General features: G+C 36.6%; 42 protein-coding genes (2 of these 42 cut by a window edge). 25 read left to right on the forward strand and 17 right to left on the reverse strand.

All coding sequences use genetic code 11. From position 1 onward, the window contains the following. From leuD to ACFS6I_RS20295, 6 genes are all read left to right on the forward strand, one after another. Window positions 1-83 carry the 3' end of a 3-isopropylmalate dehydratase small subunit gene (gene leuD / locus ACFS6I_RS20270; protein ID WP_380923332.1) on the forward strand. 502 nt of this gene lie to the left of the window's left edge, so the window shows 83 of its 585 coding nt (coding positions 503-585); its start codon lies beyond the left edge, outside the window; its stop codon occupies window positions 81-83. Beyond that, window positions 83-1546, forward strand: coding sequence for an ATP-binding cassette domain-containing protein (locus ACFS6I_RS20275; RefSeq protein WP_380923334.1), 1464 nt, complete (start codon window positions 83-85; stop codon window positions 1544-1546). The genes leuD and ACFS6I_RS20275 overlap by 1 nt, the downstream gene beginning before the upstream one ends. Window positions 1547-1683: 137 nt before the next feature. After that, entirely contained in the window at window positions 1684-2757 is a 1074-nt protein-coding gene (gene leuB / locus ACFS6I_RS20280; RefSeq protein ID WP_380923336.1) for a 3-isopropylmalate dehydrogenase, read from the forward strand. A gap of 35 nt (window positions 2758-2792) precedes the next feature. Further along, entirely contained in the window at window positions 2793-3956 is a 1164-nt protein-coding gene (locus ACFS6I_RS20285) for a 2-isopropylmalate synthase (protein WP_380923338.1), read from the forward strand. 146 nt (window positions 3957-4102) lie between these two features. Next, window positions 4103-5356, forward strand: coding sequence for a threonine ammonia-lyase IlvA (ilvA, locus tag ACFS6I_RS20290; protein ID WP_380923340.1), 1254 nt, complete (start codon window positions 4103-4105; stop codon window positions 5354-5356). Window positions 5357-5607: 251 nt separating this feature from the next. Beyond that, window positions 5608-6126 (forward strand): DUF2911 domain-containing protein, encoded by a 519-nt coding sequence (locus ACFS6I_RS20295; protein ID WP_380923342.1) that lies wholly within the window; start codon window positions 5608-5610, stop codon window positions 6124-6126. A gap of 107 nt (window positions 6127-6233) precedes the next feature. On the opposite strand, the gene ACFS6I_RS20300 is transcribed toward ACFS6I_RS20295, so the two are convergent. Beyond that, window positions 6234-8639, reverse strand: coding sequence for a S9 family peptidase (locus tag ACFS6I_RS20300; RefSeq protein WP_380923344.1), 2406 nt, complete (start codon window positions 8637-8639; stop codon window positions 6234-6236). Window positions 8640-9004: 365 nt separating this feature from the next. On the opposite strand from ACFS6I_RS20300, the gene ACFS6I_RS20305 reads away from it, so the two are divergent. The 6 genes from ACFS6I_RS20305 to ACFS6I_RS20330 all read left to right on the forward strand — a co-directional run bounded on the left by ACFS6I_RS20305 (window position 9005) and on the right by ACFS6I_RS20330 (window position 15570). Beyond that, window positions 9005-9238, forward strand: coding sequence for a thioredoxin family protein (locus tag ACFS6I_RS20305; RefSeq protein ID WP_021191847.1), 234 nt, complete (start codon window positions 9005-9007; stop codon window positions 9236-9238). A gap of 30 nt (window positions 9239-9268) precedes the next feature. Beyond that, the gene (gene nrdI, locus ACFS6I_RS20310; protein ID WP_132769222.1) at window positions 9269-9676 is read left to right on the forward strand and encodes a class Ib ribonucleoside-diphosphate reductase assembly flavoprotein NrdI; all 408 of its coding nucleotides are present in this window, start codon (window positions 9269-9271) and stop codon (window positions 9674-9676) included. Beyond that, window positions 9636-11741 carry a class 1b ribonucleoside-diphosphate reductase subunit alpha gene (nrdE, locus tag ACFS6I_RS20315; protein WP_380923347.1) on the forward strand — a complete coding sequence of 702 codons (2106 nt, stop codon included), beginning with the start codon at window positions 9636-9638 and terminating at the stop codon, window positions 11739-11741. Before nrdI ends, nrdE begins: the two co-directional genes overlap by 41 nt. Before the next feature lie 98 nt (window positions 11742-11839). Next, complete coding sequence (gene nrdF, locus ACFS6I_RS20320) at window positions 11840-12826, forward strand: class 1b ribonucleoside-diphosphate reductase subunit beta (protein ID WP_021191849.1); 987 nt, start codon at window positions 11840-11842, stop codon at window positions 12824-12826. A 114-nt stretch (window positions 12827-12940) separates the two neighbouring features. Next, window positions 12941-13657 carry a carboxypeptidase-like regulatory domain-containing protein gene (locus ACFS6I_RS20325; RefSeq protein ID WP_380923349.1) on the forward strand — a complete coding sequence of 239 codons (717 nt, stop codon included), beginning with the start codon at window positions 12941-12943 and terminating at the stop codon, window positions 13655-13657. 104 nt (window positions 13658-13761) lie between these two features. Continuing rightward, window positions 13762-15570, forward strand: coding sequence for a M60 family metallopeptidase (locus tag ACFS6I_RS20330; RefSeq protein ID WP_380923351.1), 1809 nt, complete (start codon window positions 13762-13764; stop codon window positions 15568-15570). A 41-nt stretch (window positions 15571-15611) separates the two neighbouring features. Here the strand turns inward: ACFS6I_RS20330 and ACFS6I_RS20335 are convergent, their stop codons facing one another. From ACFS6I_RS20335 to ACFS6I_RS20365, 7 genes are all read right to left on the reverse strand, one after another. Further along, complete coding sequence (locus ACFS6I_RS20335) at window positions 15612-16790, reverse strand: glycoside hydrolase family 76 protein (RefSeq protein ID WP_380923353.1); 1179 nt, start codon at window positions 16788-16790, stop codon at window positions 15612-15614. A 48-nt stretch (window positions 16791-16838) separates the two neighbouring features. Further along, a complete protein-coding gene (locus ACFS6I_RS20340) occupies window positions 16839-18401 on the reverse strand; it encodes a RagB/SusD family nutrient uptake outer membrane protein (protein WP_183917403.1) in 1563 nt (520 codons plus the stop codon). Between the two features lie 18 nt (window positions 18402-18419). Continuing rightward, window positions 18420-21569, reverse strand: a complete 3150-nt coding sequence (locus ACFS6I_RS20345; RefSeq protein WP_380923356.1) for a SusC/RagA family TonB-linked outer membrane protein — start codon at window positions 21567-21569, stop codon at window positions 18420-18422. A gap of 485 nt (window positions 21570-22054) precedes the next feature. Then, window positions 22055-23770, reverse strand: coding sequence for a GMC oxidoreductase (locus ACFS6I_RS20350; protein ID WP_380923358.1), 1716 nt, complete (start codon window positions 23768-23770; stop codon window positions 22055-22057). After that, window positions 23771-24271, reverse strand: coding sequence for a gluconate 2-dehydrogenase subunit 3 family protein (locus ACFS6I_RS20355; protein WP_380923360.1), 501 nt, complete (start codon window positions 24269-24271; stop codon window positions 23771-23773). Between the two features lie 91 nt (window positions 24272-24362). Continuing rightward, window positions 24363-25013, reverse strand: coding sequence for an HAD family hydrolase (locus tag ACFS6I_RS20360; protein ID WP_380923362.1), 651 nt, complete (start codon window positions 25011-25013; stop codon window positions 24363-24365). 32 nt (window positions 25014-25045) lie between these two features. Continuing rightward, window positions 25046-25684: a DUF6266 family protein gene (locus ACFS6I_RS20365; RefSeq protein ID WP_380923364.1), complete on the reverse strand. Its 639-nt coding sequence runs from the start codon at window positions 25682-25684 to the stop codon at window positions 25046-25048. 308 nt (window positions 25685-25992) lie between these two features. Here ACFS6I_RS20365 and ACFS6I_RS20370 point away from each other — a divergent pair, with 308 nt between their 5' ends. The 4 genes from ACFS6I_RS20370 to ACFS6I_RS20385 all read left to right on the forward strand — a co-directional run bounded on the left by ACFS6I_RS20370 (window position 25993) and on the right by ACFS6I_RS20385 (window position 30429). Beyond that, on the forward strand, window positions 25993-26604 hold the full coding sequence (locus ACFS6I_RS20370) for a fumarylacetoacetate hydrolase family protein (protein ID WP_380923366.1): 612 nt from the start codon (window positions 25993-25995) through the stop codon (window positions 26602-26604). Between the two features lie 5 nt (window positions 26605-26609). After that, entirely contained in the window at window positions 26610-28331 is a 1722-nt protein-coding gene (locus ACFS6I_RS20375; protein WP_380923368.1) for a M23 family metallopeptidase, read from the forward strand. A gap of 36 nt (window positions 28332-28367) precedes the next feature. Continuing rightward, the gene (gene bcp, locus ACFS6I_RS20380) at window positions 28368-28829 is read left to right on the forward strand and encodes a thioredoxin-dependent thiol peroxidase (protein ID WP_021191329.1); all 462 of its coding nucleotides are present in this window, start codon (window positions 28368-28370) and stop codon (window positions 28827-28829) included. A 130-nt stretch (window positions 28830-28959) separates the two neighbouring features. Then, window positions 28960-30429, forward strand: a complete 1470-nt coding sequence (locus ACFS6I_RS20385) for a glycine--tRNA ligase (RefSeq protein ID WP_132841046.1) — start codon at window positions 28960-28962, stop codon at window positions 30427-30429. 97 nt (window positions 30430-30526) lie between these two features. Here the strand turns inward: ACFS6I_RS20385 and ACFS6I_RS20390 are convergent, their stop codons facing one another. From ACFS6I_RS20390 to ACFS6I_RS20415, 6 genes are all read right to left on the reverse strand, one after another. After that, on the reverse strand, window positions 30527-31975 hold the full coding sequence (locus ACFS6I_RS20390; protein WP_380923371.1) for a hypothetical protein: 1449 nt from the start codon (window positions 31973-31975) through the stop codon (window positions 30527-30529). Window positions 31976-32034: 59 nt separating this feature from the next. Next, window positions 32035-33768 carry a M64 family metallopeptidase gene (locus ACFS6I_RS20395; protein ID WP_380923373.1) on the reverse strand — a complete coding sequence of 578 codons (1734 nt, stop codon included), beginning with the start codon at window positions 33766-33768 and terminating at the stop codon, window positions 32035-32037. Window positions 33769-33790: 22 nt separating this feature from the next. Further along, window positions 33791-34672, reverse strand: a complete 882-nt coding sequence (locus tag ACFS6I_RS20400; RefSeq protein ID WP_132769247.1) for an AraC family transcriptional regulator — start codon at window positions 34670-34672, stop codon at window positions 33791-33793. A gap of 82 nt (window positions 34673-34754) precedes the next feature. Further along, the gene (locus ACFS6I_RS20405; protein ID WP_380923375.1) at window positions 34755-35993 is read right to left on the reverse strand and encodes a hypothetical protein; all 1239 of its coding nucleotides are present in this window, start codon (window positions 35991-35993) and stop codon (window positions 34755-34757) included. A 62-nt stretch (window positions 35994-36055) separates the two neighbouring features. After that, window positions 36056-38404, reverse strand: coding sequence for a glycoside hydrolase family 95 protein (locus ACFS6I_RS20410; RefSeq protein WP_380923377.1), 2349 nt, complete (start codon window positions 38402-38404; stop codon window positions 36056-36058). Between the two features lie 3 nt (window positions 38405-38407). After that, window positions 38408-40303, reverse strand: coding sequence for an alpha-L-fucosidase (locus ACFS6I_RS20415; protein ID WP_380923379.1), 1896 nt, complete (start codon window positions 40301-40303; stop codon window positions 38408-38410). Window positions 40304-40529: 226 nt separating this feature from the next. Between ACFS6I_RS20415 and ACFS6I_RS20420 the strand changes: the two genes are divergently transcribed. Further along, window positions 40530-42029 (forward strand): catalase, encoded by a 1500-nt coding sequence (locus tag ACFS6I_RS20420; protein WP_132769255.1) that lies wholly within the window; start codon window positions 40530-40532, stop codon window positions 42027-42029. Window positions 42030-42378: 349 nt separating this feature from the next. Next, the gene (locus ACFS6I_RS20425) at window positions 42379-43551 is read left to right on the forward strand and encodes a trans-sulfuration enzyme family protein (protein WP_380923382.1); all 1173 of its coding nucleotides are present in this window, start codon (window positions 42379-42381) and stop codon (window positions 43549-43551) included. A gap of 54 nt (window positions 43552-43605) precedes the next feature. On the opposite strand, the gene tpx is transcribed toward ACFS6I_RS20425, so the two are convergent. Next, on the reverse strand, window positions 43606-44106 hold the full coding sequence (gene tpx, locus ACFS6I_RS20430; protein ID WP_380923384.1) for a thiol peroxidase: 501 nt from the start codon (window positions 44104-44106) through the stop codon (window positions 43606-43608). A gap of 184 nt (window positions 44107-44290) precedes the next feature. On the opposite strand from tpx, the gene ACFS6I_RS20435 reads away from it, so the two are divergent. From ACFS6I_RS20435 to ACFS6I_RS20445, 3 genes are all read left to right on the forward strand, one after another. Beyond that, window positions 44291-45508 (forward strand): OmpP1/FadL family transporter, encoded by a 1218-nt coding sequence (locus ACFS6I_RS20435; protein ID WP_380923386.1) that lies wholly within the window; start codon window positions 44291-44293, stop codon window positions 45506-45508. Window positions 45509-45534: 26 nt separating this feature from the next. After that, window positions 45535-46827 (forward strand): G-D-S-L family lipolytic protein, encoded by a 1293-nt coding sequence (locus tag ACFS6I_RS20440; protein WP_380923388.1) that lies wholly within the window; start codon window positions 45535-45537, stop codon window positions 46825-46827. Window positions 46828-47053: 226 nt separating this feature from the next. Further along, window positions 47054-47470, forward strand: coding sequence for an OsmC family protein (locus tag ACFS6I_RS20445; protein ID WP_031287012.1), 417 nt, complete (start codon window positions 47054-47056; stop codon window positions 47468-47470). A 145-nt stretch (window positions 47471-47615) separates the two neighbouring features. Here ACFS6I_RS20445 and ACFS6I_RS20450 read toward each other — a convergent pair whose 3' ends face one another. Next, a complete protein-coding gene (locus ACFS6I_RS20450) occupies window positions 47616-49991 on the reverse strand; it encodes an outer membrane beta-barrel family protein (protein WP_380923390.1) in 2376 nt (791 codons plus the stop codon). A gap of 210 nt (window positions 49992-50201) precedes the next feature. Here ACFS6I_RS20450 and ACFS6I_RS20455 point away from each other — a divergent pair, with 210 nt between their 5' ends. Then, on the forward strand, window positions 50202-51440 hold the full coding sequence (locus ACFS6I_RS20455; RefSeq protein WP_380923392.1) for a sensor histidine kinase: 1239 nt from the start codon (window positions 50202-50204) through the stop codon (window positions 51438-51440). Next, a complete protein-coding gene (locus ACFS6I_RS20460; protein ID WP_380923394.1) occupies window positions 51433-52104 on the forward strand; it encodes a response regulator transcription factor in 672 nt (223 codons plus the stop codon). The genes ACFS6I_RS20455 and ACFS6I_RS20460 overlap by 8 nt, the downstream gene beginning before the upstream one ends. Before the next feature lie 29 nt (window positions 52105-52133). Here ACFS6I_RS20460 and ACFS6I_RS20465 read toward each other — a convergent pair whose 3' ends face one another. Further along, window positions 52134-53189, reverse strand: a complete 1056-nt coding sequence (locus ACFS6I_RS20465) for a DUF2157 domain-containing protein (RefSeq protein WP_346597138.1) — start codon at window positions 53187-53189, stop codon at window positions 52134-52136. A 165-nt stretch (window positions 53190-53354) separates the two neighbouring features. Here ACFS6I_RS20465 and uvrA point away from each other — a divergent pair, with 165 nt between their 5' ends. Together uvrA and mutL are read left to right on the forward strand one after the other, a co-directional pair. Beyond that, window positions 53355-56195 carry an excinuclease ABC subunit UvrA gene (gene uvrA / locus ACFS6I_RS20470; RefSeq protein WP_031287009.1) on the forward strand — a complete coding sequence of 947 codons (2841 nt, stop codon included), beginning with the start codon at window positions 53355-53357 and terminating at the stop codon, window positions 56193-56195. 134 nt (window positions 56196-56329) lie between these two features. Continuing rightward, on the forward strand, window positions 56330-57671 hold the 5' portion of the coding sequence (gene mutL, locus ACFS6I_RS20475; RefSeq protein WP_132769269.1) for a DNA mismatch repair endonuclease MutL. Its footprint extends 536 nt past the window's final position; 1342 of the gene's 1878 nt are visible here — the first part of the coding sequence; its start codon is at window positions 56330-56332; its stop codon lies off the right edge, out of view.

Raw genomic sequence — 57671 nt, forward strand, 5'->3', positions numbered from 1 at the left:
CATGTCTTATTAACGGATATGATGATATTGATTTCATCCTAAACAACCAAAGTGCAATCGAAACTTTCGAGCAAACAAGATAATGATAGAACCTGTCGTCCATATTGCCAATTTAACTGTCCAGCACCAATATCATATGGTACTGCAGGACTTGAATTGGCAAATTGAACCAGGTCAGCACTGGTTAATCGGTGGTAGAAGCGGTACGGGAAAGACTACTTTGGCACAAGCAATTGCAGGCCATATTCCATACAGTGGACTTTTAAAAATTAACTTTAACAGTAACTCCCCTCTTCCTGCAGAAGTTTTATATGTTTCCAATTGGTATCAATTCACCAATTTAGAAGGCGATAAAAACTTCTATTACCAGCAACGTTACAACAAACATCAAACCAACGATACGTTAACAGTACAGGCCGAATTTCTACATTTTGCAAAAGAAAAACATTTGCAATTTGAAGAGGTAAAACCATACTTCCAAACTTTTGGGTTTGAAGATGTTCAAAACACACAGCTTATAGAATTATCCAGTGGTGAACATAAAAAACTGCAGTTAATTAAAGCGTTATGGCTAAAGCCACAAGTATTGATTATTGACCAACCCTATACAGGTCTGGATCGTCAATCTCGCCAAGAACTGAATCAAGCGTTCGATGATTTAGCACACGCTGGAGTGACTTTGATATTAATCAGTAATGATCAAACAGTGCCAACCTGTATCAATCATTTTGCAGAAATACAGGAAGGTCAGTTGCATGAGGTTTCTTCACAAGCAGCATTTTCACGAGAAAAAGAGCGCGCAAGAAAACCTCTTCCACATTTTTTACAGAAATCTCCACGTATTACTTCCCAAACCATGGTAAAAATGTCCAATGTGGATGTAAGATATGGTGAAAAAGAAGTACTAAAAACAATTAGCTGGGAAGTAAAAGCAGGTGAAAAATGGTTATTGCAGGGACATAATGGATCTGGAAAGTCTACATTATTAAGTTTAATCAATGGAGATCACCCTCAGGCCTATGCTAATGATATAGTTCTTTTTGGTAGACAAAGAGGATCTGGAGAAAGTATATGGGACATCAAAGCTCATTTAGGAATTATTTCTCCTGAAATGCATTGGTACTTTGATCAGTCAGCGAAGGTTTGGCAAAGTGTGGCTTCTGGTTTTTTTGATTCCGTCGGACTATTCCGTAATCTCAGTTTTGAAAACCAACAATTTCTCGATCAAGTATTGGATTTCTTTGATTTGAAAGAAGATAAAAATAAATTATTAAATACACTCCCCTTAGGCAAACAACGTTTAGCTTTGCTAGCAAGAACAGTGATTAAAAATCCTGAATTATTAATTTTGGACGAACCCTGTCAGGGTCTTGATTTCGAACAAACACAACATTTCAATGCAGTCGTGGATGAACTATGCACCTATGGAAAAACATTAATTTATGTTGGCCATTTTGAGACACAGCTACCGACATGCCTTGAAAAGAAAATCATATTAGAAAAAGGAATGGTTAAAACCATTGAAGATATTTTACAGTACGCATAACATGAAACTATCATGCCCACGCTACTCCCAACATACAGTAGCTATGCGCATGATAGCTTCATCATAAAACATAAAAAAACGAGTGAAATGGAGTCGATTATCCAGTTGAAAACATACACTCAAAAATAATTAATCGGATGAAAAAAAATATACTCGTTATTCCTGGTGACGGAATAGGACAAGAAGTAACTATTTGGGGTAAAAAAGTTCTAGAAAAAATCGGACAAAAATATGGTCATGAATTCAGTTTTGATGAAGCGATCATGGGGCACGTTGCTATTGAAGCTACAGGAAACCCATTGCCAGATGAAACCTTAGAGAAAGCAAAATCAAGTGATGCAATCCTATTCGGAGCAATTGGACATGCTAAATATGATAATGATCCATCTGCTAAAGTACGTCCGGAACAAGGATTATTAAAAATCCGTAAAGAATTAGGTCTTTATGCAAACTTACGTCCCATCTTGTTATTTGATGAACTATTAGATGCATCTAGTCTTAAACCAGAAGTATTAAAAGGTACAGATATCCTTTTCTTCCGCGAGTTAACAGGAGACGTATACTTCGGTGAGAAAAATCGTTCTGAAGATAATAATTTCGCTTCAGATCTAATGAATTATAACCGCTACGAAGTAGAACGTATAGCACGTAAAGCTTATGAAGCTGCTCGTACACGTTCTAAGAAATTATGTTCGGTAGATAAAGCAAATGTATTGGAAACATCCCGTCTATGGAGAGAAGTTGTGCAAGAGATTGCAACAGAATATCCAGATGTCGAAACTGAACATATGTTTATTGACAATGCTGCGATGCAATTGGTGAAAAATCCAAAGAAATTTGATGTGGTACTAACAGCCAACTTATTTGGTGACATCTTAACAGACGAAGCTTCACAGATTGCAGGCTCAATGGGTATGCTTGCTTCTGCATCTATTGGTGACGGTACAGGATTTTTTGAACCTATCCATGGTTCAGCGCACGATATTGCAGGACAGAATAAAGCCAATCCATTGGCATCGATTTTATCTGTTGCATTAATGTTAGATATTAGTTTTGGTTTACAAGATGAAGCTAAAGAAGTAACAGGAGCAGTTGCAGCAACATTAAAAGCTGGCTGGAGAACAGGTGATATTGCAAATCTAAATACACCAGCAGACAAAATATTAGGCACACAAGAAATGGGTGCTAAAGTATTAGAATTTATTAAATAGACTGAACAGAGTTTCTAAATTATAAACATAAAGCTATGTTACACGATCCAAATCATCTATACATCTTCGATACCACTCTTCGCGATGGCGAACAGGTACCAGGATGTCAATTAACTACTCCTGAAAAAATCGACATTGCAAAAGATTTAGAGAAACTGGGTGTTGATGTTATTGAGGCTGGTTTCCCAGTTTCTAGTCCCGGAGATTTCCAATCGGTTGTTGAGTTATCTAAGGCCGTAAATGATGTTATCATCTGCGCTTTGACACGTGCCAATGAAAATGATATTAAAGTTGCGGCAGAAGCCTTAAAATATGCAAAAAGACCACGTATACATACGGGTATCGGAGCTTCTGATATGCATATCAAGTATAAATTCAATTCCACACGCGAAGAAATATTAGATCGCGCTGTTGCGGCAGTAAAATATGCAAAATCACATGTTGAGGACGTAGAATTTTACGCAGAAGATGCTGGTCGTGCTGATTTAGTTTACCTTGCGCAAATGGTAGAAGCAGTTATTGCTGCAGGTGCTACTGTTGTCAACATTCCAGATACGAACGGTTACTGTTTACCTGATCAATATGGAGCTAAAATAAAATTTTTAAAAGAAAATGTTAAAAACATTGATCAAGCGATTATTTCTGCACATTGCCATAATGATTTAGGATTAGCAACAGCCAATTCCATTGCTGCAATCCAAAATGGTGCGCGTCAGGTAGAGTGTACCATCAATGGTATCGGCGAACGTGCAGGAAATACTTCATTAGAAGAGGTGGCGATGATCCTAAAAGTCCATAATCAGTCTTTCGGTAATTTAACTTCAAATATTGACAGTAAAATGTTCACTTACCTTTCACGTAAAGTAAGTGAAATGATGAATATGCCAGTTCAGCCCAATAAAGCAATTGTTGGCCGTAATGCCTTTGCTCACAGCTCCGGTATTCATCAAGATGGATTCTTAAAGCACCGTGAGACTTATGAAATAATTCGTCCCGAAGATGTCGGATTAGAAGAAGCCGGTATTATCTTAACCGCACGTTCTGGCCGTCATGCCTTAAAACATCACTTAGAACGTCTCGGTTACAACTTAGGGAAAGAAGCATTAGCGGAAACATACGAACGCTTCCTAATTCTAGCAGATGCCAAAAAAGATATTTGCGACGATGATCTCAGAAGTTTATTCGCAGAAAGCGTTTAATAATACAAAAACTTATTAAAACGTCATTTTGACAAAGAATAAATTCGCAAGTAAAAAGTCAAAAAACTTATTTACTTTTATTCTAAGTCGAAATGACGTTTTTTTATTTGAATAAAAAAACAATCACCTAATCACAATAAAACAAAATGAGTTTAGATTTTTCTAATTTACAAATCGACTCAGAAAGCACTTACCATCGTATCAAAGACGTCGTCAATCGCACTGCTTTGCAATACAACACTTATCTTTCTGAGAAATATGGCGCAGACGTCTATCTGAAACGAGAAGACTTACAAATTGTTAGATCATACAAATTAAGAGGTGCATATAATAAAATTATTTCCCTGAGCCAAGAAGAACAGCAGCGTGGTGTCGTATGTGCCAGCGCAGGCAATCATGCGCAGGGAGTTGCTTTCTCTTGTAAAAAGCTAGACATCAAAGGTGTTATTTTTATGCCAGGTCCAACACCAAAACAAAAAATAACACAAACAGAAATGTGGGGCAATGGCAATATTGAAATTATATTGACCGGAGATACTTTTGATGACTGTCAGAAAGCGGCTCGCATTTATACTGAAGAAAATAACATGACCTTTATCCCGCCTTTTGATGATCCCAAGGTTATTGAAGGACAGGGAACAGTAGCAGTAGAAATCTTACAAGACTTACCAGATGTTGATGCTGTTTTTATTCCAATCGGTGGCGGTGGACTTTCAGCAGGAACGAGTTACTATTTAAAAAACAAAAATCCCAATATCAAATGCTATGGCGTCGAACCTCAAGGTGCCGCTTCTATGCAAGCAGCATTTACTGTAGGAAAACCTGTAGAACTTGAAAAAATCAATAAATTTGTTGACGGAGCCGCTGTTCAAAAAGTGGGAGATCTGACATTCGAAATCAGCCGTCAGTATTTAGATGATATCCGTTCTATCCCAGAAGGAAAAATCTGTACATGTATATTAGAACTATATAACAAAGATGCCATCGTCGTAGAACCGGCAGGAGCACTATCAGTAGCGGCATTAGAATTTCATAAAGATGAAATAAAAGGCAAAAAGGTAGTATGCATCATTTCAGGAGGTAATAATGATATCAACCGTATGAGTGAAATCCAAGAATTATCACTCTTATATGAAGGATATAAACACTACTTTATTGTACGTTTTCCAAACCGCCCAGGAGCTTTAAAATTATTTGTATCAGAGGTACTAAGCCCAAAAGATGATATTACCCGTTTCGAATTTATCAAAAAAACCGAACGCGAGCGTGGTCCAGCCTTGATTGGTATCGAACTAAACAACCCGGCAGATTATCAATCTTTGTTACAAAGAATGACGGAAAACAAATTTGAATATATCGAATTAAATAAAGATCAAACCTTATTTGAGTACCTCGTTTAAGTACTTAATTAGAAAAAGTAAAAGGGGAATATGCAAAACACATAATCCCCTTTTTATATTAAAATTTATTTCTAGCCTTCTCCAAGTGCAACTATTCCTCATTTACGTTAAAACTATACCATACGATCTACCTATATATCAACAAAACTAAAATTGTGACATAGATATCTCGAAATACATGAAATCACTTTAAAAAGCTTACTATCAATTTTTTACTTTAAATTTTTATGTATATTTAATTAAAAAATATTATGAAAACAACAGCTATCTTATTTATGTTAACAATCATTTGTACCACTGTATTTGGACAAACTGATAAAAGTAAAAGACCAAGCCCACCCGATAGTGTTAAAGTCACTACTAGTGATGGTGTAACGATTGATGTAAACTACAGCCGACCTTCTTTAAAAGGAAGACAAATTGGTGTTGATATTGTTAAAGTAGGAGAAATATGGAGAACTGGTGCAAATGAAGCAACAACTGTAGCATTTGATAAAGACGTCCTCATTGAAGGTAAAAAATTGCCCAAAGGAAAATATAGCCTATATACCATTCCCGGAGAACAGGAAACAATTGTTATTTTCAATAAAACATGGAATCAATGGGGAACAAAATATGATCAAGCACAAGATGCATTACGTGTAAATGTTAGAAATTCAACAAGCACTACAGCACAGGAACAATTTAAAATTGATGTGGATAAGTCTGGTAAAATTGCATTAATATGGGGCGATCATTTACTACCAGTACAAGTCAAAGCAGCGCTCTAATTAAGAACTTCAAAAGATATCAAAGTATAAAATAACATTTGAAATGCGTTAAAAACGCATAAGTATTAAAAAAGCCAGATAAAAATTATCTGGCTTTTTACTAAGGGTTATTTGTTTTTTAAATATTTTTCCAAAAACCTATCCTGTTCCCACAATAGGTGGAAAATATTCTCCTTTGCAACATAACCATGTGCCTCACGCGGTAAAATAACCATACGAACAGGAGCTCCAAGATTTTTTAATGCTTGGAAATAGCGTTCCGTCTGTAATGTAAAGGTACCCGGGTTATTATCTGCCCCCCCATGTACAAGTAATAAAGGAGTTTTCATCTTATCAGCACTTACAAATGGAGACATGGTCATATACAGTTGTGGATCATCCCAAAAGTTACGTTGTTCGGTTTGAAATCCAAAAGGAGTTAACGTACGGTTATAAGCACCAGACCTTGCTATTCCGGCAGCAAATAAATTTGAATTAGATAATAGGTGCGCGGTCATAAAAGCACCATAAGAATGCCCCCCAACAGCAACTTTCTTTCTGTCAATATAACCTAAACTATCGACAGCATCGATTGCGGCCGCGCCATTCGCAACAAGCTGTTCAATGAAAGTATCATTTGGTTCCTGAGTACCCTCACCAACAATTGGAAATGCGGCATTATCCAATACGGCATATCCCTTAGACACCCAATAAATAAATGATCCATAGCTCGGATACGTAAATTCTTTCGGATTTGCCGTACTTTGCCCAGCAGTATTTTTATCTTTATATTCTCTTGGATAAGCCCAGATCAACAAAGGAAGCTTTTCCTTATTCTTAAAATCGTAACCTGCAGGCAGGTATAACGTACCTGAAAGATCAACACCATCTTTACGTTTATAATTCAAGATCTCTTTGTGTACTTTTTCTAAATCCGTAAATGGATTTTCCAACTGTGTCAATGCCTTTTGTTTTCCTGTTTTAATATTCTTTTTGAAATAATTTGGGAACATCGAAGCAGATTGCAGAGAAACCATCATTTCTCCCGTTTTCGGATCAATAAGCTGAATAATACGTTCTTGAAGATCTGATTTTTTAGCTGTGTAAAGTCTTTTTTTCTTTAAACTCTTTAGATCCAGCTCATCCACAAAAGGAAATTCTCCTTCCTTTGTAAATCCCTTCCCTATTAAAAACACTTTATCATTTTGGATAGACATCGGATACATTCCAAAGCTATTACGTGCCCTAAACACATCTCCCGGATCATTGTATATATCCTGGCTATTGCGGTCATTAATCAATTTTGACGCTCCAGAATTTGGATTAATCAAAAATGTTTTCACATTACGGGTATCATACCATTGCGAACTGACCAGTGCATATTGATCATTTCCCCAGGTGACACCGGCAAAGCGATCTTTGGTTTTTGTGATCAGTTTAGGTGATGAGGTAAAAGGAAAGTCCAATGTATATAAAGCATCACGGAATTCAACATCCTTTCCAGGATCACCGCCGTCCAAAGCCTCAACATAGGCTAAAGTTGCCGGTTTATCATCTCTCCAATGCAAATTCCGACGACCTGTACGTGTAGCAGAAAAACCCTTAGGCATAACTTCTATCAAAGGAACATCATTCACCTTCGTAATTAATTTCCCTGTCAGGTCGTAAATAGCTGTTTCCTGAGGAAATCTAGAATAAGGTACAATATAAGAATAAGGCTTTTTAATCGTATTCACTAAAATATATTCGCCATTTGGAGAAAAAGAGGTCCCGGCAAAAATTGCTTTATCAGTAAACTTTTGAACTGCACCATCTAGATCTACAATTTGTAATTCAGACTGAACCAACGTTTCAAAATTAGTCTCATCCTGTGGGTTTTTCAGCAAATCCTGATATGTTCGCAATTGCGACACCTGTCCATCACTTGTCGAAACAACTGGTCCGGTCGGCAAATCTTTTGTTTGGTCAATTAATTTTATTCTATTTACTGGTAGTGTTGAAATCAACAAACGTTCAGAATTACGGAACCATTTATAAGGTGCATCTAACAACGTATTCAACACATATGAAGTCAATTGTTTGACCTGCAATGATTTTAAATCTAAAATAAATAAAGCCGTACCAGTAGTATTTGTATTGGTAAAAGCTAATTTCGTATTATCTGGTGAAAACGATAAATTTGCTAGTGCGGGATCATCTGGCATGCCTTTAAAATCTGTAATCTCTTTATCATCAGCAATTTTCTTTAAAGAAAATTTATTAAAGAAGGTTTCTGCACTTTCAACATTTGTTGCCGGATTGATACGAAGACCGGCCAGCTTCATCTCTTCCTGCCCCAACTCTGCCAAAGACTTATAAGTAGGTCGATATAAAAATAAGATCCAATTATGATCATTTGACATTCGTATCTGTGGAGGGCGTATAAAATCAGCTAAGGCTAAAATTTCAGAAGAAGGTTTTTGGAAAGTGACATTCTCTTGAGCGGAGGCTTCCAGAGATAATAAAAATAGTAAACCGCAAAGTAATTTTTTCATATATATATTTTAATATAATAAGCTGTCAAAATATAGTAAATAATTAGATTAAACCAAGAAAGTGTAGTCACTTTATGACATAAATATTAGACTAAAAAAACATTCTTAAAATACAGATATTTTCTATCTTCTAAAGTTATCAACATTAAATTAATATTGATAACCAAGCGAATACAAATATTCCGCATGCGCAAAGCCCTATATCGATCATTTTTTTCCACCAATGTGGAAAAGTCAAATTACAGCTTCAAATTAAATTTATGATATTTGTTAGAGTTGGGAAATTAGGCTTCTCAAACTTGTTAAAATCATTCAACTCAACTCGCCTTCTTTTAGGAAGCGCGATTTTAAATTTAAGTATAATCATGGCAAGAATCATCAAATTCGAGAAAAACGATTGTGCACCTTGTGCGCAAGTATCTGCATATCTAGATCAAAAAGGTATCAAATATGAGTCTATCAACCCATTTGACCAACCGGATTTAGCTGCAAAATTTAAAGTTCGCACAGTTCCGACCGTAATCGTTTTGGAAAATGACGAAATTCAACACCGTATCATTGGATTTAAGCCTGAAGAATTAGGAGCGATCGCATTATAATAATAATCTGGTATCAAATTTTTATAATCCATGATACATATTTATTACGATAGCAAAACTGGAAATGTGCAACGTTTTATGGACAAGCTTACCCAAATCACAGGCTGGCATGCTCATAAAATAACCGCAGATCTTATTGCTGAAGAATCGGGGCATCTCGTAACGTTCACAACTAATTTCGGACAAATGCCCGAAACGACCCGCATATTTATGACTGCAAACGCGTCTAAAATATATTCGGTCACTTCGAGCGGGAACCGCAACTGGGGACAGAACTTTGGACTTGCCGCTGATAAAATTTCAGCTGACTTTGACATCCCATTGGCTTTCAAATTTGAATTGTCTGGTACAATGGAGGATATTAACCAATTTATTGACATCATAAAGAACAACTGCGATGGTAGCAAACGAGGTAGCAAAAAACTGGATATTGCTTAACAACGAAATCATGATTAAACATGATGACGAGTTTAGCTTACATAAAGATAAAGAGGCAGTACGTGCCTATTTTTTAGAGTATGTGAATAAGAACACGGTGTTCTTTTATACTTTAAAAGAAAAAATCGATTACTTAATTGAACAAAATTACTATATCAATTTCTACGAATGGTTTACATACGAAGAAATGGAAACGGTCTATAATTTTGTTTTTGCAAAAAAATTCCGCTTTGCCTCTTTCATGGCTGCGTTTAAATTTTTCCAAAGCTATGCGTTAAGAGACGATTCTGGAGAAAAGTTTTTAGAACGTTATGAAGACCGTGTCGTAGCAGTAGCTTTATTTTTAGCGCGTCACGAAGGTGTAGAAAAAGCAATTGCTTATGCCGAATTATTCATCAATCAAGAATATCAACCAGCAACACCAACATTCTTAAATGCAGGTAAAAAACGTTCTGGAGAATTGGTTTCTTGTTTCCTAGATGAAATTGGTGACAATTTAAATGGTATCGGCTATGCGGTTGATTCAGCAATGAAATTATCTTCCATCGGAGGCGGAGTTTCATTCAATATCTCGAAAATTCGTGCTCGTGGCGAAGCCATCAAAGGAGTTGAAGGTCGCGCAGGAGGTGTTCTTCCAATCATGAAAATCATGGAAGATACTTTCTCGTATGCCAATCAACTGGGTCAGCGTCCTGGTGCTGGAGCTGTATACTTAAACATTTTTCATGCTGACATTGAAGAGTTCTTAGACTGTAAAAAAATCAATGTGGATGAGAAAGTACGTATCAAATCCCTTTCTATAGGTATCATTATTCCTGATAAATTCATGGAATTGGCTGAAAAAGATGAAGCCTGTTACTTAATATATCCACATACTGTGATGTTGGAATACGGCATTCCATTGGATGAAATGGATATGGACAAAATGTACGAAGAGTTGATTACCAATCCGAATATCAAGAAAAAGAAAATCAACGCCCGTCACATGTTAGTAAAGGTTGCACAGACACAAAAAGAGTCCGGCTATCCTTATATCTTCTACAAAGAAAACACCAACCGTGCTCATGCATTGAATGGCATTGGTAAAGTAAAATTCTCAAACTTATGTACGGAGATCATGCAGGTGTCTGAAGTTTCAGAAATAAATATCTACGGAGAAGAAGATCAAATCAAATATGGTATCTCATGTAACTTAGGTTCCTTGAATATTGCTACCGTAATGGATAATAAGCGTGTTAAAGAATCTGTTAAATTAGCAATGCGTGCTTTAACAATGGTATCTGATGTAACAGATATCAAAATGGTTCCTTCTATCGCCAAAGCAAATAAAGAATTACATTCAGTAGGACTTGGAGCGATGAATCTACATGGTTATTTAGCGAAAAGCTTTATTATGTACGAATCGGAGGAAGCATTAGACTTTGCCAATGCATTCTTTATGATGATGAACTTCTACTCTTTGGAAGCATCGATGGAAATCGCACGTGAACGTCAAAGAACATTTGTAGGATTTGAAAAGTCAGCTTATGCAGATGGATCATATTTCAACACATATACAGAACGCGATTATTTGCCAAAAACAGATAAGGTTAAAGAATTATTTGAAGGAGTACATATTCCAACAATTGCAGATTGGGAAAAATTGAAAGCAGACGTTCAAGAGCACGGTATTTATCATGCATATCGTCTGGCTATTGCACCGAACCAATCTACATCTTATATCATGAACGCAACCGCTTCTGTTATGCCGATTGTGGATATCATCGAAGTTCGCGAATATGGAGATAGTACAACCTATTACCCAATGCCTTATTTGACAAATGATAATTACTTCTACTTCAAATCGGCATACGACATGGATCAATTCAAGGTACTTAAATTAGTATCTGTAATCCAACGTCACATTGATCAAGGAGTAAGTACGATTTTACATACAAATTCTAAAGATAATACACGTGATCTATCTAGATACTACATTTATGCACATAAATTAGGGTTAAAATCATTGTATTATACGCGTACACGTAAGTCATCTATTGAAGATTGTGTTTCTTGTTCAGCATAAACTTCATTTAAAATAAAACCCATAAGCTATTCAAAAGTTATTAAAACTTTTGAATAGCGCTATTAACATATACATTCAATAATTCTCGCTGTAAAATAATGAGTAAACAATATACTGCTGTAAACTGGAATACGCCAGATAATGATTATGCCTTGATGTTTTGGGAGCAAAATATTAGACAATTCTGGATTGATACCGAATATATCCCTTCAAAAGATATTGATAGTTGGAAAGGATTAAGCTGGGAAATGAAAGAATGCTACAAAAAAGCATTAGGCGGATTGACATTGTTAGATACTCTACAAAGTCATACAGGAATGCCAAAAATCATCGAACATACAGAATCGTTACAAAATAAGGCTGTATTATCGTATATGTGTATGATGGAGGCGATCCATGCAAAATCATATTCGACTATTTTTACAACGGTATCTACTACAAACGAAATCAATGATATTTTTGGTTGGGTTGAACAAAATAAATTTTTGCAATTCAAAGCATCCACCATTGACTCTTACTACCATGTATTAGACAAAAAGAATCCAACAAATGAAGAATTATTTATGACATTAGCTGCTTCAGTGCTGCTTGAGTCGTTTCTATTTTATTCAGGTTTCTTCTTGCCATTATGGTTATGTGGTCAAGGACAAATGGTTGCTTCAGCAGATATCATCAAAAAAATTATTGCGGATGAGTCTATCCACGGTGTTTTCGTTGGATTAATGGCACAAGAAGTCTTCAAAAAACTAAAAAATCAAGAAGAGGTGAAACAAAAATTCATCAATTTATTGAACGAATTGTTCGATAACGAGATGAAATATACAGAAGAAATCTATACCGAAGTTGGTTTAACAGCAGAAGTAAAAGAATATGTTCGTTACAACGGTAATAAGGCATTAATGAATCTTGGATTTGATCCGATCTTTGAAGTGAAGCAGGTAAATCCAATTGTTTTAAATGGCTTAAATACAGAAACAACACAACATGACTTCTTCTCGAAGAAATCAACAAACTATGAAAAATCAATGGAAATCGTACACCTGAAAGATGACGATTTTAAAATGGATGCTACGGTCAACGTATAACTATCTAAATTCTATTATAGCGATTCCCTTTACAGATTATGTAAAGGGAATTTTTATTTTAAACTAATTCAATCCTTCGTAGTCATACAGGTAGATAACCTAAACCTGACGATTATGACCACATTGCAAAAACAGCCTTCAGGCACACTTGTATTTCTAAGCTTTTTAATGATATACTTATGTTACAACCATGTGTGCCAAGCCCAATTAAAAAAAATTATTCTGCTTGATGCCACAACATCAAACCCCATACCCAAAGCAAGTATATTTTTAGAAGAGGAAAATAATGGAACCGTTTCGGATGAAAATGGAATTGCACGTCTAGGAAATACACAAAGTAAAAATATACGCATATCGCATCTCAATTATAACATGCTCACTATAAAAACCAGCGATCTTACTCACGAGATAACAACTTTAAAATTAATCCCGAGGCCCGCCAATCAACTAGAAGAAGTCATTGTTTCAGCAGGATTTGATAAACTTTTAGTCGGTAAATGGAAACTTCTTGAAATCGCTAACATTCGGATTCTATCCGATGGGACAGAGCACAGCACCAAGAGAAAAACTTCTTTTGGAAATATAAAAGAGTATAACGCAGATCGATCCTTCATAATTACCAGTTCAAATGGATCCAAACAATTATCAGGTAGATTTACAGCATTAAATAATCAGATATATGAAGACATCGAGTATTCATATGATCAATCACTGCAAGGGATAACCAATATCTTATTTTATTCCAAAACAGAAAAAGACCACCAGATAAGAGTGAAATATCAACTTCCAAACTCCGTGTGGGTAACCGAAGAAATATGGAAAAAATTATAAATAGTAAAACCTATATTACACAATCGTTTGTCTTAAATGAAGGTCATAAATAAAGCTATCTTTTGGATTATATTTGAAATTACCTTCAAACCAATTCAATAACGATGAATAAACTATTTACTTTTTTATTGATAACTGTAATAACTGTACAGTCTTACGCTCAGCAACAGTATAGCCAAGTATTTGCAAAAGACGATTACAGTCAAGTAAAAAAGAATGCCAAAGATCAGGACATTGAAAATATCAATAATTTGATATTAAAGCAGGCTGCTAGACAATTAAAAGAGGGATCTTACCCCATTCAAAAACGTTTACGCGCTTATACAAATTATCAATCTCCCAATAGCCTAAGCAAGCGACTTAAAACAAGCCCTTACTCTCAATATGAAAATCCTACTGGTATTTACTTCACAGCAGGAGATGAAGCTATTGTATGGGTTGGAAAGACCAATGGAAATCCGATTTCGCTACGTGTAACAAACTGGGATGATAAAAACTTCAAACAAAAAGACTACAATCTAAAAGAAGGCTATAATGCTTTGAAAATCGAAAATAAAGGAAATGCTTATATTCAATATTTCACAGAAGACAAAGTATCTTCAAAAAAGATCAACATTCACATACTAGGTGGAAAAGTGAATGATGTCTTTGAACGAGGTAAGCATACCAATAAAGATTGGGATCGTATGCTAGCAAATGCTTCTGGCCCCATCTTAGATATTGTAGGAAAACAAGTACAACTTGCATATTCGGTCAAATCATTACAAGAAAATACACCCCATCAAGGCGTAGAATTGATCCAACTTTATGATTCTATTATTGGTATCCAGCACCAAATCATGGGGTTGACACAAACAAAAAGAGTTCCGAAGAACAGAATGTTTGGCCGTGTTATCTGGCAAGGATTTATGCATGCTGATGGTATCGGTGCTGCATTTCACGATAATACCATGAAAGATGTCGCAAATGTGGCTAATCTTAGGAAAAATTCTTGGGGAGTAGCGCATGAGTTTGGTCATGTCAACCAAGTAAGGCCTAATATGAAATGGGTAGGTACAACAGAGGTAACCAATAACATCTATTCCGTATGGACACAATATACGTATAACAGCCATAGTCCCAAATTAGAAAGAGAACGCTTAAAAGACTATGATGAACCTAAAATTGGAGGCCGTATCACTGCTTATATGGAATCTGCATTTGTACACCGTCAACCCTGGTTAACACAAGCCGGCCCAGACAGGTGGGATCGCCAACGTCCACGTGATTGGGGCGGAGATCACTTCGTAAAACTAGTTCCACTTTGGCAATTACAGCTGTACTTCCATGTCGCAGGAAAAGGAAATTCATGGGAGAACAAAAACTTTTATGGTGATATCTTCACGAAAGCAATTAATGCTCCAGCAATAGCAACTAAACAAGACGCATACTACCAGCTCGAGTTTATCAAAAACGCATGTGATGCATCAAAATTAGATCTCACAGATTTCTTTGAACAGTCTGGAATGCTTATCCCTATTGATCTTTGGGTAGATGATTATACCTGCGCACAGATGACCATCACAGCAGCTGATATTGCAGTCGTAAAACAGTATGCATCTAAGTATAAGAAACCTTCCACACCGGTATTACATTATATTACTGCAAACAGCACTTCAATTTATAAAAATAGACTGCCCTTAAACGGGATCGAAGGTTCTGGTTTCGAGAAAAAAGAAGATAAAATCATTGTTCAAAACAGCGCTTGGAAAAATGCTGTAGCATTTGAAACCTATGCAGGTGATAAACTTGTAAAAATTGCATTTGTAGGAGCTGGGTCTAATGACGTCTCCAGCACAACCGTTCATACTCCAAAAGGTACAACACAGGTCAAGGCTGTGGGATGGGATGGAAAAAGAATCAATGTATTATAATTTAATAAAAAATAGGCTGATATAATCAGCCTATTTTTTTATTAGTATCCAAGTTTTGCCAGTCGCGCATACATCTCTACAAATGCACACTGATCTAGCAACCCTTTCGTTTCCTTCCTATCTTTAAGTGTCCAGTCCGTATAGAACAAACCTTTTTCATCCCGCATATGGTTCCAGGCATATTGCAGATTATGAGCAAAAACTGCCAAATACTTAGGATTATGATCTTGTTCAAATAGACTGATAAATCCCCGCATCATCACAGCATGAAACCATAGATTGCTGTTTTTTAACAATTTAAATTCTTGTCCTGTGACATCTTGAAAAAAATAAGAATAACAGGCTTCTCCGAGCTTTTGAGCATCCATCAAATATTGCTTCTCCTGAGTCAATCGGTACAATAAAGCTGCTGCTTGTAACATCTGACCCGAATTATAAGAATATTTTGCTTTATCTATATGTCCATTTAAGCTCATATTATCCCAAAAAAGACCATCATTAGGATCTTCTAATTTTTCTTTGGTCCAATGGTAAAGTCTCCTGCCCTCTTCCAGATAATGGTTATCGTTCGTTGCTTCATACATCTTTAGTGCAAATACACTCGCAGGAGCATTAGAACATGCATTTTTAGATTCTTTTTTTTGTTCACACCAGTAGATACCACCACCAAGTAGGTCGTCTTCACCGCTCATCACAAACGCCCATACTTCCTTCGCTTTAGTAAGATAATCTTGTTTTTTCGTCAATAAATAACTATCCGTAAAATCAATACCGAGCCAGATATTATCATCATAAAAGCGATCGGAAACAGGAGCGTTATTTAAGTATGATGCATATCCCACAGGAATGCGTTTTTGATCACGATACCCCGCAAGGCCGACCAATACTTTTTGATCGAGTACATTCTGAAATTCTCTTTTTTTCTTCGGCAACTCCATCAAAGCATTAACAGCTGAAAAACTACCCGAAAAAGGCCATAGATAAGCATATTTCTTTTGCTGCGATGCTTGTTCGGTGTTATTCAAATAATCGGCTTTAAAACCTTCATCAAAAGGAAACCTTTCCAATAGAAGCTGGTTTTCAACATTGCCAAATAAATGATAAATCTGTTTCATAGTCTGCGCGGCTGCAACATCAAAGTGTACTTTTTCCTGTGCCTGTAAACCATTCGACCAAAGTGAAACAATAAAAAGTAGATAAAAACTAAATATTCTCATCATTAGATCCTTAAAAAAGGCTGTCCAATTTGATTGGACAGCCTCATTATGCTATTTATAACCTTCGTTTTGCGTTAGTTTATTATTTCTTTGAATTTCATCCGGTGATATAGGCCACAAAAGATCAGATTCTTTAAATACTGCACCTGATGCATTTTTAGCACCAATAAGGGGTACAAAATCTATTTTACCAGCATCAGTAGTAGAGATAACAGGAAACATCTTCGTCCTTACAATATCATCCCACATCTTGAACTCTAATGGAAATTCTCTCAAGCGTTCAATCCAACATTCTTTCACAAAAAGATCAACAGATAAACCTTGTAAATCAGAAGTAAATTGAGCAACAGTTTTACCTTCTGTATTTGCACGAGCTTTAACCTGCGCTAAGTAGCCCGCTGCTTCAGCAGTCACACTACCACTTTTAGCAATTGCTTCAGCGGCAATCAACAAAGCTTCAGGGTAACGATAAAAGTTCCAATCTTTTGTTGCTTTACCAGTAGTTAATAACGCTTGTTCATCAAAATAATACCAAATACCTGCATCAGTAGATTCCCAAACTTTACCATTAATTGGATTTGTATATTTCCAGTGAAAAAATTGATTGGGTTGAATACGAAGATCTTTTGTATCATACACATTCAAAAATTGTTTTGTTGGACCAAAAACACGTTCAAAGATCGAATATTTATCAAATACCGATACAGCAGAAGAATTAAAAGCATAAGTTGGCCACCAGCTACCACTACTGATATTAGCATCATATTCTTGTGCGTAAATCACTTCATCCAAATCATCTGTAGTACGTAAGCGATTATAAGCACTACTCATGCCTAGATCAGTATTTACAGTCATGCTATGGCCTGAATTAACAACAATTTTAGCTGCTGTAGCAGCATCTGCAAATTTTCCTTGCTGTAAATATACATTCGCCAAAGTCATTGCTGCAACATACTTAGTGATTCTATGACCATTTTGAGCAAATTTAGCCGCAGGTAATACCTCAACAGCTTCTTTAAGATCCGCTTCAATTAATTCATACACTTTCGCCGCTGGTGTGCGTTCCAAATAAAGATCATCCTTTAAAGTTTCATTAGGAGTTGTAGGTAAAGGTATTGCTCCAAATGTTTTCACTAAATAAAAATAATTAAAGGCTCTAAAAAATTTAGCTTCTCCAATCAGACGATTTTTTGCTGCATCTGCCATGTTAATATTAGGAATATACTTTAGACCCGCATTAGCAATATTAATAGCCTTATAACTATCATCCCATATCGTATTCATGGTACCAGAAATTAAGTTTGTATTATTTTGACGAGTCAATTCCCTCGAAAATAAACAAATTCGTTCTTGGCCTTCATAACTATTGGTAAAATATCCTGTTAACATTGTGCTGACAGATGCTGTAGGGCCAATATAAGCACTACTAGCAAAAGAAATACGCTGTTGAGCTCCACGACGATAAAGAGAATTTATTGTTCCCTCGGCCTGCCCAGCATTTTGATAATAATATTCTAACGATAGATTTGATTTTGGATCTTCTTCCAAAAATTTATTACATGAAGTTGTTAATGTCACACCCGCCAATAACAACATTACTAATTTATTTTTCATTTTGATAAGTTCTACGATTTAAAAAGTTACATTCACACCTAAAGAAAAAGTTTTCGCTCTCGGATAAGCAAAGAATGTCATATTCTGACCAAAATTCCCTGTTCCTTGAGAAGTACTTTCTGGATCATATCCTTTGAAATCACTCGATGTAAATAAAAATGGATTATTTGCATTCGCATAAATCCTTAAATTAGACATACCCACTCGCTTTAATACATCCGGATTAAAAGTATACCCCAATTGAATTAAATTAACTCTGATATAGGAACCATCTGCTACCCATGAATCATCCACATTTGTATCTTGACCGGCATGTCCTCCATTCGTTAAGTAGATTGCTTGTTGCATCGTATTTGGATTTGTACCATTATACGCATCTGTCAAGATCTCTTTTAAACCATTGGTAATTCCAAAACGATCATAAGTAGAGTGATAAAATTGTTGCATTACTTCCACACCTTTCACAAACTGAAGATCTAACGTAAAATCAAAGTTTTTATACCTTAAATTATTGATGAAACTACCTGTCCAATCTGGAATTCCTTTTCCAATAATTTCTTTCTCAGTTGTACGTTTCGCTCTTCCAACCTGGCTTAAAGTCGCATTACCAGCATCCACATCTTCTTGTGTATAAACACCCAATCTACGGTAACCGTAAAAACTATTTAAATTTTCTCCAACACGAATTACACTGTTAGCGCCACCAACCCAGTTATTCATTAAAATATCAGCATTATTTTCACCTAATTTTAACACTTTATTTTTATTGTAATTCATATTTAAAGATGATTTCCAGCTGAAGTTTTCACTATCTACAACTGTTCCTGTAATCATCATATCTAAACCTTGATTTTGTACAGAACCAATGTTTTTCATGACCGTGCTAAATCCTGAAGCAGTTGGTACAGGTGCATCTAACAATAAATCCGTTGTTTTCTTATGGTAAAAAGATACATCAAAATTCAAGCGATTTTGAAATAACCCCAACTCAACCCCAACATCATATTGTGCTGTCCTTTCCCATTTTAAATCAGGGTTGGCAATTGCATTTACAAAAGAATATGGAGCTCTGTTACCATTCAATAAAATTGTTCCAGCCTCTACAATAGCTAAAGATTTATAAGGATCTATCTCAGAGTTACCTGTTAAGCCATAACTTGTATGAAATTTCAAGTTGCTAATCGATTCATTCCCCTTCAAGAAATCTTCATTAGAGACATTCCAGGCTAAACCAGCTGATGGGAAAAAAGCATATTTATTATTTTTTCCAAATTTAGATGATCCATCATAACGACTTGTAATAGTCGCAGAATAACGATTATCGTAAGAATAAGAAGCTCTAAGAAAATAAGAATTCATTGCCCATTTGTTCCAATTCGATCCCGGAGCTGCTGGTAAAATTCCGATTCCCATGTTATTTGATTCGTAAAAGTCATCAAAGAAACCTTCTGTTCTCGAGTTATCATAATCATAGGTACGCGCTTGCCATGATAATCCGGCCATCGCATTAATGCGGTGCTTATCAAACTGTTTATTATACGTTAAGTACGTTTCCTCTTGCCAATATAAAGTATTGGTATGATCTCTCTCAGCCCAACCATTCGGTCTGGAAATATTATTTAATGTTATAGATGAGTAACCTTTATATCTTTTTTGGTGATTATCGATACCAAATTGTGTTTTCAAATCTAGTCCATCGGCCAGATGAAATGTTAAAGCAGCATTACCAAAAATCTGTGTATTATAGCGCTCCCGCTTTTGCAGTTCTAAAATTGAAACGGGGTTGGCCATACCTTCAAAACCTAAAACATCAGAAATTTTAGAAGAAGCCGAATTCGTATACACACCCAATTTATCTCGTACAGGATACCACGGTAACATTTCAATCATAGTACGACGGGCATCTTGACCACCACCATCTTCAGGAGTATATTGTCCCCAAGTATGATTTACACTTAAATTGACGGCGGTAGACAACCAAGAAGTCGGCTTCGAATCATAAGCTAACTTTCCATTCAAACGCTTACTATAAGTACTATTGACGATACCCTGTTGGTCCGTGTAGTTTAAAAATGCTCCTACTGAAGATTTTTCATCTCCTTGCTGCAAATTCAGCTGATGATTTTGCGATATAGCAGTACGCGTTGCTTCTTTTTGCCAATCGGTATCATATAGTGGTTTACCTGCAGCGTCAAAGTAATCCGGATCATTAAACCATTTTGAACGATCCAAATCCCAAGTTTTTCCCTGATATTTATTTTCATTTTCTAAACCGATCATAAATGCATCTGTCCATTCCTGCGCATTCAAAAGGTCCATGTAACGCTGTGGAGTACTTATCCCTACCGACCCTTGGTAACTGATGGTACGTCTTCCATCTTTATTTCCACGTTTAGTAGTTACTAAAATAACCCCATTTGCACCACGTGCACCATAAATTGCGGCAGAAGACGCATCCTTTAATACTTCAATACTTTCAATATCATTAGGATTCAATAATTGAAAATCTTCCATCACCACGCCGTCCACGACGTATAATGGATTTGATGAAGAGTTAATCGTAGCCATACCACGAATGATCACTTTATTGCCATAGGCACCAGGTTGACTGGAATTGGAGAAAATATTCACCCCAGATGCTTTCCCTCTTAAATTGTCCAATGGACTAAAGTTTTGATCTTTGATCATATCAGCACCCTTTACCATCGCAATAGATCCTGTCACATCCGATTTACGCATAGTACCATAACCGACTACCACGACTTCATCCAGCACATCTGCGGCAGATTCCAATCGAATGGTTAGACCTGAGGTACTACTTACTCTTGTCTCCGCGGTCTTAAATCCAACTGAAGATATGACCAGGATATCCCCTACTTTCGCATTAATACTAAAGCTACCGGTCTCAGAAGTCTGGGTACCTACAGAAGTTCCTTTAACAGAAACCGTTACACCCGAAACTGGGTTTCCGCTACTGTCCACAATTTTACCACTAACCTGTCCTTGCTTAGCAACAAGTTCTTTTGCTTTTGATACATGCGCATACCCCGACAAAGTAGCGGACGAGGCATTTACCTGTTGCATAGATCCAGCAATAACAGCTAAAGAAAAAAACAATTTAGAATTTTTCTTCAACTGCAAAAATGTTCTTGCGTCAAATTTGTTCATAATTTTTAAAGTGATTTTAGATTTATTTATTTGTTTCAACCGTTTAAAAGAAGAAACATGTTTGTTTATTGGTTTTTAATTATACAACTTATATAGCTAGTACATCTAAAATTTCAAGCATAGGTATCCTTAGCTTGATGATAGTTTAATCGTTTTAGCTATTTAGAGTAAAAAATTATTGTACTAGAATTCCCTTTCAAAGACACTCAGACAAAATTATTACTTCAGTTTGTTAATTATAATGGATAAAAGGGTATTCAGTTTTTCATTTTAGTTTCGAACATAAATTGGTCATCATATCATAATTTGTTTAATCGTTTTAGCAAATAAATTGTAAATATCATTCCTTAAGCCGTATCATAAACCGGATGTGAAGATATTTGGTTTGGTTTATCTTAATTTGTGATAATTAAGATTGGTTTAAATTAGTGCTTTAATTTTAAAGATTAAGTTTTTTTTTCAAAAAACTTAATCTTTAAAATTTTTTATATATTTCCTTTTTTCATCTCATTTACAGCATAATCCACCGCACGGGCCGAAAAAGCCATATATGTTAGAGAAGGATTTTGTGTAGAAGTGGAAGTCATCGCTGCACCATCTGTAACAAATACATTGGGTACAGAATGAACTTGATTCCATTTATTCAGCATCGATGTTTTAGGATCCAATCCCATTCGTGCTCCACCCATCTCATGAATATCAAGACCTGGAGCCTGGCTACCGTCATCACGTCGGATATTTGTAAACCCAGCAGTCTGGAACATATCCTCCATGGTATCGAGATAATCCTTCTTCATCTTTGCATCGTTATCATCGTAATCGACAGCAATATGGAGTAGAGGAATTCCCCAATCATCCATTTTCTTTGTATCCAAGGTTACCTGTCCAGACTCTTTTGGTATAGTTTCGCCCATCATGTGAGAGCCAACCTGCCAATTTCCAAGCTTTGGATTCAATAAGTTATTTTTTAACGATTCACCTGCTCCGCTTCGGTCACTGTCTTTACCCCGATATGCACCAAAACCAGCGGCATATCCACGGAGATAATCTGTTTCCTGCTTATGCAAGTTTCTAAACCGTGGAATATAACCACCGCCCGCAGGATTTCGTCCTTCCGTTGTATAGTCCTGCAATCCTTCATACTCCGCATAAATCCGGGCACTATAATTATGGAAAGCAACATATTTGCCCAATACACCGGAGTCATTACCCAATCCATTCGGGAAACGATTTGATTTAGAATTCAATAAAATCAAATTTGTATTAATTGCCGCCGCATTAACAAAAATAACGCGCGCATAGAAATCGATTTCTTCCTTCGTATTGGTGTCTATAACACGAACGCCAACAGCTTTTCCTTTCTGCTCATCATATAAAATAGAGTGTACAACTGAAAAAGGACGCAAGGTCATATTACCCGTTTTTGCTGCCCATGGCAATGTCACCGCATTGGAGCTAAAGTAACCTCCAAAAGGACAGCCACGCTGACATAATGTACGGTTTTGGCACTGCACACGTCCCTGATCAAAATGAATCTGATTAGGCTTCGAAAGATGTGCACAACGTGCCGAAATTACTTTCCGCTCAGGATATTTAGCTGCAATAGATTGTTTGAAATATTTTTCAACCATATTAAGTGGATAGCCCGGTAAAAATTCGCCATCAGGCAATTCCGGTAATCCATCCTTATCTCCTGCAATCCCAGCAAATTTTTCAACATAATCGTACCATGGCTTTAAATCGGCATATCGAATCGGCCAATCAACAGCAAAACCATCGCGGGCTGGGCCTTCAAAATCAAAGTCAGACCAACGCTGTGTCTGTCTTGCCCATAACAACGATTTGCCACCTACCTGGTAACCACGAATCCAATCAAAAGGTTTGTCCTGCACATAAGGATGCTCTTTATCTTTTACAAAAAAATGAGCAGCATCTTCATGAAAAGCATAACATTTACTAACGATCGGATTCTCCTTTTTGATCGCATAAGGCATCTCATTACGATGTTCAAATTCCCAGGGATTCATATTGGTTGTCGGATAATCTTTGATATGCTTGACATCACGGCCACGCTCCAATACCAAAGTTTTTAATCCCTTTTCACACAATTCTTTCGCAGACCAACCACCGCTAATCCCCGATCCAATCACAATTGCATCGTAGGTTCTATCTTTTTGACTGTCTATATTAATATTTGCCATTTACGCTTTCAATTTTACCGCAGCTTGATAAGGCCCAGGAATCAATTTGTATATCAACTTGTTTTTCATCACGTATTCAGAATTTAAATATCCTTGAATAGCCCGATTTTTGAATATCTTTAAAAAAGCAACTTCATCTCCCTCCTTTTGACCTTCCAAAGTTGTTATCGAGGTTAAAAGATCCTCTGGAGTCTGCGATTCGGAATTGTCCTTTAATGCCTGCATGCCCTTTACAAATACCTGTTGGTTTTCTGGACTTTCACAATCATCAACCATTTTCATTACAAACAGATGTAAGTTCAGCTCTAATCCACCAGGAGAGTCTGTCTTAGGGATCAGTATTTCAGCTAATTTTGCTAGGAAATCTTCATCTGTTGCAGATAACTTAATATTTTGGAGCACAATAGATGCCCCTCCTTGTTCACGAAGGCAAGATGGCAATAGAGCAATTCCTCCCGCAATAATAAACAATTGCTTAACAAGGGTTCTTCGATTCATCATAATAAGGTGTTCTTACTGCTGTAATATTAAAGATAATATTAAAAATAACAAAGCTAAAACGATTAATTTTTTGTAACAAAAATGCAAAAATCTACCTCAGGATAGCATTAACCTCTTTTAAGTCTGAAAAAAGGTAGGTTGCAAAATCCAGACGATCACGCTCAGCTTTTTGTTTGGTGACAGCAATGCACTTCAATCCGGCATCGATTGCCGCTCTTGCGCCTGTTGCAGTATCTTCTATAGCAACGACCTCTTCCTTACTAAAGCCCGATAACTGTAATGCTTTTTCATAACAAGATGGATTAGGTTTAGGATTAACAACATCCTCACGAGTTACAAACCAGGAAAAATGCTCATGTAAATCATAATGTGTCAACATGCGATCTACAGTTGGCCTAAAATTAGAAGTCACTAATCCGATCTGAATATCCTGTTCAACCAAAAAATGAATCAATTCTCTTGCATGGGGCATTAAGGGTATACTCAGCATATCTTGTTGCGCATAATTTTCCCTGGTGGTTTTCCACATAAATTCTTCTTTTACCTCTACGTCCCAGAGCTCTTTCATCGTCAATAGATTACGCGCTAAAGTATGTCCTGCAAAATGTTGAATCCAAGTCTCAAAATCTAAATCAATTGAAAAATGATACTTAAGAATTGGCTTCCATGCTTCAAAATAAAAACGTTCAGAATCCACCAATGTTCCATCAAAATCAAAAAATACGGCTTTTAAATCTTTCATGCTTTAAAAATAGTCAAACCAAAGAGCAATTCCTACTCAACTATACCGCAATACACCGAATCGGAATTTAAATCAAGGTACGAATCCCATATTCCAAAATATATATGAATAGGGATTTTCTCGTCAAAAGATCCAATTAATGGTACTGTACAAGAGCCTTGATTAACCTCAGCGATACCAATATCAAGCTGCATAAATCCCTTTGTATTAAATAATGCAAAGCTCATTTTATACATTTTATCCTTATAATCGGCATTAACTGTCCACTTCATATGCAGCATCTTTCCATGCTTTTCAACCGAACAACCTATGGGAGGAGAAAGCGGACCTTTAAAGACAAGAACCTTTTCAACATTGACATAATATTGGCAATCGGCATCCAGTTCCATCGTTTCCTTTAAGATGTGTTGTTGTGCCAACTGAAATGGACCAACCCTACTTCCTTTTGGAGCAAGATGACGATAGCCATATTGCAGTATGGCTTTTATAGGTCCAATAAAATTATTCGCAACCTTCATCTTCTGCTGATTCATCAACATAGCTTCGGTTGGAGGTTTCCTGTTTTTATTTCGAGCACCTCTAATAATATTTTGACCATTGAGCTTATAGCCATATACAGACCCTACTTTACCTTTAAAAGGTCCATTGGGACCGTTTTCTTGAATTGCCATTGGTTTAATTAGTTTATTTTTTGGTTTTCAAATCGCTTTTACCCTACTCAATACCAAATATATACAAAATTATATATTAATATAGGTATAGTATATTGTTTAGTTAGTTTTAATAGGGGGTTAATAGGGTTATACCCCTATTAACCCCCTATTATACCCCTATTAACCCCCTGTTATATCCCTATTAAATAATAACACTTCCTTAATTTGATCCGAATCAATTTGAATTACTTTCTACATTTGCTAAGTTTGTATATTCCGCACCATCAACGCATGTATCCAGGTGCTTTACTTTAAGAAAGATCAAGATGAAAGTCATTGCTATAGGCCGCAACTATGTAGACCACGCTAAAGAACTGAACAACCCCATCCCACAACAGCCTGTTGTATTCATGAAACCCGACACCGCTTTACTAAAGGATAACAAAGACTTTTATTATCCCGAGTTTTCGAACGATATTCACTACGAAGCGGAAATCGTATTACGCATCTGTAAAGAAGGAAAACATGTAAGTCAAAAATTCGCAAACACATATTTTGATGCCATCGGACTCGGTATTGACTTCACAGCGCGAGACATACAACAAAAACACAAAGAGAAGGGTCTTCCCTGGGAGTTAGCAAAATCTTTTGATGGCTCAGCTGTCATCAGCCCGTTGATTCCAAAGGAAGAGATTGATGATCTTAAAAATCTTGATTTCTCCTTGCTAAAGAACAAAGAGACCGTACAGCAGGGAAATACAAAAGATATGATTTTTTCTTATGACGATTTGATCGTTTATATCTCCAAGTTCATTACTTTACGAAAGGGAGATCTTATTTACACAGGTACTCCTGCAGGGGTTGGTCCCGTTGTAATCGGTGATACTTTAGTTGGTTTTATTGGTGAAAAACAAATGTTTTGTTGCACCATAAAGTAAGGTCTATGAAAAAATTAACAGCAATAATCGGGATGTTTGCGCTTGTTTCCAACACACTCCATGCACAGGATATCATCAAACATCGTCAATACCCGCAAAATTATTTTAGACCGCCCATGGATATTGCTCCGCAAGCTTCGGGTTCATTCGGAGAATTGAGAGCAACACATTTCCATGGCGGTGATGACTATCGGACGCAACAAAAAATAAACATACCTGTATATGCCGTTGCAGACGGTTTTGTTTCGCGTATCCGTGTACAGATCGGTGGTGGAGGGAACTCCGTTTACCTGGATCATCCCAATGGTTATACTTCTGTATACCTACATTTAGAGAGTTTCAATAATGAGCTCAATGCTTTTATAAAGGCAGAGCAGTATAAACAAAAGCGTTTTGACGTCGACCTGTTTCTAAAACCTGGTCAGTTCAATTTGAAGAAAGGACAACTTCTGGCAAACTCAGGAAATACAGGAGGATCTGCAGGTCCACATCTTCATTTTGAAATTCGCGATACGAAGCAGCAGCTTCCCTTCAACACACAGCTTTTTGGACTTACATTTCCAGATGGCATTAAGCCTATCATACGAGGTGTAACGCTATATGATCTGGATAATCCTATATTCGATGAAAATACTCCCCGTAGGCATCAGACTGTAAAAGCATTGGCCAATGGTAATTATAGTCTTGCAGGTAGTGCACCGATTCCTGTTAATGGTAAATTTGGTTTAGGAATCAATACCGTAGATAGACGTAAAGGAATCTCATTTACTTACGGTGTATATTCAATAGAATTATTTTTAGATAATAAAAATATCAGTACTGTACTTTTCGAAGCTATTCCTTTTGATAAGACGCGCGCTATCCATTCCTATATCGATTATCCTTATTGGAAAAAATCAAATGTACGCGTACAAAAGAGTTTTAAGCAACCGGGAAATCCAATCGATATCTATGCACAATTGGACAACAGCGGTGTTATGGAACTTAAAGATGATCAAGTACATCAGGTTCGTTATGTTGTCAAAGATGTTCAGGGCAATGCCACAGAAATAAATTTCGAAGTGCAACGAAATACAAACTATGTAGTCAAAAACAATCCGTCAAACGCTGGTAAATACTTCAACTTCCTACTGGAAAACATTTACCAAGCAGACAATGTTAAAGTAACCATACCAAAAAATACGCTATATGACAATTTAAACTTTACTTATAGTGAAGGGCAAAAACCAGCCAACGGTTATTCCCAATTACATCGCGTCCATAATAAATTTACGCCTGTATTTGGTTCTTACACATTAAGTATTAGGCCAACTGCCGACCTGACGAAAGAACTGTACAGTAAGGCTCTTCTCGTTTCAACAGATGGTGGTGCACAGGGTGGAAAATATGAAAATGGTTTAGTAACAGCATCAGTACGCAGTTTTGGCGACTTTTATGTAGCCGTTGATACGATAGCTCCAACCATCACAGCCCGTAATCTCGTTAACAATAAAAATGTCAGTGCACAAAAGCAAATTGACTTTACCATTTCTGACAATCTATCCGGTATACAGTCATTCAATGCTTACATTGATGGCGAGTGGGTGCTGATGAAATATGACCCAAAAAATCGTCATATCTGGCATAACTTCGAATCCAATTTAGGATCCGGAAAACATAGCTTTAAGCTGGAGGTCAAAGACTGGAAAGATAATGTCAGAGTTTATGAAGCAAGTTTCACCAGATAATCAGTATCTTGTTCATTAGATTAATTAATAACACATATGGCTACATTAGAAATAGGACAGAAAGCGCCTGCAATAACGGCTAAGAACCAAAATGGAGAAAGTATTTCTTTGTCAGATTTTATTGGAACGAAGGTGATTTTATATTTCTACCCAAAGGATAATACACCGGGTTGCACAACAGAGGCTTGCAATTTTAGAGATAATTACCAATCCTTAAAGAAAGATGGATTTGAAATTATCGGGGTAAGTATCGATGGAGAAGCTTCTCATCAAAAGTTCATCAACAAACATGAACTTCCCTTTCAATTACTGGTTGATGAAGATCAGAAAATTGTCAATGATTATGGTGTTTGGGTAGAAAAAAACATGTACGGTAAAAAGTATATGGGAACTGCACGCACAACATTTGTTATTGATGAACAAGGAAATATTGCTCACATCATTAAAAAGGTGGACAATAAGAATGCGTCTCAACAAATTCGCGATCTTATAAAATAATACTTAACAATACTAGAATCATGATAAAAGAGTTAGCAGACTTGCATTTATTTACATGGTCTGCATACGATTATCATTATCTAAGTACGACTATCTAAAATCTAAATACTAATATTTATATTTGCTACTTATGAGCAAACAAACAGACGACTTCTTTAAAAGTATAGTATCCCACTCAAAGGAATATGGTTTTGTATTCCAATCAAGTGAAATATATGATGGCTTAAGTGCTGTCTATGATTACGGTCAATTAGGTTCTGAATTAAAAAATAATTTAAAGACCTATTGGTGGAAATCCATGGTGCAATTGCATGAAAACATTGTCGGTATCGATGCTGCGATCTTTATGCACCCAACGACCTGGAAAGCTTCAGGCCACGTGGACGGGTTTAATGATCCAATGATCGACAACAAAGATTCTAAGAAACGTTACCGTGCAGATCAATTGATCGAAGATAAAATAGCGCGTTACGAAGCTGATGGTAAAACTGATAAAGCGGCTGCGCTATTAGAAGCATTGAACGTTGCCTTGAATGCTGATGATCTTGCTGGTTTAAAAACTATTATTGAAGATCACAATATCGTTTGTCCTGTTTCTGGAACTAAAAACTGGACTGATGTACGTCAGTTCAACTTGATGTTTGCTACCCAAATGGGTGCTATGGCAGATGGTGCTGAACAGGTATACTTACGTCCCGAAACTGCTCAAGGTATTTTTGTTAACTTCTTAAATGTTCAAAAAACTGGCCGCATGAAAATTCCTTTCGGAATTGCTCAAATTGGTAAAGCATTCCGTAACGAAGTTATTGCTCGTCAATTCATTATGCGTATGCGTGAATTTGAACAAATGGAATTACAATTTTTTGTTCGTCCAGGTACAGAAATGGAATGGTACAATAAATGGAAAGAAACCCGTCTTAAATGGCATTTAGCTTTAGGTTTCAACCCTGATAACTACCGTTACCACAATCACGATAAATTAGCTCATTATGCGAATGCGGCAGTAGATATTGAATTCAACTTCCCATTTGGATTTAAAGAGGTTGAAGGTATCCACTCCAGAACTGATTTTGATTTAAAACAACACCAAGAGTTCTCTGGTAAAAAAATGCAATATTTTGATACAGAGATCAATCAAAACTATATCCCTTACGTAGTCGAAACTTCTATCGGTTTAGATCGTCTGTTCTTAACAGTTCTATGTAATTCATTGGTTCAAGAAGATCTTTCAACACCTGAAAAGCAAGATTCACGTGTCGTATTGAAGTTCCCTCCTGCAATTGCACCTGTTAAAGCTGCCATCTTACCTTTAACAAAAAAAGACGGTCTTCCAGAAAAAGCACGTGAGATTATGGCTGTATTAAAATTGGATTACAATGTACAGTATGATGAAAAAGATTCAATTGGTAAACGATACCGTCGTCAAGATGCAATCGGTACGCCAATCTGTATCACTGTAGACCATCAGTCATTAGAAGACAATATGGTTACGATCCGTCACCGTGACTCCATGCAACAGGAACGTGTAGCAATTGCAGACTTAGAGAAATTTGTTGCCGATCTAGTTGGTTGGAACACACTTTTGAAAAAAGTATTGTAATCTCTTAAATAAATAAAAAAAAAGCTTGCTGTTGAACAGCAAGCTCTTTTTTTGTTTCGAAATTTAATTAAATAACGTAGGTTGTCGATGTTTAACTTTAAAAATCAACATCGACGTTTCCATCCCATTTTTCATTCTTTCGTATTATAAATCCTTGTCCAGGATTGATTTCTTCTAATAATAAGCCCTTAAAAAGAACCTGCATATTATTCTTAACTTCACTTTTTAATTCAAATGATCGAATAACAGATCCCTTTTCGTAAACGGTGAGTTCATACTTGATCGTTTTATTTGTATCATGAAACCCCATAAATTGATTAAAAAAGAAACTTTTATTATTCTCTGTAAAATTGGGTTCGATCTTCAAGAAAGTCGCATCCAACTGACTGTTGCTGCTGTTACTAAAGGGATAATAATAAAAGCCGGGATGCTTTTGCTGTATTCGGATACTATCAATATGACTTAAATCAACTATATCGGTAAACTCTACTTTCACCTCACTGTATAAACGTTTTAATAGCAATGTCCTTTCTATAGACTGTTTAACCTCAAAGGTATCTCGAACGGCATAAATCTCGGCTTCCTTCTCCATAAATGAATTACTGATATAAAATCCATTGCGATTGGTACTATTAGCAAACACGATAGGACTATTGGAATTTTTTGTCAGTACACTCAAATAATATGTCCCCAATGGCAGATCAACTGCAAAAGTTTCCTCTGCTGAGATACCGCCCTGTTTGACCAGTTCATTACCTGAAGCATTATAAATATGATAATATAATTTGTTTTGTAATGCTGTATCGTTCACAACTCCAGTAATCAAAACATTATCAAGTTTAAATGTACTGCTGGTCGGATTATAAATACTTCCAGGCGGACGTTTACCTGAATACAGACGTATACGTATCCAAACGGCCTCTTTACCCATAACCGGTATCGCATTCAGAGATTGAGAGATTGGGAGCTTTGATATACCGGTGCTTGTTAAATCCAGTGGATAGTGAATCGTATCCGACAATTTCGAAAAGTTTGAACCCTTATCGGTCGAATAATCGATCAATAAGGCACGTGGACCTGTCCCCGAACTATTCACATCTAGACTCAGATTACTGAGCAATTCGATCTGCTGTGCGGGAAGTTTAAAAAGGATTGACTCCACCCCTCTAAAACTAATTGATTTGCCTGTAGTAGGCCATCCTGCGGTAAAACCGTAATCAACTTTCCCATTATTATAATCAATAACAGGTAACGGATTAAATGCAATAATAGGATCTGCATTTCCTAGATCGAAGTCCCATTTAAATAAAGTTTCTTCCTTAGAATTAACAGAAGCTTTTGAAGAAACTAATTTCCTAGCGCCATTTGCCTTTTGAAGCGGCGATACAATACTTTCAAAATCTTTAATTTTGAACTTTACTGAGAACACATTTTCGTCTAATTCATCTGAAATTTTCTTGTTCTTTTGACATGATGAAGCAACGGCTAATAAAAAGATGAATACGAGAGAAAATATGTTAAAATTAAATTTAACATTCTTTTTCATAAAATATCTATGGTTTATAATATATAAATAACCTTAAAGATACCTACTTAAGTAAAGTATTAAAACTTTGAAATTAAAATCTCTAACTTTTCACTACGGCACGTTGTTGTTTTATTAACTTTTACCACATATATTTTTGAATTTGAATTCGATTTATTTAACAGTAATTCATTGTTATTTCCTTTTGGAGAAACATATTCGCCATTAAACTCATCCCATTCATATAATGATGTACCATTTTCGTTACACCACAAGTAATTGTAACGATCATCAATCTTTTCGTTCAAAGTAACACGAATTTTATTCAATTTCTTATCGAATCGTACTTTCGCACCTTTTGGTTTTTCAACTTTGTCAAAAACTTTAACCAAAACTTTGTTTTTAGTAGATTTTTTGTCTTTCCAAACACTTTCCACGAAATAAACGGTAGATTTATTGATATCATTCACGCTCACATTCGATCCAGTAGCGAAAGGAACTGTTAATTGGTGTTCGCTATACCAATTGTATGTTAATCCACGACTTGCATTCTTTACGGACAGTACTTGTCCTCCATTATAGCAGGTCTCAAGTGTGTCGCCCCAGTTTGAAAGTGGCATTGCGAGTGCGCGGTCCATTTTATTGTTAATAGACCATACCGTCTCATAAACATGCTGTTGATGGGAATCGTTACGAACTAATGAAGTTGTGTCTTTCACAATCGCTTTTAATTGATTTACCCCCAACTCAAGCATACCTATATTCAAATAAATAGAGTCAATATTCTGATCAATTAGATGATTATTGAGGTACCATTTCACGTCAAGTGTATTGGGAGATGGTTTCAGCAATTTTAAAGAGAAGACAGACATACTACCTGCATCTACAGATTTACTCGCTACTGGGAAGGTCGCTACAATTGGATTCGTCTTATGATGTATGGTCTCTACAAAAACTTCTTGACAAACAGCACAAAAAGGAGCCACCAAGTATTGCATTTTACAAAATTCATGCGGTCTAAACCAAGTCGACTTTGATCCTGATCCTCCGTATGAATATACACCAACACCTTGTGTCCCGACCCAATGCTTCCATGGAACCTTTGTCGGATCAGACTCCTGACTACGATTAGGACCTTCAATTGCATATTGATTACCTGCCCAATATTCGTCGGCTAAAATAGAGAAAGAATGACCGATCTCATGAACAGCAATATCATTACTCATAAAGTTAACGGTTGCTGTCGCATACTTACCACCTGAACCACCGTAAAAGGGAGAATTTACCAAAATCACAACTTGTGTATAATTGGGAATATGCTCCTTTAATACCTGCTCGATAACCTGATACTTTTGTGGTACCACCAGTCGGTGCAGTCCTCCGTTATCGAAACTGCTTCCAAAGATGGTATTAGGTGATGCAATAGGAACTGGATATTTTTTTGTAAACTTATTAAAGCGGGTTGGATATTGACTCAAATCCGTATTGCCGTGTACACAGTCACTGGCAGTACAAGCATGTACAGCTCCACATTCTAAAGACGGTGTTTTAATCGCAAATACATTAAAGTAATTACTGTACTGACGAAAGGGTTCTGTTTGAAAAAAGTAATCAGTGAAACGTTTGGCATCTTCTTCAAAATCCAGCAACTGCGCCTGTGTATAACCATCGCCCAGGATCACAAGATTAACAACCTTTTGATCAGTACCTTGATATTGTAACGTATCGATCGCATAACGCTGTGCAAAACAATTGGGAAACAGGAGAAATAAAAATATAAAACTAAAAAGGAAATGCTGTAATCTGATATTCATTACGATAGGTATTGATTAGGTATTAGTTCATGTCTTTAATTTTGTGCTGCATCAGGTATTCACTGGGAGATACCTTCGTGATTTTTTTAAATACACGATTAAAATTCACCACATTATTAAAGCCGGTTTTAAAAGCGATATCCGATACATTTTCAGAAAGACCATGTATCAGCATTTTACAAGCTTGCTCAATGCGAATTTCATTGAGGAAAGTAATATAAGTTTTTCGGGTGTGTTTTTTAAAGTATTTACAGAAGGCATGCGGTGTCATGTGGGCAATTGCCGCGATATCTTCCAAGGCTATCTTTTTCTCAAAATGTTTAAATGTATACTGAAAAATATCATTTATACGAATCCCTTCTGCGTCAGAATACTTTTTTTGAGGAATTCCTGTATAAAGTGAAGTCCATAGATCTACTTTTTCAGCTAAATAATCGACAAGCCCCATAAATGCCGTTAAACGATCTAACCCATCCGTCTCATTAATCTGTAAAAACTTACGTTTGATCCCTGGATTTGAAGCAGCGTCCAGTTTTTTACTTACATTGATATTTTCTAGAAATGAACGGACTTCTGTCAATTCCGGCAATTGTAAGAAATCTTTAAACCGGGCATAATCAAAGAATATATGAATCGCATGGATCTGCTCTTTTAAATCAGGATCAGGAACTAGCTCAGATCGTTGAAACATATGCGGTTCATCGGCATCTACAATATAAATTTCATCTTGTTTGAATTGATGTGTAAAATTGCCAATCAAAAAAGTACCTTCCCCCTTTAGAATGTATGTCAGCTGGATTTCTTTATGTCGATGATAGTTGCTGTAAAATTCAACCAACAGATCTTCTTGTACACAAACGGAACCTTGATTGGGAACAGGAACGGTAAACTGAACAATTTTCATTCTTACAAATAGCTACAAAAAAACAGATATTGTTTAATTATTCAAATTTAAACATTATAGCGGACAATAAACGTAAATTGTATTATAATTTATTCTTGACATTTTTAATAAAATTTGGTAACGTTGGATCTGCACCTGCCAGTTCAATAACAGTTCTTGATTTTGGATCCAGCCATAAATACCGTGGGGTTCCAATAACATTATAGCTATTTTCGATAAAATCACGATCGGTTACGTTTAACAAATAGCTGTTCATTCCTAATCCGATTTGTCGATTGCTTGCCCTCCAACGTTCATAATCTTCATCATCGGTCAAATACACAACTTCAACCCCCATTTTTTTCAATTCGGCTTCTTTGCGTACTAAAACCGGTAAATCCATTTTTGAATTCTTGCCTTTACTTGACCAAACCGCAACAATTATCATTTTCTTATCTACTAGCTGGTCAAACTTCAAAGAATCACCTTTTAGATTACGAGGAGTAATAGCCGGAAAAACCGGCATATTATCATAATAATTCTTGACTTCATCTACTTTTGCAACAGCTGCTTTAACAAGTGGGTGTTTCTGAATCGCAGGATCTAAACGTGCTAAAATTTGATCATAATCTTTATAATTCTCCTTATTCAGGCTGATGTACTTAAAGGAATAGGGAATCAGAAATGATGCTTTTTGCTTGCTATTCAAAACATATTTTTCGTAAAATCTTTTATCATCTTTTCTGGCCCGAATTTCATTCGACTGTTTTGATATTTCTTCAAGTCTATCTATAGTTTGATTATAGACAGACTCTTGTCCTCGGCTAAAGGTCATGAGCTTAGCATTTAAAGCAGCAGTTTCGACGCTGTATTTGGCAAGCTGTTCATCTAATTCGAGCTGTACTTGTTCTTTGTTTTTATTGAATGCTATCAGTTCATTTGTTGTCAATGAATTTGTTTTTACCTCAATAACAAAATGATCACCATTTTCCTTAATAGCAACATCATAATCAGCATCGCCCTCTACATAAAGGGGCGTACTATAACTAAAGGTTTTCACAGCTCCCGAATCGGACTTGATGATTAGATCGTAAAATGCATCAATGACCAACTCGCCTTCTAAAACGAACTTACCTTGTTCTACTTTAGCTCTATGAAACTGTTGGATGGAATTATCGTGATCTTGCAAATAAACGGTACCATTTACTTCGGGATTTAAAGACCCCGTAATTTTATAGACAATTGGTGTTCCTTTTTTCTCCTGCTTTTTTTCTGAATTGGACTGACATGAACTTATAAAAAAGACGAAACATATCAGACAATAGTAAAGTGGTTGGTTCATAAAAAAATTGGTTGTAAACTCATCATGAATTTACAACCAATTTACAGAATTTTATTTATAAATTATTTTATTTTATAATTTTCGTATGTCGATCCATTTAATACTTTAACAACAGTTTTATTTGGTCCCGTTATTTTATAATCGGTGATTTGTCCATTCTTCCAAGTCATATCAACCGTATAATTTCCTCTAGCTTTCAATCCTTTTACGGCGCCATCTTTCCATGCTTTTGGCAATGCCGGCAGCAGGTGAATAAATCCGGAATGGCTTTGAAGAAGCATTTCCGCAATTCCGGCAGAACCGCCAAAATTACCATCTATCTGAAACGGCGGATGTGCACAGAATAGATTAGGGTAAGTACCTGCTCCGACTCCTTGGTAGGTCGTTTCATTCACAAAAGCTGGTTTGAGCAATTGTCTTAAAATTTCTAAAGAATGGTCACCATCTTGCAACCTTGCCCAGAAAAGAATCTTCCATGCCCGAGACCAGCCTGTACCCTCATCTCCTCTTACCTCTAATGTTTTACGCGCGGCCTCTGCCCACTCTTTATTTTGTTGTGGTGAAATGAAATGAGCCGGATATAAACCATACAAATGGGAGACGTGTCTATGTTTTGGTTCTATTTCAGTATAATCTTCCAACCATTCTTGCACACGCCCGCTTTTACTAACCACTACTGCTGGTGGGATCTGAGTCAACTTATCTTTTAACTTTTGAATAAAAGGATCGTTTAATTGCAAAAGACTATCCGCCTGAATCAAGTTCCCATAAAGTTCTCTAACAATCTGGTTATCAATCGTAGGTCCCATCACTACTGAAGCAACTTCACCATTTGGAAGACGAAATCCATTTTCTGGAGAAACTGAAGGTGAAGTAACCAACCAGCCTGTCTTAGGATCTTTAACCAAAATATAATCGTAAAACTCTGCTGCTCCTTTCAATACAGGATAAACTTCTTTTAAATAGGCTTTATCCTGAGTAAATTGATAATGCTCCCACAGGTGATTACATAACCATCCTGAAGCTGTGCTTGAACCCCAAGATGCATTTTCTCCTGGAGCAGAGTAACCCCAAACATTTGTCATCATATAAACAACCCATCCTGGTGCATTGTAATAAGCTTTAGCCGTTTTTTCACCTGTCTTTGCAATGCGCTTGATCAGGGCAATAAAAGGATTATGGTATTCCGATAGATTACTCACTTCCACTCCCCAGTGATTCATTTGCGCATTGATGTTTAAGTGATAATCCCCATTCCAAGGTGTTTGAATCTGATGTGCCCATAACCCCTGCAAATTTGGAGGTAATGCATTTTTGTGTTCCGGAGCAGTGCTTGAAATACTCAAGTAGCGTCCAAATTGAAAATATAATGCAGCCAATCCATTATCTAAGGCTGGATTTTCAAAAAATTGCTGTAAACGTTTTCCAGTCGGAACATTAACTTTTGACTGATCATCTGCAATGGTTAAAGCAACACGATCAAATTTCTTTGCAAATGCTTTTTTATGATTGCTATAGCGTTTTTCTTCCGCTATTTTTTCAGCTGCGGCGATATCCTGACTGATTACCTCTTGAGGATTAGTTCCGTAATAATTCGTACTTGCTGCAAAAAGAACAGTAGCTTCGTCAGCGTCTGTTAAGATCAACTGCTTACCGTCATCTGTTAATTTTCCACCCTTAAATCTGATCTTCACTTTACTCGCAAAATGTAAGTTTTTGCCTCCTTTACCGTCTGGCAAAGAACCCTGCAAAATAATCTCTCCATTTTTAACTTGATAAGAATCAATATTTTCAGCTCTTTCTAAGGCAATAGCAAAACTGATACTTTTTTTCTTTGAAGCAGTTAAGTGTACAACGCCTACATTTTGATCAAAAGAGGTGTAATAAGTCCTCTTATAATCCACTCCTCCTACAGTAAAGGAAGTCTGCGCGGTTGCATTGCCAATATTTAAGGATCTTTCATAATTTGAAACACCTTCAGCACTTAGTTTAAAATTGAATTTTAGAAATCCAAAATTCTGATAACAACCGAATGGTGCATTGGCCCCGGTTCCGAAAGCAGATCCTTGCCCATTACAGACAAAATTTTTATTGACCAGTTCTTCTGCTTCTTTGTTCTTTCCAGCTATCAATAACTTCTGAATTTCACTAACACTCTTATATGCGTTATAATTATTTGGGTCTTCGGCAGAGCCCGACCACATGGAAATTTCATTTAATACCAATGATTCAGACTGAATACCCCCATCAGGCATCATTCCGATTAACCCATTGCCTAAAGGAAGCGTTTCTTCCCAGCGGTTGGCAGGTTTGTCATACCACATGGTTAAAGCGTCTCTTTTTTGCGCTTGTGCCTGTAAGCAAGTGATGGCTGCCAGCGCAAATAATGTTGATTTTGTTATACCTTTCATTTCTTACTTAGAATATAATTCAAAGGATGCTACTGTGAATACATTTTTGGTTAACGTTTCCGTTGGAACAAATTTGATGTATTTTACTTTTACAACATCGTCAAAAATGATTTGCTGTAAAATCGGATTTGCTTTGATATTTGAGAATTCACCTTCCTTCAAAAGTTCCCACTGCTGTTTATTTTGACTGCTATAAATTTTATACTTCGTAGCTGTACCGATTGTTTTACCATCTTGACGAGGCAAGTATCCAAACCCGTTAATCGCTTCTTTCAATTCAAAAACAAATCCTTTTTCATAAGCAGTGACTGTTGCAAAAGTTTCCGCATTATTATCAATTGCTTTTGCCGATTCCGTAAAAGCTGCTGCCGTAAACTGCCTTGCACTTAATTTTTTGAATCCGGTATCCTCAAATTCAAAAGGTTCATCAAATTCTTTAAATAAACCAAAATCACTTACTGTAATCGCTACAGGTGCAAATAATTGAATTCGTAGTTCATCCGTTGTAATGGGCTTCGCCAGTTTCATTAATCGATTTGCTCCGATACTGGTAGCTTTAGTGAGCAAGGTCCATTGCCCATTCACTTTTTGCTCAACTAAAACACTATCCAAACGCTGACCCAATTTTATATTTTCTCTAATCTGGATAATATCAAATGTTTGCACTGATTTCAATTTAATATCCAGAGCAGCTTGATGCTCATCATCATTGGTTGCCCAATAGCTATAGCGATCATTATCAATAATGTATTTCGTACCGTATTCTCCAGTTTCATGATCGCGAGTAGTTGATGCAGTAATCTGCGCATCTTTTGCTAAATTATTTTCAAACGTTTTTTTCACCTTTCTTCCAAAAGCTTCAAGTGATTTCACATCGTTTTCATGCAGTTGTCCTGATGGCATGGGTGCCAATCCAAGATTCATATTTGCACCACGACCTACAGATTTCAGATAAATTTCAAACAGTTCAGTTGGTGTTTTGACTTTCGCATTCTGCTCGGCATGATAAAACCACCCTGGTCGTTGTGGTACATCACATTCCGCAGGAATCCAGTATTTCCCATTTCTGACTCCTGAAGTCAGTGTTTTTTCATTTACCAATCCAGGAACTGCTTTTTTCCCATCTAGGCCTTCCGGCGTAAAAGTAGCCCATGAGGTTTCTCCCGCAAATCCACTTTCATTTCCTACCCAACGCATATCTGGACCAACATCACTAAAAATCATGGCCATCGGTTGCAGTTTACGAACGATTGGCCAAGTTTTCTCCTCCCACGCATAATAGGTGTTGCGGTCAATCGTCCTTTTCTCTTTTAAACCTCCATAATAACCATCTCCACCATTGGCGCCATCATGCCAAGAGGTAAACAATTCACCATAATTAGACATTAACTCAGTCAATTGCGCCCGGTATGCATCAGCATAAGCGGCTGTTCCATATCTGGTATCATTTCGATCCCAAGCAGAAAGATAAACACCAAATTTCATGTTGTTTGCATGCGTCGCAGTCATAAAATCTTTAACCATATCCCCTTTTCCTTGTTTCCAGGGAGATGACGCTACACTATAAGTTGTCGTGGCTGTTGGCCATAAACAAAAGCCATCATGATGTTTTGCAACAGAGATGAGCCCTTTAAAGCCCCCAGAAGCCGCTGCCTTAGCAATTTGATTAGCATCAAAATTTGTAGGATTAAAGATAGCAGGATCTGCGTCACCATATCCCCACTCCTTATTTTGGAAGGTAGTTGGTGTATAATGTATTAAACAATACATATCCATTTCATGCCATTTCAACTGCCGTTCGGAAGGAAGTGCTCCATAAGGTTTTGGTGGATTTACCGGTTCAGATAGCAAAAAACTACCATTTACCCAGAGAAGACTAGAGAATAGAAAAGTAAACATATAATTAGATAAAGGTTTTAAGGTTTAAATATAGTTTAATTTTAGGGTATTAAAAATCTAACAAAATCATTTTCCTCAAGCAATCGATTGATTATATTTATATTACATATACAAAATAGTCATCACTAATCTTGATAAGGCATCAAGATTATCAATAAGATAAGCTCATTCATTTCATTTAAATTTGTTGTAGAACAATAGGGGAAAACTCATAAATTTTTTAAAAATGGAAGACAATAGAAACAAAAAAATTACAACAGCATCGGGCGCTCCTGTTGTAAACTACGAAGACACGATGACAATTGGCCCAAGAGGTCCGGTGCTATTACAAGATTATTTCCTCCATGAAAAACTGGCTCATTTCAACCGAGAACGTATTCCGGAACGTATTGTACATGCTAAGGGTTCTGGTGCCTATGGTACCTTCACGGTAACCAATGATATTTCGAAATACACAAGAGCAAAACTCTTTAATGGTATTGGAAAGCAAACAAAATTATTCATTCGCTTTTCAACTGTCGGAGGAGAAAGAGGTTCGGCAGATTCCGAACGTGATCCACGCGGATTTGCTGTTAAATTTTATACCGAAGATGGAAACTACGACCTGGTCGGTAATAACACGCCTGTCTTCTTTATCAAGGATGCTAAAAAATTTCCTGATTTTATTCACACTCAAAAGAGAGATCCTCATACTAACTGTAAATCGGCAACCATGGTCTGGGACTTCTGGTCACTCAATCCCGAATCATTGCACCAAGTAACGACTTTGATGTCCGATCGTGGAACGCCATTTGGATTCAGACATATGCACGGTTATGGAAGTCATACGTACTCTATGATCAACGCGCAAAATGAACGTGTCTATATCAAATACCACTTCAGAACACAACAAGGAATAAAAAATTTGACAGGTGCAGAAGCTGATGAAATGCGCGCTAAAGATATGGATTATGCACAACGTGATTTACATACAGCTATTGCGAAGGGTGATTTTCCGAAATGGAAGCTTTATATCCAAGTCATGACAGAATCGGAGACTAAAACGTTCCGTTGGAATCCATTTGACTTAACAAAAGTATGGTCACAGAAAGAATATCCTCTCATCGAGGTTGGTGAAATGGAATTAAATCAAAACCCAGATAATTACTTCGCTCATGTAGAACAAGTGGCTTTTGCTCCGGCACATATTGTAGATGGAATTGGATTCTCACCAGATAAAATGCTACAGGGACGTATATTATCTTACCCTGATGCTCAACGTTATCGTCTAGGGGGAAATTATGAACAGATTCCTGTGAACAGATGTCCTTTTATGACTAATAATTATCAACGTGATGGTCAGATGACTGTCAATGGGAATCAAGGGGCAGCTCCAAATTATTATCCAAATAGTTTTGATGGTCATTACGAAGACCAATCCTACAAGGAACCTGCATTGCAAGTAGATAGCCTAGTGGCTGATAATTATGACCGCAACGCTCCTGGTGAGGATGATCATTATACCCAGCCAGGTGATTTATACCGTTTATTGGATGCTGGACAGAAAGAACATCTCATTCAAAATATAGTAGGTGCTATGTCCGGAATTGAAGGACCAAAACGAGATGAAATTGTTATGCGACAACTGTGCCATTGGTTTAGAGCCGACATGAATTTAGGACTAGGAGTTGCTAAAGGATTAGGATTCTCTATGGATGAAATGGCGAAACATATGCCTCAAAAATAAAAAATCATTCGGCAATAATAAAAAGAGCGGAAATGTACCCATACACTTCCGCTCTTTTTATACCTTCGCAATACATCATAAACTATGATAATTATCAAAATTTAAAGCTTCACATCTACCTATACCACACTTATCCTAGCTTTTTAATAGTACTTATTCAGAATCGAATCAATATTGACAAAACTAAATGAATCGCATTACAATCGATTTAACTGTATGATAGGCTGTTATTTGAGATTGGGATCGTATAAATTTTCAAAACTTAAGTTGTTCTAATGATTATATTTTACACAAAATTATTTGATAAAATACAAAAAATAAAATTTACAACTTGTACCTTTACCTCATCATGAACAAAGATCAATCTAAAATCATCCGCGAACAAGCCGATCGTTCTGCAACACGTGAGCATTCGGTGCCCCTATATCTTACTTCTAGTTTTATCTTTGATAGTGCAGAACAGGGAAGAGCCATTTTTGCTGATGAAGAGCAAGGAATGATATACTCCCGCTATGCCAATCCAAATACTTCAGAGCTTATTAACAAAGTTTGTATCCTAGAGGAAGCAGAAGCTGGGCTGTCCTTCTCTTCGGGTATGGCAGCAGTCTTTGCCTCTTTTGCAGGTATTGTTGAAAGTGGTGACCATATTGTTTCGTCACGCGCTATTTTTGGTTCAACTCATCAATTATTTACGCAACTATTCCCTCGTTGGGGAGTAACAACCACGTATGTTGATGCGGTCGATCCCGAAGAATGGGAAAAAGCGATTCAGCCGAATACAAAAATTATTTTCCTGGAATCACCTTCTAATCCTGGTTTGGAATTAGTAGATCTGGAATGGTTAGGTTCTTTAAAGAAGAAATATCCAAATATTATTTTAGCCATTGACAATTGCTTTGCAACACCTTATTTGCAAAAACCGTTAAAGTATGGCTTTGATCTCTCTATCCATTCTGCTACAAAATATATGGACGGTCAAGGCCGTGTGCTCGGTGGATTAGTTGTGGGTAAACAGGAATTGATTGACAAATTAATGTTCTTTATTCGCCATACTGGTCCTTCTTTGTCACCATTTAATGCTTGGGTCATCTCTAAAAGCTTAGATACACTGGGCTTACGTATGGATAGACATTGCAGCAATGCATTAGCATTAGCAACGGTTTTGGAAACAAACGAAGAAATTGAAGATGTTAAATATCCATTTCTTCCTTCCCATCCGCAATATGAGCTTGCAAAAAAACAGATGAAGGCCGGTGGTGGTATCGTCACTTTTGTTGTTAAAGGTGGAAAAGAGCGAGCTTTCCGTTTCTTAGACGAATTAAATATGATTTTATATACTTCTAATTTAGGGGATGCAAGATCAATCGCTACCCATCCTGCTTCTACAACACATTCAAAATTAACAGAAGATGAACGCTTAAACCTTGGTATTCAACCGGGTAGTGTACGCCTATCTGTTGGTCTAGAGGATCAAGAAGATATTATCCAAGATATCTTACAGGCATTAGAAAAAACAAGATAAAAAAATAGCGCCATCTTCTTGAAGATGGCGCTATTTTTTTATTTATTGATCTGCTTATTTCAAAGATGTCAATGCAGCTTCGTAATTTGGCTCTTCTGTTACTTCCGCAACTTGCTCTTCATATAAAACTTTACCGTTTTCATCCAATGTAATGACTACACGGCTCAATAAACCCGCTAAAGGGCCATCGGAAAAACGCAATTGATATGCATCTGAAAAATTACTGTCTTTATATTCCGACAATGTAACTACATTATTCAAACCTTCCGCTGCACAAAAACGTCCTTGAGCAAATGGTAAATCTTTAGAAATACACAATACTACAGTATCTTCTAATCCTGATGCTGCTTTATTAAAAGCACGAACAGATGCTGCACAGGTACCTGTATCTACACTTGGGAAAATATTTAAAACTACTTTCTTTCCTTTATAATCTGCTAATGATTTATCAGATAAATCACCTGCTGTCAATTTAAAATCTGGAGCTTGACTTCCTACTGCCGGTAAATTTCCAACCGTATTGACTGCCCCACCTTTGAATGCTACTGTTGCCATAATTATTTTTTTTAGCAATTTAATGATTTCCTGTTAATGTTACTACAAAAATCACATTTATTAATACACATTCTTTCAAAATAAATATTTATCAATTTTCGCCAAAATAATATCGAAAAGCCACAAAAATTTACTATGTTAGCATTGTAATTCAAACACAAACGATAAACCAAATTTGATGTATATGAAGAAGTTACTAATTACCTTGCTTTGTGTATCGCCGTCTTTACTTTTAGCACAGGGATCTCAAGTCAATCTTCAGAGTCCAAAATCTGTCGGTATGGGTGGTGCAGGTTCTGCCTACTTTATAGATGAATCTTCCATCTTTTATAGCCCAGGAGCACTTTCAAAAATGAGCCACAATGCGGTTTCTGTAAACGGAAATGGTGTTATGTTTAAATCTGCTTTTCAAGCAACAGGAAGTTCCGTCGTTGATCATTCTAAAAATCAGATAACGCCGCCTTTTTCTGTTTTTGCTACAGTAGGGCCTAAAAATACGTGGTGGAAAGCAGGGATAGGGATATATACACCTTATGGAGGTGCAGTAGACTGGGGAACTCAATGGACGGGTAAATACAGCTTAGTTAGTTTATCGTTACGCGCCATATACATCCAACCTACCCTAAGTGTCAAGTTAACGGACAACTTCAGCATCGGTGGGGGTTTTGTGTATAACGTTGGAACAGTGGATTTACAAAGTGCTGTTCCCGTTTATTTCCAAGATGGGTCATCAGGGTTGGCTGAATTAAAAGGAACCGGTACTGGAACAGGATATAATGTTGGTGTTCACTATAACTTAAATGAAGAATTTGCCATTTCCATGAGCTACCGATCTAAAGTTGTTACGAAATTAAAAGATGGAGATGCTAAATTCACAGTACCTGAAGCGGCGCAAGGAACATTTCCACCAGATAGTAAATTTAGTGCTGAACTTCCTCTCCCATCTACTTTTGCTGTCGGTGTAACATTCCCGATCAGTGACAAAGTGAAAATGGCAGTGGATGGAACGGTGATCAATTACGATATTTATAAAGAACTAAACTTTGATTATAGTGGTGCAAATACTCCTGACACGCATTCCCCTAAGAATTATACAAAAGCAGGTTCTATTAAAGCGGGTATCGAATACTTGCCATCAGAGAAATTGCAACTCCGTATCGGTGGCGGTTATATCGCAACACCTGTGAGTAAAGATTATGTCTATCCAGAAACTCCAGATAACAACCGTGTACTGATTGCTGGCGGTTTCACATACAAAATGAATCAGAAGTTTGATCTAACAGGCTCTTTTGCATACCAGAGAATATTACCTCGCGAAGCAAATAATGTAGACAGCCATTTATCAGGAACGTATACGACGAATATTTACGCACCAGGTATTGGATTGACGTACAAATTTTAAGCATTTATATTAAAAATGTTATTATCATGAACAGAAGAAATTTATATATAGGAGTTGCATTGGCGATACTGAGTATCACAGCATGTAAACCATCTCTCGACGAATTCACACCTTCAGCAGGAACAAAAGCTGACTTTAGTAAATATATTGCCATCGGAAATTCTCTTTCTGCAGGATTCGCTGATGGTGGACTATATCTTGATGGCCAAAAAGTAGCTTTTCCATTGCTCATCTCAGAACAACTTCAAAAAGTAGGCGGAGGCGAGTTCAAATCTCCATTTTTTAGCGAGGAGCAGTCCAATGGATCGGGCTATATTCGTCTTAAAGCATTGGTTAATGGCCAGCCAGTAACAGAACAGGTTACAGACAAATTAGCTTACCGCTCAGCTAGTCCAAAATTATTAACAAAATTTACTGATCCGATCAATAATTTAGGGGTACCGGGTATGCGTATGGATATGGCTTTTGCACCTGGCATAGGAACAGCAGCTGGAAATATGTACTTCGAACGTCTATTACCAGAAGGCACTCCACCAACAATGAATTATTTCACTTATTCTACGTCACAAAATCATACGTTCTTTACATTTTCATTGGGAAATAATGATGTATTGGGGTATGCAACAAATGGAGCTGTTAATGAAGGTCCAACGACAACATTAACCTCTACGGCACTGTTCAATACACTATTGAATAATTATGTAACAACATTAACAGCAAAAGGGCAAAAAGGTGTGTTAGCAACGATCCCTGATGTAACATCCGTGCCTTATTTTACAACAGTAACACGTCAGGCGCTTCTAGCGGCAGTAAATGCCGCAAGTACAACCAAAGTGACTGATATTTACATCGCAACTAAGACGGGCCCGCGAGCTGCTACGGATCAGGATTTCTTTGTCCTCCCTTTTTCATCGGCAGGTTTATTGGGTGTTCCAAATGCAAACAAAATACCTTACGGATTACATCCGCTCAATCCTGTTGAGGACAAATATGTTTTAGATACAAAAGAAGCGGCAGAAGTTGTAGCGCGTGTCAATGATTTCAATAAATCAATTAAATCGATCGCCGCGTCTAAAGGCTTAGCTGTCGCAGATGTCAATGCATTTTTAACAGCTGTTAAAAATGGCATCCGCATCGATGGTCTATCGGTAAGTGCGAAATATATCACTGGAAATGGGTTTTCGTTGGACGGAATACATTTGACGCCTATTGGAAATGCATTAATGGCAAATGTATTTATTGAAGCCATCAATAAAACTTACGGTGCTCAAGTTCCAAGATTAAATATATCTGATTATAGAGGTGTGAAACTTCCATAAAAATATTAATAAATGGTTTGGTAAAAGGGTGTATCATAATTATGATCACCCTTTTTTATATTTATCCTCAATTAGATGTATTTAGGGTAATAAGTATATCTTATTATGCATATAACCGCTTTGTAAGAAAAAAGTAATAACAAGTCATGTTATTTACGTGTCAGCGCAATTATATTGTTAATGAAAGCAAATTTCATTAAATTTGTATATACAAGGAGATTCAATCATGAAAGTAACACTAAATCGTCAAAATAAAGCAGTTCACTTTGAAGCAGCAAGTGAACTATCCAATGTAAAAGTAAATATTGATGGTTCAGAAGCTATTGGTGGTGAAGGTAAGGGAGTTCGTCCGATGGAATTAGTCTTAATGGCTTTAGGCTCATGTAGTGTATTTGATCTTTCTTCTATTTTGACGAAACAGCGTCAGGAAATTGAAGATATACAAGTTGAGGTTGAGGGAAAACGCCGCGAGGAAATTCCAAATATCTTTACAGATATCCATATTAGCTTTTATCTAAAAGGTGCTATTGATGAAATTAAAGCTCAAAAGGCAGCAGAATTGGCGGTCAAAAAATACTGTTCGGTACATGATATGCTTGCCGCAGGTGGTATCAATATCACCTATTCACTTAAAATCAATTAATAATAGTGGAATGCTTAGCTCATAATCTGAACTTACGCATTGTAAAATAAAAACATACAAAAACCAGATAACTATTGATATCTGGTTTTTTTGTACTTGGGGAGATTCCCCTTTTTTTTAATAAAGGGCGCTTTATACTTAAATCTTATAATCTTCCCTGCTCTTCCGTCTTTTTAGGCATACTGGAATTATTCTTTATCTTTTGATTGCCAAAATGATAACGTAATGTTATATTGACTTTGCGTGTATCTCGATAATCGTTATAGTAATTATTTTGATCCGCATATTTTGAAGATACCCTTTGTCTTTCCGATTTAAAAATATCCATAAAAGAAAGATTAACTTCAAACCGTTTACGAAAAAACTTACGGCTCGTGATCAGATAGGTACTAGAATAACCTGTGATCTTAAAAGGTCCCTGTATGGTAGGCGACTCAAAGGTGTTTCCAAGCTCAAGGTTCCAGTCGCTTTCTTTATTCAGCACGAAAATTGAACTAAAATTTCCATTGGCCATCCACACTCGATTACGATACAATTGCATATCGCTACCTTGATAATTATTGACATTGTACATCCCTTCCAGTTGTGCGTTTAAACTCCAATTTTTCAATAATTGAAAACTTTTACCCAAATCTACACCTGCTCCCTGCCCGTTTCGAATATTCGTGTAATGATAGATCAATTGATGATTTATATTATCTTGAATAGCAATCTCCATGGACGGCCATTGCTCATATCGATAAAATAAATCTACATTCCAATCTTTTTTCGTTAACGTAATATTGAGATTATGAATAATTGTAGCCTTCAACCGCGGATCTCCCTGAAAATAAGAAAAAAGATTATAATAGGACTTCGCCGGGTTTAACCACGAATATGCAGGTCTGCTGATACGCTTACCGTAAGAAAACCCCCATTGGTATTCCTGATCTGTTTGGTACTGAGCATAGAAGGTTGGAAAGAGTACCCAATAATTTTGATTATTCCGGTCTTCCGGTTCTGAGACGACTCCTTCCAATGCCGTATTTTCAAGACGCAAACCTCCTTTCCAGCTCCATTTTCGCCATTTATATGCTATTGATCCATATACAGCCGCCTGCTGTTCATCGTAATCAAAAATATTACTCTTATCTGATCGAGGCTCAAAACTTCCTGAAGCATCATCTGAAAACATTAAGGTACTTTTCGTTTTCACGGCACTAAACTTACCTCCAAACTCAATGGCAATATTATTCATATTTACAGAAAGATCGAGCTGTGTTGTGAATAATTGGTTCTGTGTAGCATTGTCACTCAGAAAGCGCGTACTTTTAGGATCTTGATTCTTAAATTGTAGATCTGTCCATACATCCTGTAGATTAGATTTACGATTTGTTGTAAAATAGGAAGACCAATTTGCATTCCAGTTGGAATTTATTTTTTTATTGACCTGCAGATAAAAATTATTGGTTTTACGCGATTCTATATGATCGTTGTTCGTCAAATAATAAGACTCCATTAGCCCATCCTTATTGTAAATGGAGGTCGGCACTTCATATAATCCAGTTGATTTTGGTCCATAATACCCATTCAAGCCTATGGCGATATTCCAGGTTGTATCGGGCGTATAGTCAAAGGAAAACACGTAACTGTTTTGACTATTATTTTTATCGATACGGGTCATAACACTTTCCCAGGAAGTTTGATCATTCGGATAGTAGACAAAATCGGTTCCATAGCGCGCATATGTCCCTCTTCCAAAATTATAAGTGGCGCGAACATTAACTTTTTCATTTTTATAGTATTGGGTCAGTCCAAATAGTTGCTTACCATAATTACTTTGCTCTGCCAATGCCAGTAGCGTACCTCTGTACCCAAATAGTTGCGATTTATTGAGTTTTATATTAATAATAGTACTTCCCTCCGCTTCATATTTTGCAGGTGGACTTGTAATGACTTCAATAGATTGAACATCAGATCCTGCTGTATTTTCAAGTAACGTTTTTAGTTCTTCCCCGCTCATCATCAGTTTTCTTTCATTAATCATGACTACTACTTTTTTGTCTCCACGTACAGCTATACTACTTCCACTTACCATAACCATAGGTGTCCGTTTTAAAATATCCCAACTGTTCAATCCAGATAGATTACTTCCTTGCACATTAAACTCTAAACGATCAATTTTTCGAGTACCCCTTGGTCTTTTACCGGTTACTTGCGCTTCTTCCAGTTTCGACTCATTAGGACTTAACTTTATTAATAATGGAACTTGTAAGGTATCTGATCGAAAATTCAATTCTCGGCTCTGATAATTTAAATGGGATATTGCTATACGATATAGCAGGTTGTCTTCTATTACAAAATCAAACCTACCGGCAGTGTCGAGACTTAATGTGTGGATGGGTTTACTTATACTGTCCAATAAAATGACAGTTGCTCCTTTCAAAGGAATTTCGTTTTGATCGCACACACTACCGGATAAACGCTTCCCTTGAGCCTGTCCAAGAAAAGGTAATAATAATAGAATAATTAGATACTTCATACTTGATTAAATTGCTGCTACAAAGTTGCCTCAAGTAGTGGAGAGCGATGGTTAATAAAGAGTTAATGGTAGGTTAAGGTTCCATTTATTCAAAATCGCAACCTATATTTGTATATGGAACTTAAGTCTAAAAACTATATTTATTTTTTCACGATCCTCTTTGTTATCCTTATTGGCATTCAATCCTATTTGCTCTTGAATTCTTTTCAATTGAAGAAAAGGGAGATATATTCGCTAACAAAAGAGAAACTAGGAAAAATAGATGAGACTGACGCTCTATTCGACAATGATCTCCTTAATAATCAAGACGCAACTTCTTACTACATACAACTAGCTCAGAAAAAAATTACGCTTGCAACGCTGGAAAGCAGTTATGCTGATAAAGTAAATAAAACTGAGAAAGCGTTGACACATTATGTAGATAGTCTTTTTTCCCCATTAGGTTTTCAGGTAAGATTACAAAAAGAGATTCTACAAATCACCTTTCAAAACGCTCAAGAAAAACTGATCAAAAAGCCAATAATTGTCTATAAAACAAGTGGTGAAATGACGCATCCATTGGAGTTATCTTCTGGAACCTGGTCTACTGAAAAAACTGTTAAACAGTTAACGAAAGAACAGTCAACAATCACTGCTGAGCAGGAAGATAAACAGTACAGTTTTCTTGTTCTTCGAAGATCAACGTTTGAGGTGGTCAACATCAACTGGATTGTTTTTAAGGAGTTAGCATTCCTACTCTTCAATTCAACATTGATTCTATTGGCTTTATTATTCTTATTTTATCGAACATATCAGAATTTAAAACAGCAACAGAAAAAGATTAGTCAGTTGCATGATGCCGTTGACAATATTTCGCATGAACTAAAAACGCCCATTGCAACGCTTAAAGTAGCTTTAAAAACAATTCAAAAACAATCTGACCCTACCATTCTAGCCGTTATGGTACGTCAAGTGGAACGTCTGGAAAACACTTTGCAACCTTTGCATGAAAGTGACAAAAAAGATACAGACATCTCCATTACGTTTGATCAAGTGAAGATGATACTTGCTGATTTTAAACTTGCTCATCCTCAGATAAAATTTGATATAAATGAGTTTTCAACGATCGAAATACCAATTAACGAATCCGATTTTACGACTATTATTGTCAATCTTATGAATAACAGCATCAAGTATGGCGCTACTCATCTGAGTGTATCAATTTCCACTAACAAAAATTTATTTGAAATCCAAGTACGTGATAATGGGATAGGAATGGCTTTAAAGGAAATTCCTCATATCTTTGAGAAATTCTACCGCATACAAAAAAATAATATCCATGATAGCAAGGGTTTAGGACTAGGATTATATTTGGTAAATACGATTGTAGGGCGTCATCAAGGCAAAATAGACGTTACTAGCAAAATCAATATAGGAACTACTTTTAATATTATAATTCCCCATGAATAAACTTTTGTTAATTGAAGACGATGCTGATTTCGGATTTATGTTGCAGCATTATTTACAGCTTTCTGGATATGATGTGCACTGGATGCAAAGCCCAGCGGAATTACTGCTTGCTGAAAATATACTTCCTTACGATCTGTTAATTTTGGATGTAATGTTACCCGTTAAAAGCGGTTTCACATTAGCGCAGGAGATCAAAGAATACTATCCTGAAGTCCCTTTTATTTTCCTAACCGCCAAAGAACAAAAAATAGATAAAATAACAGGTTTAAAAATTGGCGCTGACGATTACCTTACAAAACCCTGTGATCCAGAAGAATTAGTATTACGAATCCAAAATATCCTAAAGCGTAATAAAAAAAATGATCAGATCACATCAATTACACTTGGTAGTTATCAATTTTTCCCTCAGCGTTTACTCCTCACTCACCCACTGGAACAATTTAAACTAACAGAAAGAGAAGCGAAGCTCTTACAGTTTCTATGTCAACGCAATGGTTCTCTTGTGACAAGGGAAGAAATCTTACAGCAAGTCTGGGGTAACAGTGACTTTTTTAATGGCCGCAGCATGGATGTTTTTATTACGAGATTACGCAAGTACCTCAAACATGATTTAAATCTACACATTACTTCTTCCAGAGGTGTAGGCTTTAACATTTCCTTTTAATGTGCGTGCTTGGTACTTATATCGTGATATTAGGTATCTAAACTATCTTCTCTTTTTTGCCATAATTTTTCTGCCCAACGACCAACAAACCAGAATGATACTGCCAAAATAAGAAAAAAGATTGCACGATTGATATTATCCCAAAGGTATTCTACATATCTTGTGTAGACATTCAATACAAAAAATACAAAACCAATTTCTCTTGTTGTATTGTCTTTCATCTTTAGTCCATAGATAACGAGACCTGCGGCTACTGCTGTCGACAACAGCCCCCAATAAAAGATGTGGTACTGTCTTACTAAAGTCCATTCATAGAAATCTGAATAATTACCAAAAATAGAAAGAGACCACAATGAAATCATTAAGTACAGTAAGCCAATGAGGTAGCTTAGCGGTTGAAATTCTATCAGTTTTTTGAACCGTGGTTGCACATAAATAGCAATTAATGTCAGCATTAATCCAAAAATAGTAAAACGTAGTGGGTAATTCATTCCCCAGAACTTAAATCCCCAATCACTATGATATGCTGTTTCGGTCGCAAACCAGATTCCTAATGCAACAAGCATAAATACCCATATGAGCTTAGATTTTAAGCGGTTGGCGAGATATCCGTATATGAGGACTGATAATAGAAACAGTAAAGAATAGTGCATACTATTCTTATCCAATACCTTTCCTAAAAATCCGATGCATGCTGCTGTCGAAAAAACACCTATCAACATCATGGTTTCAATAGAAAGATTTTTATTTGGAAATTTTGTTTTGTAACGAAAGCCGAGGGTATAAAACAATACAGCTAAAGCACCAAAAAAGAGACAGAATAAAATATTAGGCGCTTCGTACAGTGTATCTACAAATTTGAGAAATGCCGTATCAGTCATTAAAGAAAAAACTGCAAATACCAAAGATGCTAAGGCAACCCAAAATGCATACCGTGCTAGGCGCTTCCAATCAAAGCTTTTGACATCAATGCTATCGACCATAGCTTTTGCTGTCGATGCATCAATTACATTTTCCTTTTCCCAAAATTGTATTGCTTCTTCTAAGGATTCTTTTTCTTGTTTGGTAACGTCTAATTTCTTCATATAACTTTTGTGGTGGCAAAATACAAATTATACCTTTTAGTTAGGGTATAGATTTGCAATAGCGTGACAATAATAAAGAGATGAGCACTCTTAAAGTTCATTAAAATTAAGTAATTTTGCATGTTTGCAGAAATTCATCTGCGTTTGGAAGAAAACAGCGGTTACATGACAAAGAAAATCACACCTGATTTAGGTGAACAAAGTGAAGTTCAAGTATTTGGAGCACGTGTACATAACCTCAAAAATATTGACATTTCATTTCCTCGAAACGAATTGGTTGTTATTACAGGATTAAGTGGCAGTGGTAAATCGTCATTAGCTTTTGACACCATATACGCGGAAGGCCAAAGACGTTACATGGAAACATTTAGCGCTTATAGCCGTCAGTTTTTAGGTGGTATGGAACGACCGGATGTAGATAAAATTTCTGGTTTGAGTCCTGTGATTTCTATTGAACAAAAAACAACAAGCAAAAATCCGCGTTCTACTGTCGGCACCATCACTGAGGTGTATGATTTTATGCGTTTGCTATTTGCTCGCGCAAGTGAAGCATTTTCTTATGTTACAGGCAATCGCATGCAACGCATGTCTGACGACCAGATTGTTGATCGTATTTTAACCGATTTTGATGGACAGGCTTTGAATATTTTAGCTCCCGTGATCAAAGGGCGTAAAGGTCATTACCGTGAGTTGTTTGAGCAAATCCGTAAACAGGGTTATGTTAAAGTCCGTGTAGATGGAGAAATCGTAGATTTAACGCCTAAAATGCAGGTAGACCGCTATAAAATACACGATATTGAAATTGTGATTGACCGCCTAAAGGTTACTGCCGACGATAAAAAAAGGTTGCAAACATCTGTTATGCAAGCGATGAAGACAGCAAAAGGAATTATTAAGGTAGCCAATCAAGAAAATGTCGAGCAATTTTTCAGCCGCTATCTCATGGATGCCGAATCAGGTATTTCTTACGATGAACCGCAGCCTAATACGTTTTCATTTAACTCCCCATACGGTGCCTGTCCAAAATGTGATGGCCTAGGATATATTTTTGAAATTGACAAAAACACCGTTATCCCTGATGGGAAATTAAGCATTCAAAAAGGAGGCTTAGCTCCCTTAGGACCTGCAAAGGAAACCTGGAACTTCCAAGTGTTGAAAGCTGTGGCTAAAAAACTTGATTTTTCTTTGACAACACCGCTAGAGAAGTTGACAGAAGAGCAAATCGACACGTTACTATTTGGTGCTGAGGAGCCTATTTCAGTTGCTGTTTCCTACGGCAGTTACGATGTACGTGATTACCGCATTGAGTTTTCTGGTATTTTCAAAATGCTAGAGGAGCAGTCTGGTAAATCTAGTGATGATATGTCTTCTTTAGATGATTTCAGATCAAAGATTGTATGTCCAACTTGTGAAGGTGCAAGGCTTAAAAAGGAATCCCTTCATTTTAAATTTGCCGGTAAAAACATTTATGAACTGGCACATATGGATATTAAGTCGCTATATGAATGGTTCTCAAATGTAAACGCTTCTTTAGATGAACGTCAACAGATCATTGCTACCGAAATATTAAAAGAAATACAATCACGTCTAGGTTTCTTACTGGATGTCGGTTTAAATTACCTGACTATAGATCGTTCTTCTAAATCGCTATCTGGTGGTGAAGCGCAACGTATCCGACTTGCGACACAAATAGGTTCCCAACTTGTCAATGTTTTATACATCTTGGATGAGCCGAGCATCGGTCTCCACCAGAGAGATAATGAGCGTCTTATCAATTCTTTAAAAAATTTACGTGATATTGGCAATTCAGTACTGGTTGTTGAACATGATAAAGACATGATCTTAAATGCAGACTATGTTATTGATATGGGACCTGCCGCAGGTGTCAATGGTGGTCAAGTGGTTGCTGAAGGGAAACCGAAAGATATCCTGAAATCAAAATCACTTACTGCCGCTTATTTAAATGGGAAAAAAGAGGTTGCGATTCCTTCAGAACGAAGAGCTGGAAACGGAAAAACATTATCTTTAAAAGGTGCAACCGGAAATAACTTAAAAAATGTTTCTGTCGATTTTCCACTTGGAAAATTAATTCTTGTCTCGGGCGTTTCGGGTTCTGGTAAATCAAGTTTGATTACCGGTACCTTGTATCCGATTCTAAATAAACATTTTTTCCGTGCAAAAGGTATTCCACTTCCTTACAAAAGTATCGAAGGTCTGGAGCACGTGGATAAGGTGATTGAAATAGACCAAAGTCCGATCGGTCGTACGCCAAGATCAAACCCTTCTACTTATACCGGTGTATTTTCAGATATCAGAACTTTATTTGTCCAACTTCCTGAAGCGAAAATAAGGGGTTATAAACCGGGACGTTTTTCATTTAATGTGAAAGGCGGACGTTGTGAAACTTGTCAAGGTGGTGGAATGAAGGTTGTGGAAATGAATTTCCTTCCTGATGTTCAGGTTCCTTGTGAAACATGTCATGGAAAACGTTATAACAGAGAAACTTTGGAGGTTCGCTTCAGAAGTAAATCCATCTCAGATATCCTGGATATGAGTGTTGATGAGGCAGTCGTTTTCTTTGAAAATATTCCTTCCATCTATCGTAAGATTAAAACATTACAGGATGTTGGCTTGGGTTATATTACATTGGGACAGTCTTCAACAACATTATCGGGCGGAGAAGCGCAACGGATTAAATTGGCGACAGAGCTTTCCAAGAAAGACACCGGAAATACATTTTATATCTTAGATGAGCCGACAACAGGTTTGCATTTTGAGGATGTTAATGTATTGATGGGCGTAATCAACCGATTAGTTGACCGTGGTAATACGATCTTAATCATCGAACATAACCTCGATGTTATTAAATGTGCTGATTGGGTGATTGACATTGGTCCTGAAGGTGGTAAAGAAGGCGGTAATGTCTTATTTGCAGGTGTACCTGAAGAATTAATCAAAAATAAAAAGAGCGAAACGGCTCGATTCCTTAAATTGGAAATGCAATAACGAACAGTTAGATTTGATACGTAAGTATTACGTATCAAATCTAATTCATGAAAGTTAATAAGTAATGTAATTTATACGACAACTTTCTAACGGAATTAAAAGCATTCCTCATTAATTTCGTAACTTCGCGTCATATGTCGGATATTATTCAATTATTACCAGATAATGTTGCCAATCAAATTGCAGCGGGTGAAGTCGTACAAAGACCTGCCGCGGCGATCAAAGAATTGATTGAAAATGCTATTGATGCTGGGGCTGACAAGATACAATTGATCATCAAAGATGCTGGAAAATCATTAATTCAAGTGATTGATAATGGTTGTGGAATGAGCGTGACGGATGCACGTCTTTGTTTTGAACGACATGCTACTTCCAAAATTCGTAAAGCAGAAGATTTGTTTGCCATTCGTACAATGGGATTTCGAGGTGAAGCAATGGCTTCCATCGCTGCCATTGCACATGTGACCTTAAAAACACGTCGTTTTGAGGATGAATTGGGTACTGTCGTAGAGATAGAGGGCTCTAAAATCATCAATCAAGCACCAGAAGCTGTCGCTGCTGGCACCAATATTTCCATTAAAAATCTATTTTACAATATACCTGCACGCCGAAACTTTTTAAAAAGCAATTCGGTCGAGATGCGTCATATTATTGAAGAATTCCAACGGATAGCATTAGCTAATCCTGAAATCTTTTTGACGTTACATAGCGATGGTAATGAAATGTTTCATTTACCTGCGGAAACATTGAAACAACGTATTGTTCATCTATTTGGCAACACGTATAATCAGCGATTAGTACCTGTAGAAGAGGATACCACGATCATAAAAGTAAATGGTTTTGTAGGAAAGCCTCAGTTTGCTAAAAAAACAAGAGGGGAACAATTCTTCTTTGTTAATAAGCGATTTATCAGAGACCATTACTTGAATCATGCTGTGATGAATGCTTTTGAAGAAATTCTGCCAGCAGAAACATTTCCTTTATATGTGCTTTTCATTGACATCGATCCTTCAAAGATTGATATCAATGTACACCCAACGAAAACGGAAATTAAATACGAAGACGAAAAGGCAATTTACGCGATCATCCGATCTGCTGTTAAAAGGTCTTTGGGACGATATAATATCGCGCCTTCTTTGGATTTTGAGCAAGAAACAGGTTTCTCAAACATGATCACGCCAAAACCTTTGGACGAGATCATTGTACCTACGGTGAATTTTAATCCTGATTTTAATCCGTTTGAACCTGATCAGATTACAAAGACGACATTTTCGCGATCAGATAATTATCTCGCAGGTTTTGAAAAGAAAACGGCCATTCCTCAAAATTGGGATACTTTATATCAAATTACTGAACAGGATGAATCGATGCAACTGCCTTTAGAGCACGAACAACAAGACCGTCCAATTCATCAGATACAAGGTATAAAAAGTCAAGCGACAACGAAACAATTTTTTCAGATCCATAATCGATTCA

Origin of the sequence: Sphingobacterium anhuiense (assembly GCF_042686355.1) — a bacterium.
Classification (GTDB): domain Bacteria; phylum Bacteroidota; class Bacteroidia; order Sphingobacteriales; family Sphingobacteriaceae; genus Sphingobacterium; species Sphingobacterium anhuiense.

What these genes read in the sequence shown, in the direction of transcription:
- ACFS6I_RS20460 (WP_380923394.1), top strand. Translation starts at nt 51,433, where the DNA reads ATGAATAAACTTTTGTTAATTGAAGACGATGCTGATTTCGGATTTATG.
- ACFS6I_RS20385 (WP_132841046.1), top strand. Translation starts at nt 28,960, where the DNA reads ATGAGCAAACAAACAGACGACTTCTTTAAAAGTATAGTATCCCACTCA.
- ACFS6I_RS20365 (WP_380923364.1), bottom strand. Translation starts at nt 25,684, where the DNA reads ATGGCAATTCAAGAAAACGGTCCCAATGGACCTTTTAAAGGTAAAGTA.
- ACFS6I_RS20345 (WP_380923356.1), bottom strand. Translation starts at nt 21,569, where the DNA reads ATGAACAAATTTGACGCAAGAACATTTTTGCAGTTGAAGAAAAATTCT.
- ACFS6I_RS20300 (WP_380923344.1), bottom strand. Translation starts at nt 8,639, where the DNA reads ATGAAAAAATTACTTTGCGGTTTACTATTTTTATTATCTCTGGAAGCC.
- ACFS6I_RS20375 (WP_380923368.1), top strand. Translation starts at nt 26,610, where the DNA reads ATGAAAAAATTAACAGCAATAATCGGGATGTTTGCGCTTGTTTCCAAC.
- ACFS6I_RS20450 (WP_380923390.1), bottom strand. Translation starts at nt 49,991, where the DNA reads ATGAAGTATCTAATTATTCTATTATTATTACCTTTTCTTGGACAGGCT.
- ACFS6I_RS20420 (WP_132769255.1), top strand. Translation starts at nt 40,530, where the DNA reads ATGGAAGACAATAGAAACAAAAAAATTACAACAGCATCGGGCGCTCCT.
- nrdI (WP_132769222.1), top strand. Translation starts at nt 9,269, where the DNA reads ATGATACATATTTATTACGATAGCAAAACTGGAAATGTGCAACGTTTT.
- ACFS6I_RS20400 (WP_132769247.1), bottom strand. Translation starts at nt 34,672, where the DNA reads ATGAAAATTGTTCAGTTTACCGTTCCTGTTCCCAATCAAGGTTCCGTT.
- ACFS6I_RS20390 (WP_380923371.1), bottom strand. Translation starts at nt 31,975, where the DNA reads ATGAAAAAGAATGTTAAATTTAATTTTAACATATTTTCTCTCGTATTC.
- ACFS6I_RS20360 (WP_380923362.1), bottom strand. Translation starts at nt 25,013, where the DNA reads ATGAAAGATTTAAAAGCCGTATTTTTTGATTTTGATGGAACATTGGTG.
- bcp (WP_021191329.1), top strand. Translation starts at nt 28,368, where the DNA reads ATGGCTACATTAGAAATAGGACAGAAAGCGCCTGCAATAACGGCTAAG.
- ACFS6I_RS20370 (WP_380923366.1), top strand. Translation starts at nt 25,993, where the DNA reads ATGAAAGTCATTGCTATAGGCCGCAACTATGTAGACCACGCTAAAGAA.
- ACFS6I_RS20440 (WP_380923388.1), top strand. Translation starts at nt 45,535, where the DNA reads ATGAACAGAAGAAATTTATATATAGGAGTTGCATTGGCGATACTGAGT.
- ACFS6I_RS20340 (WP_183917403.1), bottom strand. Translation starts at nt 18,401, where the DNA reads ATGAAAAATAAATTAGTAATGTTGTTATTGGCGGGTGTGACATTAACA.
- ACFS6I_RS20415 (WP_380923379.1), bottom strand. Translation starts at nt 40,303, where the DNA reads ATGTTTACTTTTCTATTCTCTAGTCTTCTCTGGGTAAATGGTAGTTTT.
- ACFS6I_RS20295 (WP_380923342.1), top strand. Translation starts at nt 5,608, where the DNA reads ATGAAAACAACAGCTATCTTATTTATGTTAACAATCATTTGTACCACT.
- ACFS6I_RS20355 (WP_380923360.1), bottom strand. Translation starts at nt 24,271, where the DNA reads ATGATGAATCGAAGAACCCTTGTTAAGCAATTGTTTATTATTGCGGGA.
- ACFS6I_RS20325 (WP_380923349.1), top strand. Translation starts at nt 12,941, where the DNA reads ATGACCACATTGCAAAAACAGCCTTCAGGCACACTTGTATTTCTAAGC.
- nrdE (WP_380923347.1), top strand. Translation starts at nt 9,636, where the DNA reads ATGGTAGCAAACGAGGTAGCAAAAAACTGGATATTGCTTAACAACGAA.
- ACFS6I_RS20445 (WP_031287012.1), top strand. Translation starts at nt 47,054, where the DNA reads ATGAAAGTAACACTAAATCGTCAAAATAAAGCAGTTCACTTTGAAGCA.
- ACFS6I_RS20285 (WP_380923338.1), top strand. Translation starts at nt 2,793, where the DNA reads ATGTTACACGATCCAAATCATCTATACATCTTCGATACCACTCTTCGC.
- ACFS6I_RS20305 (WP_021191847.1), top strand. Translation starts at nt 9,005, where the DNA reads ATGGCAAGAATCATCAAATTCGAGAAAAACGATTGTGCACCTTGTGCG.
- ACFS6I_RS20435 (WP_380923386.1), top strand. Translation starts at nt 44,291, where the DNA reads ATGAAGAAGTTACTAATTACCTTGCTTTGTGTATCGCCGTCTTTACTT.
- nrdF (WP_021191849.1), top strand. Translation starts at nt 11,840, where the DNA reads ATGAGTAAACAATATACTGCTGTAAACTGGAATACGCCAGATAATGAT.
- ACFS6I_RS20335 (WP_380923353.1), bottom strand. Translation starts at nt 16,790, where the DNA reads ATGATGAGAATATTTAGTTTTTATCTACTTTTTATTGTTTCACTTTGG.
- ACFS6I_RS20330 (WP_380923351.1), top strand. Translation starts at nt 13,762, where the DNA reads ATGAATAAACTATTTACTTTTTTATTGATAACTGTAATAACTGTACAG.
- ACFS6I_RS20410 (WP_380923377.1), bottom strand. Translation starts at nt 38,404, where the DNA reads ATGAAAGGTATAACAAAATCAACATTATTTGCGCTGGCAGCCATCACT.
- ACFS6I_RS20425 (WP_380923382.1), top strand. Translation starts at nt 42,379, where the DNA reads ATGAACAAAGATCAATCTAAAATCATCCGCGAACAAGCCGATCGTTCT.
- ACFS6I_RS20275 (WP_380923334.1), top strand. Translation starts at nt 83, where the DNA reads ATGATAGAACCTGTCGTCCATATTGCCAATTTAACTGTCCAGCACCAA.
- tpx (WP_380923384.1), bottom strand. Translation starts at nt 44,106, where the DNA reads ATGGCAACAGTAGCATTCAAAGGTGGGGCAGTCAATACGGTTGGAAAT.
- leuB (WP_380923336.1), top strand. Translation starts at nt 1,684, where the DNA reads ATGAAAAAAAATATACTCGTTATTCCTGGTGACGGAATAGGACAAGAA.
- ACFS6I_RS20395 (WP_380923373.1), bottom strand. Translation starts at nt 33,768, where the DNA reads ATGAATATCAGATTACAGCATTTCCTTTTTAGTTTTATATTTTTATTT.
- uvrA (WP_031287009.1), top strand. Translation starts at nt 53,355, where the DNA reads ATGACAAAGAAAATCACACCTGATTTAGGTGAACAAAGTGAAGTTCAA.
- ACFS6I_RS20405 (WP_380923375.1), bottom strand. Translation starts at nt 35,993, where the DNA reads ATGAACCAACCACTTTACTATTGTCTGATATGTTTCGTCTTTTTTATA.
- ilvA (WP_380923340.1), top strand. Translation starts at nt 4,103, where the DNA reads ATGAGTTTAGATTTTTCTAATTTACAAATCGACTCAGAAAGCACTTAC.
- ACFS6I_RS20465 (WP_346597138.1), bottom strand. Translation starts at nt 53,189, where the DNA reads ATGAAGAAATTAGACGTTACCAAACAAGAAAAAGAATCCTTAGAAGAA.
- ACFS6I_RS20350 (WP_380923358.1), bottom strand. Translation starts at nt 23,770, where the DNA reads ATGGCAAATATTAATATAGACAGTCAAAAAGATAGAACCTACGATGCA.